53 protein-coding genes and 1 pseudogene (2 of these 54 running past the window's edge) are annotated in these 57,671 nt (G+C 41.6%); 26 read left to right on the top strand and 28 right to left on the bottom strand.

All coding sequences use genetic code 11. The annotated features are described in order from the left end of the window. From EHR06_RS00515 to EHR06_RS00525, 3 genes are all read right to left on the bottom strand, one after another. A protein-coding gene (locus EHR06_RS00515; protein ID WP_135755225.1) for an LIC_11090 family protein crosses the window boundary here: on the bottom strand, positions 1 to 98 show its beginning. Its footprint begins 349 nt before the window's first position; only the first 98 of its 447 coding nucleotides appear in the window; it begins with the start codon at positions 96 to 98; its stop codon lies off the left edge, out of view. After that, positions 95 to 403 carry a beta clamp domain-containing protein gene (locus EHR06_RS00520; protein WP_135755226.1) on the bottom strand — a complete coding sequence of 103 codons (309 nt, stop codon included), beginning with the start codon at positions 401 to 403 and terminating at the stop codon, positions 95 to 97. The genes EHR06_RS00515 and EHR06_RS00520 overlap by 4 nt, the downstream gene beginning before the upstream one ends. Positions 404 to 485: 82 nt before the next feature. Next, entirely contained in the window at positions 486 to 3,854 is a 3,369-nt protein-coding gene (locus EHR06_RS00525) for a methylmalonyl-CoA mutase family protein (protein WP_135755227.1), read from the bottom strand. Positions 3,855 to 4,181: 327 nt separating this feature from the next. On the opposite strand from EHR06_RS00525, the gene EHR06_RS00530 reads away from it, so the two are divergent. Next, on the top strand, positions 4,182 to 5,186 hold the full coding sequence (locus tag EHR06_RS00530; protein WP_135755228.1) for a phosphatase PAP2 family protein: 1,005 nt from the start codon (positions 4,182 to 4,184) through the stop codon (positions 5,184 to 5,186). A gap of 4 nt (positions 5,187 to 5,190) precedes the next feature. After that, the gene (locus EHR06_RS00535) at positions 5,191 to 6,492 is read left to right on the top strand and encodes an oligosaccharide flippase family protein (RefSeq protein ID WP_135755229.1); all 1,302 of its coding nucleotides are present in this window, start codon (positions 5,191 to 5,193) and stop codon (positions 6,490 to 6,492) included. Positions 6,493 to 6,538: 46 nt separating this feature from the next. Here EHR06_RS00535 and EHR06_RS00540 read toward each other — a convergent pair whose 3' ends face one another. From EHR06_RS00540 to EHR06_RS00555, 4 genes are all read right to left on the bottom strand, one after another. Next, positions 6,539 to 7,444: an ATP-binding response regulator gene (locus tag EHR06_RS00540; RefSeq protein WP_135755230.1), complete on the bottom strand. Its 906-nt coding sequence runs from the start codon at positions 7,442 to 7,444 to the stop codon at positions 6,539 to 6,541. 94 nt (positions 7,445 to 7,538) lie between these two features. Further along, the gene (locus tag EHR06_RS00545) at positions 7,539 to 8,915 is read right to left on the bottom strand and encodes a PDZ domain-containing protein (RefSeq protein ID WP_135755231.1); all 1,377 of its coding nucleotides are present in this window, start codon (positions 8,913 to 8,915) and stop codon (positions 7,539 to 7,541) included. Then, a complete protein-coding gene (locus EHR06_RS00550) occupies positions 8,912 to 10,381 on the bottom strand; it encodes a S1C family serine protease (protein ID WP_135755232.1) in 1,470 nt (489 codons plus the stop codon). The genes EHR06_RS00545 and EHR06_RS00550 overlap by 4 nt, the downstream gene beginning before the upstream one ends. Next, positions 10,374 to 11,258: an LIC11113 family protein gene (locus tag EHR06_RS00555; RefSeq protein ID WP_135755233.1), complete on the bottom strand. Its 885-nt coding sequence runs from the start codon at positions 11,256 to 11,258 to the stop codon at positions 10,374 to 10,376. Before EHR06_RS00555 ends, EHR06_RS00550 begins: the two co-directional genes overlap by 8 nt. Before the next feature lie 194 nt (positions 11,259 to 11,452). Between EHR06_RS00555 and EHR06_RS00560 the strand changes: the two genes are divergently transcribed. From EHR06_RS00560 to EHR06_RS00580, 5 genes are all read left to right on the top strand, one after another. Continuing rightward, on the top strand, positions 11,453 to 12,304 hold the full coding sequence (locus EHR06_RS00560; RefSeq protein ID WP_135755234.1) for a sulfurtransferase: 852 nt from the start codon (positions 11,453 to 11,455) through the stop codon (positions 12,302 to 12,304). 62 nt (positions 12,305 to 12,366) lie between these two features. After that, positions 12,367 to 14,523 carry an alpha-glucosidase gene (locus EHR06_RS00565; RefSeq protein ID WP_135755235.1) on the top strand — a complete coding sequence of 719 codons (2,157 nt, stop codon included), beginning with the start codon at positions 12,367 to 12,369 and terminating at the stop codon, positions 14,521 to 14,523. A 65-nt stretch (positions 14,524 to 14,588) separates the two neighbouring features. Next, the gene (locus EHR06_RS00570; RefSeq protein ID WP_135755236.1) at positions 14,589 to 15,002 is read left to right on the top strand and encodes a thiol-disulfide oxidoreductase DCC family protein; all 414 of its coding nucleotides are present in this window, start codon (positions 14,589 to 14,591) and stop codon (positions 15,000 to 15,002) included. Between the two features lie 478 nt (positions 15,003 to 15,480). Further along, a complete protein-coding gene (locus tag EHR06_RS00575; RefSeq protein ID WP_208757725.1) occupies positions 15,481 to 16,293 on the top strand; it encodes a M23 family metallopeptidase in 813 nt (270 codons plus the stop codon). A gap of 5 nt (positions 16,294 to 16,298) precedes the next feature. Further along, a complete protein-coding gene (locus tag EHR06_RS00580; RefSeq protein ID WP_135755238.1) occupies positions 16,299 to 17,123 on the top strand; it encodes an HAD family hydrolase in 825 nt (274 codons plus the stop codon). Between the two features lie 127 nt (positions 17,124 to 17,250). Here EHR06_RS00580 and EHR06_RS00585 read toward each other — a convergent pair whose 3' ends face one another. Further along, positions 17,251 to 18,096, bottom strand: coding sequence for an SDR family NAD(P)-dependent oxidoreductase (locus tag EHR06_RS00585; RefSeq protein WP_135755239.1), 846 nt, complete (start codon positions 18,094 to 18,096; stop codon positions 17,251 to 17,253). 31 nt (positions 18,097 to 18,127) lie between these two features. After that, positions 18,128 to 18,835: an RluA family pseudouridine synthase gene (locus EHR06_RS00590; RefSeq protein ID WP_135755240.1), complete on the bottom strand. Its 708-nt coding sequence runs from the start codon at positions 18,833 to 18,835 to the stop codon at positions 18,128 to 18,130. Positions 18,836 to 18,931: 96 nt separating this feature from the next. Between EHR06_RS00590 and EHR06_RS00595 the strand changes: the two genes are divergently transcribed. Then, a complete protein-coding gene (locus tag EHR06_RS00595) occupies positions 18,932 to 19,546 on the top strand; it encodes a helix-turn-helix domain-containing protein (RefSeq protein WP_100707703.1) in 615 nt (204 codons plus the stop codon). After that, entirely contained in the window at positions 19,527 to 20,525 is a 999-nt protein-coding gene (locus EHR06_RS00600) for a hypothetical protein (protein ID WP_425269469.1), read from the top strand. Before EHR06_RS00595 ends, EHR06_RS00600 begins: the two co-directional genes overlap by 20 nt. Positions 20,526 to 20,566: 41 nt before the next feature. Here EHR06_RS00600 and EHR06_RS00605 read toward each other — a convergent pair. Next, positions 20,567 to 21,871: pseudogene (locus EHR06_RS00605) on the bottom strand (sodium:proton antiporter); the annotation flags it as partial. A gap of 409 nt (positions 21,872 to 22,280) precedes the next feature. On the opposite strand from EHR06_RS00605, the gene perRB reads away from it, so the two are divergent. Next, complete coding sequence (perRB, locus tag EHR06_RS00610; protein WP_135755242.1) at positions 22,281 to 22,730, top strand: peroxide-responsive transcriptional repressor PerRB; 450 nt, start codon at positions 22,281 to 22,283, stop codon at positions 22,728 to 22,730. Positions 22,731 to 22,736: 6 nt separating this feature from the next. Here perRB and lpdA read toward each other — a convergent pair whose 3' ends face one another. Beyond that, positions 22,737 to 24,155 (bottom strand): dihydrolipoyl dehydrogenase, encoded by a 1,419-nt coding sequence (gene lpdA, locus EHR06_RS00615; RefSeq protein WP_135755243.1) that lies wholly within the window; start codon positions 24,153 to 24,155, stop codon positions 22,737 to 22,739. Positions 24,156 to 24,389: 234 nt separating this feature from the next. After that, entirely contained in the window at positions 24,390 to 25,130 is a 741-nt protein-coding gene (locus tag EHR06_RS00620) for a class I SAM-dependent DNA methyltransferase (RefSeq protein ID WP_135755244.1), read from the bottom strand. Between the two features lie 67 nt (positions 25,131 to 25,197). On the opposite strand from EHR06_RS00620, the gene EHR06_RS00625 reads away from it, so the two are divergent. The 4 genes from EHR06_RS00625 (at position 25,198) to EHR06_RS00640 (ending at position 29,594) form a co-directional block, all read left to right on the top strand. Next, positions 25,198 to 26,298 carry a hypothetical protein gene (locus EHR06_RS00625; RefSeq protein WP_135755245.1) on the top strand — a complete coding sequence of 367 codons (1,101 nt, stop codon included), beginning with the start codon at positions 25,198 to 25,200 and terminating at the stop codon, positions 26,296 to 26,298. Beyond that, entirely contained in the window at positions 26,289 to 26,801 is a 513-nt protein-coding gene (locus tag EHR06_RS00630) for a chemotaxis protein CheX (protein WP_135755246.1), read from the top strand. Before EHR06_RS00625 ends, EHR06_RS00630 begins: the two co-directional genes overlap by 10 nt. 23 nt (positions 26,802 to 26,824) lie before the next feature. Further along, the gene (locus EHR06_RS00635) at positions 26,825 to 27,850 is read left to right on the top strand and encodes an alpha/beta hydrolase (RefSeq protein ID WP_135755247.1); all 1,026 of its coding nucleotides are present in this window, start codon (positions 26,825 to 26,827) and stop codon (positions 27,848 to 27,850) included. 253 nt (positions 27,851 to 28,103) lie between these two features. After that, positions 28,104 to 29,594, top strand: coding sequence for a DUF342 domain-containing protein (locus tag EHR06_RS00640; protein ID WP_135755248.1), 1,491 nt, complete (start codon positions 28,104 to 28,106; stop codon positions 29,592 to 29,594). On the opposite strand, the gene mtnA is transcribed toward EHR06_RS00640, so the two are convergent. Then, a complete protein-coding gene (gene mtnA / locus EHR06_RS00645) occupies positions 29,595 to 30,674 on the bottom strand; it encodes an S-methyl-5-thioribose-1-phosphate isomerase (protein WP_135755249.1) in 1,080 nt (359 codons plus the stop codon). It lies immediately after the preceding gene. Between the two features lie 162 nt (positions 30,675 to 30,836). On the opposite strand from mtnA, the gene EHR06_RS00650 reads away from it, so the two are divergent. Together EHR06_RS00650 and EHR06_RS00655 are read left to right on the top strand one after the other, a co-directional pair. Beyond that, positions 30,837 to 31,862, top strand: coding sequence for a rhomboid family intramembrane serine protease (locus EHR06_RS00650; protein ID WP_135755250.1), 1,026 nt, complete (start codon positions 30,837 to 30,839; stop codon positions 31,860 to 31,862). Between the two features lie 137 nt (positions 31,863 to 31,999). Beyond that, on the top strand, positions 32,000 to 32,443 hold the full coding sequence (locus EHR06_RS00655) for an LIC11177 family protein (RefSeq protein ID WP_135755302.1): 444 nt from the start codon (positions 32,000 to 32,002) through the stop codon (positions 32,441 to 32,443). 53 nt (positions 32,444 to 32,496) lie between these two features. Here the strand turns inward: EHR06_RS00655 and EHR06_RS00660 are convergent, their stop codons facing one another. The 3 genes from EHR06_RS00660 to EHR06_RS00670 all read right to left on the bottom strand — a co-directional run bounded on the left by EHR06_RS00660 (position 32,497) and on the right by EHR06_RS00670 (position 35,158). Next, the gene (locus EHR06_RS00660; protein WP_135755251.1) at positions 32,497 to 32,997 is read right to left on the bottom strand and encodes a hypothetical protein; all 501 of its coding nucleotides are present in this window, start codon (positions 32,995 to 32,997) and stop codon (positions 32,497 to 32,499) included. A 136-nt stretch (positions 32,998 to 33,133) separates the two neighbouring features. After that, positions 33,134 to 34,123 (bottom strand): HpcH/HpaI aldolase/citrate lyase family protein, encoded by a 990-nt coding sequence (locus tag EHR06_RS00665; protein WP_135755252.1) that lies wholly within the window; start codon positions 34,121 to 34,123, stop codon positions 33,134 to 33,136. 102 nt (positions 34,124 to 34,225) lie between these two features. After that, positions 34,226 to 35,158, bottom strand: a complete 933-nt coding sequence (locus tag EHR06_RS00670) for an ornithine carbamoyltransferase (protein ID WP_135755253.1) — start codon at positions 35,156 to 35,158, stop codon at positions 34,226 to 34,228. A 293-nt stretch (positions 35,159 to 35,451) separates the two neighbouring features. On the opposite strand from EHR06_RS00670, the gene EHR06_RS00675 reads away from it, so the two are divergent. Then, positions 35,452 to 37,077, top strand: a complete 1,626-nt coding sequence (locus tag EHR06_RS00675) for a peptide chain release factor 3 (protein ID WP_135755254.1) — start codon at positions 35,452 to 35,454, stop codon at positions 37,075 to 37,077. Positions 37,078 to 37,590: 513 nt separating this feature from the next. On the opposite strand, the gene EHR06_RS00680 is transcribed toward EHR06_RS00675, so the two are convergent. Continuing rightward, positions 37,591 to 39,672, bottom strand: coding sequence for a heterodisulfide reductase-related iron-sulfur binding cluster (locus tag EHR06_RS00680; protein WP_135755255.1), 2,082 nt, complete (start codon positions 39,670 to 39,672; stop codon positions 37,591 to 37,593). A 266-nt stretch (positions 39,673 to 39,938) separates the two neighbouring features. Here EHR06_RS00680 and mqnC point away from each other — a divergent pair, with 266 nt between their 5' ends. Beyond that, positions 39,939 to 41,039: a cyclic dehypoxanthinyl futalosine synthase gene (mqnC, locus tag EHR06_RS00685; RefSeq protein ID WP_135755256.1), complete on the top strand. Its 1,101-nt coding sequence runs from the start codon at positions 39,939 to 39,941 to the stop codon at positions 41,037 to 41,039. Positions 41,040 to 41,128: 89 nt separating this feature from the next. Next, a complete protein-coding gene (locus tag EHR06_RS00690) occupies positions 41,129 to 41,527 on the top strand; it encodes an LIC11299 family lipoprotein (RefSeq protein ID WP_135755257.1) in 399 nt (132 codons plus the stop codon). On the opposite strand, the gene EHR06_RS00695 is transcribed toward EHR06_RS00690, so the two are convergent. From EHR06_RS00695 to EHR06_RS00720, 6 genes are all read right to left on the bottom strand, one after another. Further along, positions 41,475 to 42,725 (bottom strand): GGDEF domain-containing protein, encoded by a 1,251-nt coding sequence (locus tag EHR06_RS00695; protein WP_135755258.1) that lies wholly within the window; start codon positions 42,723 to 42,725, stop codon positions 41,475 to 41,477. The genes EHR06_RS00690 and EHR06_RS00695 overlap by 53 nt on opposite strands. Before the next feature lie 245 nt (positions 42,726 to 42,970). Continuing rightward, complete coding sequence (locus EHR06_RS00700) at positions 42,971 to 43,273, bottom strand: DUF3817 domain-containing protein (RefSeq protein ID WP_135755259.1); 303 nt, start codon at positions 43,271 to 43,273, stop codon at positions 42,971 to 42,973. 1 nt (position 43,274) lies between these two features. Further along, a complete protein-coding gene (locus tag EHR06_RS00705) occupies positions 43,275 to 43,739 on the bottom strand; it encodes a hypothetical protein (protein ID WP_135755260.1) in 465 nt (154 codons plus the stop codon). Positions 43,740 to 43,749: 10 nt separating this feature from the next. Beyond that, positions 43,750 to 44,370, bottom strand: a complete 621-nt coding sequence (locus tag EHR06_RS00710) for a TetR/AcrR family transcriptional regulator (protein WP_135755261.1) — start codon at positions 44,368 to 44,370, stop codon at positions 43,750 to 43,752. Between the two features lie 70 nt (positions 44,371 to 44,440). Next, the gene (locus tag EHR06_RS00715; RefSeq protein ID WP_135755262.1) at positions 44,441 to 45,271 is read right to left on the bottom strand and encodes a GerMN domain-containing protein; all 831 of its coding nucleotides are present in this window, start codon (positions 45,269 to 45,271) and stop codon (positions 44,441 to 44,443) included. A 57-nt stretch (positions 45,272 to 45,328) separates the two neighbouring features. Further along, positions 45,329 to 46,000: an HAD family hydrolase gene (locus EHR06_RS00720; protein ID WP_135755263.1), complete on the bottom strand. Its 672-nt coding sequence runs from the start codon at positions 45,998 to 46,000 to the stop codon at positions 45,329 to 45,331. Between the two features lie 98 nt (positions 46,001 to 46,098). Between EHR06_RS00720 and EHR06_RS00725 the strand changes: the two genes are divergently transcribed. From EHR06_RS00725 to EHR06_RS00735, 3 genes are read left to right on the top strand one after another with little or no spacing between them, the layout of a single operon-like run. Next, on the top strand, positions 46,099 to 47,373 hold the full coding sequence (locus tag EHR06_RS00725; RefSeq protein ID WP_135755264.1) for a KamA family radical SAM protein: 1,275 nt from the start codon (positions 46,099 to 46,101) through the stop codon (positions 47,371 to 47,373). Beyond that, positions 47,370 to 48,503 (top strand): D-alanine--D-alanine ligase family protein, encoded by a 1,134-nt coding sequence (locus EHR06_RS00730; RefSeq protein ID WP_135755265.1) that lies wholly within the window; start codon positions 47,370 to 47,372, stop codon positions 48,501 to 48,503. The genes EHR06_RS00725 and EHR06_RS00730 overlap by 4 nt, the downstream gene beginning before the upstream one ends. Then, positions 48,500 to 49,177 carry an iron-containing redox enzyme family protein gene (locus EHR06_RS00735; protein WP_135755266.1) on the top strand — a complete coding sequence of 226 codons (678 nt, stop codon included), beginning with the start codon at positions 48,500 to 48,502 and terminating at the stop codon, positions 49,175 to 49,177. Before EHR06_RS00730 ends, EHR06_RS00735 begins: the two co-directional genes overlap by 4 nt. Here EHR06_RS00735 and EHR06_RS00740 read toward each other — a convergent pair. Genes EHR06_RS00740 through bfr form a run of 4 tightly spaced genes read right to left on the bottom strand, consistent with a single transcriptional unit; the run spans position 49,174 to position 53,357 of the window. Then, entirely contained in the window at positions 49,174 to 49,521 is a 348-nt protein-coding gene (locus EHR06_RS00740; RefSeq protein WP_135755267.1) for a DCC1-like thiol-disulfide oxidoreductase family protein, read from the bottom strand. The two genes, EHR06_RS00735 and EHR06_RS00740, sit on opposite strands and share 4 nt — an antisense overlap. Continuing rightward, positions 49,521 to 50,699: an acetylglutamate kinase gene (locus tag EHR06_RS00745; RefSeq protein ID WP_135755268.1), complete on the bottom strand. Its 1,179-nt coding sequence runs from the start codon at positions 50,697 to 50,699 to the stop codon at positions 49,521 to 49,523. Before EHR06_RS00745 ends, EHR06_RS00740 begins: the two co-directional genes overlap by 1 nt. 18 nt (positions 50,700 to 50,717) lie before the next feature. Then, positions 50,718 to 52,886: an N-6 DNA methylase gene (locus EHR06_RS19210; RefSeq protein WP_208757720.1), complete on the bottom strand. Its 2,169-nt coding sequence runs from the start codon at positions 52,884 to 52,886 to the stop codon at positions 50,718 to 50,720. A 3-nt stretch (positions 52,887 to 52,889) separates the two neighbouring features. Beyond that, complete coding sequence (gene bfr / locus EHR06_RS00755; protein WP_086449192.1) at positions 52,890 to 53,357, bottom strand: bacterioferritin; 468 nt, start codon at positions 53,355 to 53,357, stop codon at positions 52,890 to 52,892. Positions 53,358 to 53,488: 131 nt separating this feature from the next. Here bfr and EHR06_RS00760 point away from each other — a divergent pair, with 131 nt between their 5' ends. The 4 genes from EHR06_RS00760 (at position 53,489) to EHR06_RS00775 (ending at position 57,618) form a co-directional block, all read left to right on the top strand. Beyond that, positions 53,489 to 54,613 carry a thiolase family protein gene (locus tag EHR06_RS00760; RefSeq protein WP_135755269.1) on the top strand — a complete coding sequence of 375 codons (1,125 nt, stop codon included), beginning with the start codon at positions 53,489 to 53,491 and terminating at the stop codon, positions 54,611 to 54,613. Further along, positions 54,614 to 55,636: a glycosyltransferase family 9 protein gene (locus tag EHR06_RS00765; RefSeq protein ID WP_135755270.1), complete on the top strand. Its 1,023-nt coding sequence runs from the start codon at positions 54,614 to 54,616 to the stop codon at positions 55,634 to 55,636. Positions 55,637 to 55,638: 2 nt separating this feature from the next. Next, the gene (locus EHR06_RS00770) at positions 55,639 to 56,928 is read left to right on the top strand and encodes an aminopeptidase P N-terminal domain-containing protein (protein WP_135755271.1); all 1,290 of its coding nucleotides are present in this window, start codon (positions 55,639 to 55,641) and stop codon (positions 56,926 to 56,928) included. A 261-nt stretch (positions 56,929 to 57,189) separates the two neighbouring features. After that, positions 57,190 to 57,618 carry a hypothetical protein gene (locus tag EHR06_RS00775; protein ID WP_135755272.1) on the top strand — a complete coding sequence of 143 codons (429 nt, stop codon included), beginning with the start codon at positions 57,190 to 57,192 and terminating at the stop codon, positions 57,616 to 57,618. Between the two features lie 47 nt (positions 57,619 to 57,665). On the opposite strand, the gene EHR06_RS00780 is transcribed toward EHR06_RS00775, so the two are convergent. Continuing rightward, on the bottom strand, positions 57,666 to 57,671 hold the 3' portion of the coding sequence (locus tag EHR06_RS00780; protein WP_135755273.1) for a M20 metallopeptidase family protein. It continues 1,173 nt past the right edge of the window; the window shows 6 of its 1,179 coding nt (coding positions 1,174-1,179); its start codon lies beyond the right edge, outside the window; the stop codon is at positions 57,666 to 57,668.

Below are 57,671 nucleotides of genomic sequence, written 5' to 3' on the forward strand. Positions count from 1 at the left end.
TTGATCTCGCCTGCGAGCATTCCACAGAACCAACCGCTTCCGAATACCAGACTTTGGAATAGGAAACATTGGGTCAGAATGATAGAGATCGTCTTCATTGTAGGGAGATTTTTAGCCGATTCAGAACGGTTTTGAGTCCTTCGCTGGTTTTGATTTCCACCGGGACCCCTTTGGATTTTAATTCCGCCAGAAGTTTTAAGATCCGATTCAGTATAAGAGAAGGGATTGCGACTACGTTTTCAAGATCCAGCTCCACAATAGTCGGTTGGATCTCTTGGATCTTTTGCAGGATCAGGCTGATTTCTTCAGTTTCGACAGAACATACGTTTCGCACAAAAACGACTCTAAACCGCTTTTTCTCCGCGTATACATGTGTCTCTGTAAATTGAATTGCAGAAGTCATGGCCTTGGACCAAATTTTCTACTTTGAAACCCTAAGGGAAACAAAAAAAGGTCCCGAGAATTGATTTGTATCACTCTGTAGATCACATACTTCTTCTGTATTGGCCGCCCACTTCATAGAGAGAATGGGTCATTTGTCCCAAAGAACAGACCTTTCCTGCTTCTACCAATGCCTCAAATCCATTCTCTCCGGAGAGACAGGCAGACTGTAGATTTTTTAAGGCTTCAGAAGATTCCTCTTTATTCCTGAATTGGAATGCCTCGAGTTCTCTGATCTGTGCCTTTTTCTCATTTTCAGTGGAGCGGATCACTTCTTCCGGAAGTATTGTAGGAGATCCATCCTTACCTAAGAAAGTATTCACACCGATTACCGGGATCTCTCCGGTATGTTTTCTATGTTCATACTCCAAAGATTCTTCTTGGATCTTGTTTCTTTGGTACATTCTTTCCATTGCACCCAGAACTCCTCCTCTTTCCGAGATTCGTCTGAACTCGGACAAGATTGCCTCTTCTACCAGATCGGAAAGATCATCTATGATGAATGAACCCTGCAGAGGGTTTTCGTTTTTAGCTAGCCCCAATTCTCTATTGATGATCAGCTGGATCGCCATTGCTCTTCTTACGGATTCTTCCGTAGGAGTGGTGATCGCTTCATCGTAAGCATTCGTATGTAAACTATTACAGTTATCATAGATCGCATATAATGCTTGTAAGGTGGTCCTAATATCGTTGAACGCGATCTCTTGGGCATGCAAAGAACGTCCTGAAGTTTGGATATGGTATTTTAACATTTGGGAACGTTCCGATCCGTTGTATTTATACTTCATACTTTTGGCCCAGATCTTACGCGCCACTCTGCCGATCACCGCATATTCAGGATCGATCCCATTAGAAAAGAAGAAGGAAAGATTCGGAGCGAAATCATCTATCTTCATCCCGCGTGAAAGATAATATTCAACAAATGTAAATCCATTCGCGAGAGTGAATGCAACCTGGGTGATCGGATTTGCTCCCGCTTCTGCGATATGATATCCTGAAATAGAAACGGAATAAAAATTACGCACCTTATTCCAGATAAAATATTCTTGTATATCTCCCATTAATTTTAGAGCGAATTCAGTGGAGAAGATACATGTGTTCTGTGCCTGGTCCTCTTTTAAAATATCCGCTTGAACAGTTCCACGAACGGAAGAAAGAGTTTCCTTCTTTATTTTTTCATAAACTTCTTTAGGAAGTATCTGATCCCCTGTGGTTCCTAAAAGAAGAAGTCCCAGACCGTCATTTCCTTTCGGGATCTCTCCTTTGTATTGAGGGATCGGAACACCTTTTTTAGAATAGATCTCTGCAAGTTTGGATTTTGCCTCTTCTACTTTTCCTTCCGCACGAATATACTTCTCACAGGTTTGGTCTATCGCGGTATTTAAGAAGAAGGATAGAAGCATCGGTGCCGGTCCGTTGATCGTCATGGACACAGAAGTGCTCGGACTGCAAAGGTCAAAACCTGAATATAGTTTTTTAGCATCGTCTAAAGTGGCGATACTTACTCCTGAATTCCCGATCTTACCGTAAATATCTGGTCGAAGTCCAGGATCTTCTCCATATAGGGTGACTGAATCGAATGCGGTACTCAAACGATGAGCCGGCATTCCATGGCTTACATAATGGAATCTTGCATTCGTTCTTTCCGGTCCGCCTTCTCCCGCGAACATACGAGTAGGGTCTTCCCCGGTCCTTTTAAAAGGGAAAACTCCTGCTGCATACGGGAATTCTCCCGGGAAGTTCTCGGTATAAGACCATTTTACGATCTCTCCCCAGTTGCGGAATTTAGGAACGGAAACCTTAGGGATATTCAGATTACTTAAGGATTTTGTAAAATTCTCTACCTTGATCTCTTTGTCTCTGACAGTATAAGTGAAAAATTCTCCTGAATACTTTTCCAGTTTAGAATCCCACTCTTTCAGGATCTTTTTAGTATCAGGATGAAGTTTTTCTTCTCTTTTGGAATATTCTTCTTCCAGGTCGGAGACGTTTTTACCTCTTTCCCTTAATACTTCTATCGTACCTTTGATCCTATATAGAACTTCCGCGGTTTCGGATTCTTTTTTGACGAAGTTTTCGTATTTCTCACATTCTTCCGCGATCTCGGCTAAATATCTTTGTCTATCCGGAGGAATGATATGGATCTTCTGGCTAGTCTCGGAACTGGAAGTAAAATTGGATTTCCAACCCAGATCGAATTTTTGATTCAAAGAATCGATGAGTGCAACGTATAGATTATTCGTTCCAGGATCATTGAATTGAGAAGCGATCGTCCCGAACACGGGCATTTTCTCCGGACCTTGATCGAATAATTTCCTGGATCTCTGGAATTGTTTTTGGACATCGCGGATCGCGTCTAATGCACCTCTTTTATCACATTTATTTACTGCGATCAGATCCGCATAATCGATCATATCGATCTTTTCTAATTGGGTAGCCGCACCGAATTCGGGAGTCATCACATAAAGAGAAAGATCTGACACTTCCGTGATCTCAGAATCACTTTGCCCTATCCCTGCAGTCTCTACGATCACTAGGTCGAACTCTGAACTTTTAAGAACGTCCAAACTTTTTTTAACATTTCGGTTTAATGCGATATTCGCTTCTCTAGTTGCAAAAGATCTCATATACACTCTTGGATGTGAGATGGAATTCATACGGATCCTATCTCCTAAAAGTGCTCCTCCCGTTTTTCTTTTGGAAGGATCTACGGAAATAATCGCAATCGTTTTGTCTTCGAAGTCATGGATGAATCTTCTTACAAGTTCGTCCGTAAGAGAGGATTTTCCTGCTCCTCCTGTTCCTGTGATCCCCAAGATCGGAATTATTTTTTTAGAGATCGGGAAATCCAATTTTCCGGGATCTATCTTTTGGGAATCGTTTTCAGAAGATTCTACCAAGGAAATGGATTCTGCGATTGCGATCGGATTTTTTTTACGGATCTCCGAGAATAGGTTCCCGTTAAATCTATGAGGAGGAATAAAATCAGATTTTTTTAATAGATCATTGATCATTCCTTGGAGACCCAAGGAACGCCCGTCATCCGGAGAATAAATTTTAGAAACTCCATAAGCTTCTAATTCTTGTATCTCGGAAGGTAGTATTGTTCCTCCTCCTCCGCCGAATACCTTGATATGAGAACTTCCTTTTTCTTTCAGAAGGTCTATCATATATTTGAAATATTCTACGTGACCACCTTGGTAGCTTGTGACTGCAATTCCCTGCACGTCTTCTTGGATGGCGCAGTCTACGATTTCTTGGACCGATCTATTATGGCCTAGGTGAACTACTTCCGCTCCTGAGGATTGGAGTATTCTTCTCATGATATTGATGGAAGCGTCATGGCCGTCAAAAAGTGATGCAGCAGTCACAAATTTTAATTTATTATGAGGGGTATAAATTCCAGGTTCCATTATATTCTCCTAATGTTCGGGCTTGGGCAAATTTTAACCGAACTTTGTTTGTTTTGTCGTTTGGAGAACGATCGTTCAATAAATTCCATTTATATATCTATCATGCTGTAGGAATAAGAATCTAGCAACTGGATTTTGGTATGTAGGAACTCCAACAAGGCGGATAAGGTCCAATTGTTGGAGCTCCTACAAAACGGACAAAGCCGTTGTTGGAATTCCAACAATATAACGAGTGACGATGTTGGACCTCCTACATTCCCGACTTAGTCTTTAAAAATCAAATGTTCTAAAACCGCACTTAGAGCAAACTTAAGAAAAGAATTCATTTTGCGTTTAAAACCGAAACTTTATATGCTCGTTTTTATGACGGATAGTTTCCTATGGAAAGAGATCTTATTCTCTAATACGCCTTTAGAGGCTCTTCATATTTCTGCGTTAAAACCTGTGTTGGATCCTCTTACAATTGTGTTCCATCATCTGGGATCTTCTCTATTTTTTATGGCCCTGGTCTCTCTTATCTATCTTTGTTTCGATCGAAAGATAGGACTCAGAATGACATTGGGACTTCTTATCGCAGGAGTTGTAAACGGAGTCTGCAAGGCGCTTCTTACAATGCCTAGGCCGATCGGTTTGTCGTTCCCATCCGAACTTGGGCTTATGGAAGGTTCGTATGGATTTCCTTCCGGACATGTGCAGACTGCAGTGGTATTATACGGAACATTATTTTTGCATGTACGAATTCCTTGGGTGAGATTACTTACCGCATTTTTGATCTTATTCATGCCGATCGCAAGAATGTACGCGGGACTTCACTTTTTAGGTGATACATTGGGTGGTTTTGTTTTAGGATTACTCGTGTTATTAGGACTAGAGTTTTTGTTCTCAAAAGATCCTGGAATTTTAGAGCCAGGTTTTACTGGACAGGCACCGGACCAAAAACGGATCAAGTCACTCGTACTTTTTATTTTAGCTCTCACTGTGCCTAGCATTCTTCTTCATGATCCTAGCCAACCTGAGTCTACGAATAGATCCTGGGAGCAGGTGATCTCTTCTGCGGGAGCGCTTGCAGGTTTCGGGATAGGGATCTTGTACAATAAGAGGGCAGGGTTGGATTGGAAATCAGTCGATTCTTGGATCGTATTCTTGATCCGAGTAGGAGTGATCATTCTTGGGATCTTGGTCTTTTATTTGGCTCTCGGAAAAATTCTCTCCTCACTCTTAGGGGAAAATCCGGTTGCCAGATACTTTAAGTATGGGATCGTGTGTTACTATATCGGCCATCTCGCTCCCATTCTTTTGAAAAGGATACGCGGAGGCATCTATCTGACTTAACTTCATGCTTCGCCTTGGATCCTCCTTACAGTTCATTTCCGAAAGTATCGGAAAATTACGGACCTCCGGATTCATACGCAGCTTTTTTTCAGTAGGGTTTTCCAAGGTAGTCGCCTCCCTGCTGAATTTTATTTTCATGGTCTATTCCGTTCGCATCTTGAGTAAGAATGAGAACGGGATCTTCCAATATTATTCCGGATTTCTGCCTGTGCTTTTAGCCGTGGCAGAATTCGGATTGCCTACCGCATTAGTACGATTCCTTTCTCCAATGACGGAAGACAAAAGAAAGATCGGGGTGCTACTTGCATCTTCTCTCTGGGTCAAATGGGCCGCGTTATTTTTGTTAGTAGTAGTTACGGGAGTTGCCGTGTATTTTTTAAAGGAGAATGCACTTGCTGCATTTCTTCTCGTATTCGGCAGCTTTGTTCTTTCCTTTAATTCTTATTTCGAAAGTATATTTGTTTCTTTCGGACAATATCACGCGCTTTCCATTTGGTATCCACTTCCAAACCTGATCCGCATTTTAATTTTGTATTTAGCGGATCAATTTTCAGAACATGCACTTGGACATTTAGATATACTCGGGATCTTCTCCGTGGCTCCCGTATTTACTATTGTTCTGTTCTTTCTATTATTCCCCAGAGGCAAATTACATTGGGCAGGCGATAAGGAAGAAGTTCGACAACAAACCAGGGAACTCATCTCTTTCAACCGTTATGCGTTTTTGGCATCATTATTTGCGATCGTATCGGATAGAATGGAGTTATTCTTTTTAAATAAATACCATTCTAACGAGGCAGTGGCGGCATACGGAGTGGCATTACAACCCTTCAGCGGGTTCGTGATCTTATTCTCTGTTTTAAATTCAATGATCTACCCTAAACTTTCCAGGCTTACGGAAAATAAGGAATTCACTAGTTACTTGGGAAAATCCATTTTAGTAGCCGTAGTATTTGCATTAGCATTGGGGCCTTGGGTGTTTTTAGGAGATTGGGTTTTCTCCGCGTTATTCTCCGGAAAATATCCTGAATCAGTGCCGGTATTCCAGCTATTATACCCGAATTATCTTTTCCAATTGGTGTTTTCTCCGCTTGGAATGGCGCTATTTGCATTAGGCCAGCCTAGATTACTTGCGATACTTGCTTTAGTAAGATTGATCTTTGGATTGATTTTGGATAATCTTCTGATCCCGGAATACGGGACAATGGGAGCTGCAGGAGCATTTTTTTTGGGACAGATCCCTTCTTGGTTTTTGCTCAGCGGTTATTTTCTGGCGTATTACAAACCTTCTGCCAAGCAGTCTTAGAATATTCTAAAATAAGAATATTCTATTTTCTTGATATTTTTTCGGTTTAGGTCTGTTTCTGTTTTACTTCTGCTTTTTGAAGTTTTTTCACGAATGTGACTTGGTTTCCCTTATCGTTATAAGAAAGAGAGTCCACATTCATGCGAACTAAGAATATACCTCTGCCTGAAAGTTGGCTTGCATTCGGATCTTGTACAGGATCCGGAACTCTTGCCGGATCGAAACCATCTCCTCCATCTTCCAGGATAACGGTCACTCTTGTATCATCATAATCCACTTCTACCCGGATCCATTCTTCTTTGGATTCGCAGATCTTGTCCACATAGGAGAAGTAATCATTCTCTTGGAACATTAACTCTTGTTTTTGGTGATAAGTGATACGAGCACAACCATGTTCTATCGCATTACCTATCAATTCGTACAATGCCACTTTTAAAGAGAGTTGGTCCTCGTTATGCAGATTCGGAAGATGAGAAAGGGATTTTAGGATCAAATGAACATATTGGTTTAAATTTCCAAGTCTAGGAAGAAGTGCGAACTTCTGCCTGGATTCCCGGACCTGGAACATTCTTTTGTCCACAAGGTCCTTGCCGGCATAAAATAAATTCTTAAATCTTAAGAGAGAATAACGGATTGCCTCCATCCGAAAAGGTTTGAGGAAAAAGTCCACAGCTCCCAGTCGAAGAGCATTGATGGAGATCTGTATGTCCTGATTTCCTGTGATGACAATAAAAGGGGTGTCTACTCCTTTTTCCCTCAATTTAGTGATGAACTCTATACCGTTCATTCTTGGAAGGCGAATATCGGTGATGATCAGATCGAATGTTTCCGACTCGGCTAATGTTAAACCTTGTTCCGCGGTTCCCGCAAGAACTAGTTCGTATTCGCTGCCGAAAATTTCCTGGAACAGATCTCGGATAACTTCTTCGTCATCAACGAAAAGGATTTTCATAATAAATTCCTAATTCAGAACTTCCGAATGCTTAAACTGCCTTATTCGGAAAACAAAAGAAAACCCTGGAAAGGTATTCTAGTCAAGAATTTTGTCAGCGTATATTGTCTAGAGAATCAAGAGAATATAAGGATTTTATCCTTTCATCCAAACTTTTTAACTCCGACTTATCAAAAACCGCCAATTTATTTCCTGAAAACCGGAAGACCAAAAATTCGTCCTTATTTTCGGAAATGGCCGTTTTCAAACCTTCGACGGAGTCCACGACCTTATCATTCACGGATTCTAAGATCAAATCTTGGAATTCCTGATAGGCCCTGTTCTTCTCGTCCGGGAACGCTCTGGAAAGTAATACGATACGGCTTCTTTCCGGATGGAGTTTTTTAGAATAACTTTCCGCTAAGTATACTAACTTTCTATCGCTGGAAGATTTGTATTTTTCTCCATATTCTTTCAGATATGTATGAGTGAGTTCAGTGAAAAGTAATCCACCCGCGATGATATACTTAGGAGCGATCTTGTCCGAACTTTCAGGGATCAAGAACGAATCCTCGTTATACGGCCTTAGCTGGTAACGTATCTCTCTTTTTCTGCCGTCTCTATAAAGAGAAAGAGCGACCCATTCTCCGGAATTCAGATAAGATCCGCCCTTGCTGAGCAGGATATCGTATAATACCTGTTTTTGTTTAGAAGCAACCGGAGTCCCATTCACGGAAAGAACCGCGTCCCCTGGAAACAGATTATGCATCGGACCAATCCCGGGAAGAATTTCTGAAACAACTGCGCCCACACTACCTTTCGGAAAATAATAATCTTCTTCTGCAGGAGTTAAAGAACCTTCTGCGGAAAAACCCGGGTGAGGAAATGGAGAAGCGGAAGAAAATCTACTTTGGTAAAATCTACGAAGAAGATCAGCGCCCGCATTCCAGGTCCCATCTGTAAATCCACAGACCTTCTTGCCTGAAAAAAGAAAACTTCTGGTCCCGTCCTGATTTTCTTTTCTGGAAAGTTTAGAAAGAGGCAGGATCGATTTAGAAAATTCTAAACTTCCCCATTCAAAGTTCGGGAAGAAGGAGGAGCATACTCCTTGCGTTCTGACTCCTTCCTCTAAAAGAGCGATAGGGGATACTTTTTTAGATCTTCCGAAGTTTTCAGGAAGAAGAACGATGCCTAACCCGGTATCCAAATCCACTTTTTGGAAATATGCTTTTCTTCCGGCGGATTCTTCCGGATGGACCTCCGCGAATAGCGGAACTTCTCCAGGTTTTAAAAGTGCGAGTGCGGTTCTTTCATCCAAACGGATCGCTGGGATCTTTTTCTGATAAGGAGTTCCTTTTTGAAAAGGATTATGATGAGAATATTTTCTAAAATGGACCAGAAGCGAGAATTCTGAATCCGCTTTTGCCTCGATATTCTCTAAAGATCCTAAAAGTAAGAATGCGAGAAGGAATACTAATTTGTTAGATCTCATTTTCCCTCCTTGGATTCATCCGACTTGATATCGAATCTTTTTCTAACCCGTAAGTCTATTGTCCTGACTGTTTTGGCATCCAAGACCAAAGGAAGTCCGACACCCCTGAACTTCAGTACAAGGGTCCCATTCGAGTATTTTTTCCAATAATCCTTGAACTCGGCGATATTCGCGGGAGTTTTTCCATTAATGGATTCTAATATTTTAAAACGATAATTTAGGTATTTGGAGTTGAGAGGATCCGGGAATAGGGTAGTTAATATCAGGTCTCTTTCCGTAAATTTAAAAAGGTCGTCCTGTATAAAATAACTATAATGGTATCTAAGAGCAGTTTCCACTCTTTGGCTTTCTTTTCCGAATAATGCACGATTCACAGGCTGGAATAAAAGTCCTGCTCCCAGAAAACTTCTGACCTGACGATCTCTGTATAATTCAAGAGAATCCGTTTTTTTTAGCTCGGCTTGGATCTTAAAGTTTTTACCGTTCCTGTAAAAATACAAAGTTAATTTTTGTCCTACAAAACCGGGCTCTATCAGATCTACGATCGTTCTTCCGGTAAATTCTAAAAGACCACCTTCGTTGTTAAGATAGGCCTCATCTACCTTATACAAAAAATCATCCGTTTGCAAAACATCCGAAAAAGAAGAATTCGGATATACCTTATTTACTAGAACACCTTGCAGATTCTGAGGAACTCCTAGATACTTTTTCACGGATTCGGAATTCCCATTTTGGAAAGTAAAACCTACGAATGGGAACCCGTCGTATTGGCCGTCTTGTATATCTTTTAAGAAATGTTGAACAACTTCAGGCGGGATTAGATATGCGGTATTTCCTTGGATCTGGCTTACTTCAAAAATGATCCCTGCTACCTTTCCATTTTGGATGGCAGGACCGCCTGAATAACCGGGAAGAATATTTGCACCTACGCGGATTACTTTTCTGTAATCAAGACCGGTAAAAGAATATCTCAATCTTTCCACACGATTAACTAGACCATTCTCTAAGGTGAGATTTTCCGCACCTTCCGGATAACCGAGCATTAGAAGATTACTGCCTAAGGAAGGGGATTCTTCCGCGATTTCCAGAGGTTCTACGGCTGTAAAAAATTCCTCATCTTCTACGGAGATCAAAGCAAGATCACAGTCGAAACCTATAAATTCCACTTTTGCATTATAATATTTACTGCTATTAAAACGTTTTACCTTCAAATACTTGGACTCCGAGATCACATGAGCATTTGTTAATATTCTATTTCCTGCAATAATGAAACCTGAACCCACATCTCGGGAAAGATCCTGGTCCCCGAATTCCAAAGGATCGCTTGCATCCGGATAAATATCGCTTCTAACTATAACAACACCGTTCAATAATGTTTTAAGATCGGAGTTACCGTTCGTTTGGGAAAAAGCGGGAAAACTAAATGTCAGGACCAGACCCGCGAGAAGTATCCAAAACTTATTCATGAAATAACTCCGCGTCGGACCATACAATTTTATCCTTTTCTACCGATTCTAATTTCAATTTTGCCAGGTAACGTGCTCCTTCTTGGAGTTCTTCAGTCGGTTGGTTATCCACTAAAACGTTTCCGCTCAGATCCGCTTTGATCCTGATCCAGGAATATGGAGAATCCGGTAAACAACTGGCCTGGAAAGAATAATACAAAGACTTGTCCCAATAAAAATCAGCATCCTTGCCCAAATAAAGAAGAGGGCAGGAAGAATCAAAAAAGATCTCTTTTCCTTTAGGGGTGGGACGATCTATAGGATGTTTTGCGATGCTTAAGAAATATTGCAGACCAAAATTCACAGTGGAAGTTTTCTCCACCAGTTTGGTTTCCTGATTCGACTTACCTGCGGGAAGAGGTTTGGAGCTTGCTGCTTTTAAATTCTCCGCAGAAAATTCAAGCTCCCAATAAACCGTTTTTCCCAGCTTAACTGGACCTTTCACTCTGAAAGAATCTATTCTTTCAGGAGAACGTAATCTTTCTTCTCCGGAATAAAAGAAACCGCTCAGTTTTTTTCCGGGACAGTCCAGAGAAAGGTACTGTATTTCCTCAGTCTCTGGAAGAGATCTGAACTTACACTCACCGATATGAACGGTTCCATGTTGTTTGAACCATTCTTTCAAAGGTCTTGCGTCTTTCTCTTTGGTATATTTTCTCCAACCTTCCTGAAATTCTTTCTCAGCAAAGTCTCCGATCCTGGAATTTGTCTTTTGGAGCTGAGCTTCTTCTGCGAAACTTCCAGAATCCGGAATAAAAACGGAAAAAAACAATAAAACTCCCAGGCTCACAAAAGAAAGAAGGAGTCTTTTCGTTCTTAAATGGAAAATATTCTGCATCGGGGAAAACATTCTTAATTATTATCGGTTCGGGAAAAAGCGGATTTTACAGATCTGAAAATAGAAGAGGAATTTCCGTAGAATTCTTGCGATTATGTCTCGAATTTCCAAGAATACCAAAAAAAAGTTAAACTCTGAAACGGTAGTCTGGAATATGGTTAAAACTAAGAGTAAAAAATATAACGGTATTCATCTTGTCTCACTGGAGTTTTCTTAAAACCGACCTGAACGAAAAGCAGGACTTATTCATCGATTGCCGCTCACAAGCGCAATACCAGGAATCCACCTTAAAGGGTGCGTATTATTTTCCATTCGTCAAAAAGGCTTTTGCTTCCGATCCGGACTCTTCCAAAAAATTATTGGGTCCGATCGAAGAGATACTTGCTCTCGCTAAAAAAGAAGAGAAGTCCAGGATCTTGGTTTTTGACGAGGGGATGGGGATGTTCGCATCTAGACTCGTTTTCCTTTTGAGAAGCGCAGGTTTTCAAAATGCGTTCTTGATCGGACAACGTTGGCCTGTGGACGGAGCCAAAGAAAAAGGTTCCAAAGAGTTGGATTGCGGCCCTGCATCCAAAGTCCGCAAGCTGGAAGGAGTGATAGACAAAGCATTCTTAGAAAAGAACTTAACTAGACTCCAAATTTTCGATACTCGCACACCTGAAGAATATGATGGAAAACTTCCTCGTTTAACTGCTCCCGAGCCTGGGAGTTTATGCGGAAGATTACCGGGTGCTTTCCTTTGGGATTGGAGAATGTTGTATGACGCGAACGGTGAGCTCGTGGACAAAACATTCTTCAATAAAAAGTTAAGAGGTTTTCCTTTCATGCCGGAAAGGACCACTGTTATCTATGATTATAACGGAGCAAGATCCTCCTTACTCGCTATGATGCTCAAAGAAGTAGGATACAACGACGTGAATGTTTATGTTGGCTCTTGGTTTGAATGGAGAAAATCCAATCTACCTAAACAAGCAGCGAATATATACGGACAGGCCGGAGTAGGAGCTTCTGCGCCAAGAGTCGGTGGAACAGACAGAAAAAGTTAAAAAAAGAAAGACTTCTTAAGCTTCATAAAAGAACCTCTCGTTAGTTTCTAAGAGGAATAACGATGAGGTTCTTTTTTATTATCAGCATACTATTTGCATTTTTATTCAACTGCGGATCCAGATTTGAAAAAATCTCTCCGTTTTCCGTTCCTCCTCAGGAATTCGATCTTGGTAACGGGGTCAAAGCAGTATTCCTGCCTACTGAACTATCGTTCATCACTTCTAAGGGTAGAATATTAGAATTCAACTTAAAAGACGCATTTCTCTCTTCTGCAAAAGGGGAACAGATCGTAAATTATAGAAAGGCAACATTCAAGATCAAAGATAAGATCTTATTGGAATGCGGAGCCCAGACAATCGAAAGTCTTGGATTAGGATCCGATGCATTATATCTCAAAGGAAAACTTACAGGAAATAACTGCGAAACAGAATACTCTATCAGATTCGTATCTTCTTCCAACTCCGGACTAGACTGGAAGGTAGAAATTACAAACCCGGAACTAAATCGCACATATATCAAATTCAAATCGGACGAATCCGAAAGTATCTATGGACTAGGCGAACAATTCTCTCATCTCAACTTAAAAGGAAAAAAACCTTTCTTATTCTCTGAAGAACAGGGAGTGGGAAGGGGAGACCAGCCGATTACCTGGGGCGCAGAATTATTAGAAGGTGCCGGCGGAAATGAATACAGCACTTATACCCCAATCCCATTTTTTCTCACTTCCCGGAACAGAGCATTCTTTTTCGAAAACAGTTCTTATTCGGTTTTTGATTTTGAAGAAGATTCCGAAATTGCTGTAGAGTTCAGAGAAAGAGGGCTTAACGTAAAATCCTGGAAGGCTGCAAATCCGAAAGAGATCTTAAAATTATACACTTCTCATACCGGTAGATTTCCGAATCTGCCTGATTGGGCTTATGGGACTTGGCTCGGTATCCAAGGCGGAAAATCGGTCGTTTTGGAAAAGATAGAAGAAGCTAAAAAAGCCGGAAATCCGATCAGTGCCCTTTGGATCCAGGACTGGGTGGGGCAAAGAAAGACAGTATTCGGTTCTCAACTCTGGTGGAAATGGTTTCCGGATGAAACTCGTTATCCTGATTTTAAAAACTTCGTAAAAGAATTAAATCAAAAGAATATTCAGGTTTTAGGATATATCAATCCTATGCTTGCCACAGAAGGGCCTCTATTCGAAGAAGCGGTCAAAAATAATTATTTAGTAAAAGATAAAGAAGGAAAAGATTATATAGTACAAACTGCGGGATTCCCGGCAGGACTATTAGATCTTACAAATCCAAAAACCCGCACTTGGATCAAAAATATCATCAAACAAAATCTGATAGGCAACGGACTCTCAGGTTGGATGGCTGATTTTGGAGAATGGTTGCCTACGGATGCTGTATTATTCTCTAAAGAATCTTCGGAAATTTATCATAATCGTTATCCGGTAGAATGGGCAAGACTGAACCGAGAAGCAATCCAAGAAGTTGGAAAAGAAGGACATATCGTATTCTTTACACGTGCAGGTTATAGTTATTCCAATAAATATTCCACTTCCTTTTGGGCGGGAGACCAGATGGTGAGTTGGGGAAGACATGATGGGATCGTATCTTCTCTTATCGGGATCTTGAGTGGTGGAATGTCAGGGATCAGTTTGAATCATAGCGATATAGGAGGATACACAACAATTCCTAGTCCAATCAAAGATTATTTCAGATCCAAAGAATTATTTCTTCGTTGGGCGGAATTGAATGTATTCACTCCGGTTTTTAGGACCCATGAAGGGAATAGACCTGCTAAAAACCACCAACCATATTCTGATCCGGACACAATAAAAGAATTTGCAAGATACGGACAGATGCACCTTGCATTAAAAGAATATTTCAAATTTCTAAATAAAGAAGCTTCCGAATCAGGGCTACCACTTTTACGTCCGCTCTATCTTTCATATCCGGAAGACAATCATACAAGAGATCTGCAAAACCAATTCTTACTAGGAGAGGATCTACTCGTGATCCCGGTCTTAGAAAAAGGAGAAGATACGGTAAAAGGATATCTTCCCAAAGGAGAATGGGAACACGTTTGGACAGGCAAAATATTCCAGGGAGGAACTTGGGCAGAAGTCGATGCTCCACTTGGATATCCCGCGATCTTTTTGAAAAAGAAAGGTGTTTGGTATGAAAAATTAAAATCTTCACTTTCCACTTTTAAAAAGAACTGAATATGTGCGGTTTTTATTTGAATCACAAAACTTCTACACTGTCTAAATAAAGGAAGAAGGTCCCTTTGTCAGAATTTACAGATCCGATAGTATTATTTGATGGAGTTTGCAATTTATGCAACGGTGCAGTGAATGTACTTTTGGATCTGGACAAACGTAAAAGATTAAAATTTGCCAGCCTCCAATCCGAATATGCAAAAAACCTAATCCAATCTAAGGCCTTGGAGGAAAAAGTCCGGGGCATAGATAGTATCCTTTTCTGGGACGGAAAGGAGATTTATAATAAATCCAATGCCATTCTGGAGATCTGCTCAACACTCGGAGGATTTTGGAAAATTTTTCTGATTACCTATATCATTCCAAGACCCATTCGAAATCTGTTCTATGATCTGATCGCCAAAAATCGTTACAAACTTTTCGGAAAAAGAGAATCTTGCAGAATGCCGACCCCTGAACTAAAAGAGAGGATCCTAGGGTAAGGGGCGCAAGGTTCTTTGCACGCAGAGTCGCGAAGCCGCTCTGAGTGGGAATTTCTTTGCAGCTTTTTTAGCTATACTCTTAGGGTCCTCTGAACAAAAAACCCCAAAAAACGACCCAAAATCTGGCCTTTGAGGCCTCCCTTTATGTCTATTTCATCCTCGTTTCCAGGTTTCCCCACGACGAAACTTTCTCTAAATTTCAGAAAACTTTTCAGTAAGTTTGTATTTTTTCGGGACTCTAATTGTGACACCTTGTAAAAACAGGGAAAATTCTTCAAAATATGCCATAAATCGATGGAATTGAGATTAAAATAATTAATTTCATTAGGATTCGGTCGGATTCATTCGATATCGTTAATTCCTTAGGATTTGGGTGGAGAAAAATCCTTGTCCCGAAAGTATGGACCAGGAGGATAGGGTGAACTTTCGGAAATTTACCGCCGATCTTAAATACAAGACCCGTTTTTTAAGAGAATTTTTGGCGGCGCAAAAAGGAAAGAACCAAATGAAAAGAAAAACTATTCTTTCGATAGTAGGTGCATCAGCCCTAGTCGTACTTTCCTGGAAATCTTTCGCAAATACATATTTGGAAGAAGTGAAGGTAGATAACCAATTCATCCAAACCTATCAATCTAGAGAAGGGATCTGGATCGTTCCCGGAAAAGTAAAAGAATCCTTAGAGGATCTTTACCACAAATTCGGAACCTCAGAAAGAGAGGTTCGCCTTCTGAACGGGATCCACGACAGCGGAAAGATCCAAAACTCAGAACCTGTATTCTTCCCTTATAATTCAAATTACACTCGCAATCTTCTATTAGAGGACAAAGGAAGAGAGATCTTCACCTCGGATTCCAGAGAATTGATCTGGCCTTTAAGCTTCAAATATTCCAGAGTTACTTCCAGATTGGGAAGACGTTGGAACGCATTGCACGCAGGTGTGGACATTGCTTGCCCGAACGGTTCTGTAGTGATCGCTGCGGCTGACGGAGTGGTGACGGATTCCAAAAGAGACGGTGGATATGGACTAAGAGTAGTTCTTTCTCATCCTCAGATCAACGGTATCCAAACATTATATGCTCATAATTCTCTTCTTTTTGTAAAACAGGGTGATAAGGTTAAAAAAGGACAGGTGCTTGCACTTTCCGGGAATACTGGACACACGACTGGACCACATGTTCACTTCGAAGTTCGTTACCAAAACGTGGTCTTGAACCCTGAACATTATCTTCCTCCATTCTTAGCTGATAAAGAATCCCAAGTTGCGATCGCAAAAGAAACCATCCAACAATAATAACATTGTTCTCTAATACCGACTGGTCTTCCGAAATCTTTTCCTATTTAGAAGAGAACCTGGCTGGTCGGAAGTTCCAAACAGCTTTATTCGATTTTGATAATACTCTTGTCCGAGGAGATTTCGGAGAAGAAGTTATGTGCGAACTTCTAAAAGCCGGAGTTCCCTGGATCCAATCACTTTCTCCTTTTTTTCCTGAGCCTTCCATTTCGGAAAGAATGGAAACCTTACGTAAGACGGACACCCAAGCCTTCATGGACGAGGTCTGGAAATATTACGAATCCAAGATAGAAAAAGAAGGACTCGAGGCCGGATACAGATGGTCTACCTGGATCTTTTCAGGCAGATCCACAAAAGAATTACAGAATACTGCAAATCTTGTTTGGGAAAATCATCAGAAGGATACAAGTTCCAAGGCAGTCCAAGCATTTTATCCTATGTTCGAACTTGTAAAAGAATTCGAGAAGGCCGGGACCAAAATTTGGATCGTAACCGCTTCTCCTGCACCTGTGATCCAAGTAGTCTCCGAGCAATGGGGAATTCCGAAAGAAAATGTTCTAGGTATGAGACTCGTTGAAAAGCACGGGATCTTAAGTCATGAACTGATAGAACCTTTCACCTATGGGATCGGAAAAGTAGAATTCCTCAATCTTGCCAATGGGAACCAAGGATATGACATTGCATTCGGAGACTCGGAGAATGATTTCCCTATGCTTTCTCATGGTAGATCCAAAGGAATATTTTTGGATAGGGGCAAGAAGAAGGTCCCACCAACGGGAACTCTCATCCAAAGCGTGGCAGACTGGAAGACAGTGGCAAAGCCGTTATAATAGACGCAGAGTAAAAAGAGGCGCTAAGTGTTTTCTCACGCAAGAGACACAGAGTCGCTGGGATATTTAATGTAGGAACTCCTACAAAGCATCCAATCCTCTGCGTCTTCGCACCTCTGCGTGAACTTTACCTAATCTTCAAATAATCAGGCATTTCTGGAAGTTTGTCTTCCGTCCAGATCCAATCTCCTACTAAGGAAACGATCGGCGACTTCTCACCTTCTAAAATTTTGAGTAATGCAATTTTTAGATCCTTAGGTTCAGTGATCCTATAAGGAATGGATGGAAAGTTTTTTCCGAAACTTTCATTTTCCTTTTGTTGGATATAATCAATGAAGAAGTCTCCGAACTTTTTGCCGGAGGATTTTTGTTCTTCCATCAATTTTTGTAGATCTGGATGAGGAGAAGATTTTGCAAGCCTTTGCAGAATGATAGTAATCCCTCTTACACTTTGGCTGAAAAAAGTTCCTGCACGAATGATCTTTCTGGAATCCGGTTTTTGGACTGCCCATTCTTCCATTTTCTTTTTGATAAATGCTAAAGAACCGTAGAATGTAAGCAAGTGGGGAAGGTAATAATACGCGGAATATCCGACTGTGATCCTTGGATTGATTTTTTTCTCCAAATCCAACATAGGATCTAAACAGAATTTTGCCGTGTCGATAATGTCCTGATCGGGTGTTTCGGATACAGGGTATCCTAAATTCCCTCTGGCAGGTGTGTATATGAGTACATCTATATTTGCATTTTCTTTATTTAAGAATTTTTGAATATTCGAAACTGCTTCTTCAGGCTCTTCCAGTTTGATATGAGGAATTGTTATGTCAGAACCTTCTACCTGAGATTCTCCTGAGGTAGTGGAGTAGATTTTCCATTTTTGTCCTGTTTTGGAGGAATGTTCTTTGAATGCTTGGATCGCACTTTGGCCAGCTGCTCCTGACCCGCCTACGATCAATGTTATGGACTCGCTCATTTTCGCCTCCGGAAAGTGAGGACCAGCTTACTCATTCTGGGAATCGTATGCCAGAAAAAAAGCGTAGATACGATTGAAAATCGGAAGGAAGCTCCGATACAATTTTAATATCTTCCTCGAATTCATTTTTGAATTTTAGAAGATACGAATGTAATAAAAAACGTTTTGGTTTAGAAACTAAACTTTTAATCGAAGGATCACTGTAAGTTTCATCTCCCAAGATAGGAGTTCCGATAGAATATAGATGAAATCGGATCTGGTGCCTTCTTCCCGTAACTAATTTTGCGGCAACCAAAGAGAGATTTTTCTCCTTTGAATAGGAGAGAAGAGTAAAATCAGTAATCGCTTTTTTGCCACCGGAACGAACCGAGCTTACCTTTCCTTTTCCATCTTTTAAAAAACATTCCACTCTGAATTCTTTCTCTGTTGGAATTCCAACACAAATCGCCAGATACGTTTTTTCCGAATCTGCTAAGATTGAATCCGCTTCTTTGTTTTTAGATGGCTCCTTGCAGAATAGTAGGATGCCGCTTGTATCTCTGTCCAGTCTATGAAGCAGTCTTAATTCCGGCTCCTTCTCCTGTTGTCTGACAAGATCTTCCAGATTGGGACGGTTCGGGTCGAAGGTTGCATGGACCGGGATGCCGGCCGGTTTTTCCACAGCAAGTAGGAACCCCTTCTCATACCATTTATGGATCGGATTCTCAGGGACCTGGAATTTGGGCCTTGTTTCCTTCATAGGATCCTTTGTCGGATCTTCTCTAATTTGAAGATCCTTTTTTGAAAGGATTGAAATTGGATTGACACATCTTCCGTTATATTGGACGAATTAGGTATGAAACAGGCCGACGCCGAAGAACTGGATGGGAAGGAACTCATCTCCAGCGAACATATAACAGAAGTCGTTAAAGAAAACCTAAAATTAATTCGCCATACTAAAGGACTCTCATTAGACAAATTGGCATCTCGTTGTGGTGTGAGCCGAGCCATGCTTTCTCAAATAGAGCAGGGAAAAAGTGTTCCTACAATCGCGGTATTATGGAAGATCGCAACAGGTCTTAACGTTCCTTTCAGCGAACTTCTAAAAGAGAAGGGAACAGAAGGAGTTTTTCTCTTAAAAGCAGAGAATACAAAAGTCTTATATTCCAGTTCAAAGGTATATTCTAGTCGTGCCTTGTTTCCGTTTATCGGAGGCAGAAGGGTAGAATTTTACGAACTGATCCTGAAACCGGGCGGAATCGAAGTTGCAGAGGCTCATAAAGCCGGAACAACTGAGAATCTTGTAGTGGTCCAAGGAAAATTGCGCCTCCGTGTGGGGGACAAGGTGGTAGAACTGGATGCAAAGGATTCCGTATATTTTAGAGCGGACGTTCCCCACGAATACATCAATCCAACGGATACAGAAACTCTCATGTATCTGGTCATGGAATATACGGACGAAGCTAACTAAACTTTTAGTCCTAAGCTTATTTCTCACTCCGGGCCTTCTATTTCCAGAAGCGCCCGATCCTTCCACAGGCTATTACGGTATCGATAGATACGAAGAACAGATCTCTTGTCACGAACAAGATTGTATCCGTTATACTTTGGATGAATTGAATTCCAAAGGTGGAAAATCGGAAGTACGAAAACTTTTAGAAGAGAATGCCGGAAAGGTATTAATAGATCTTTCCGGAAAAAATCTAAAACTCGCAGACGATGAATTGGACGATCTCAGGGATTTTCTATTAGAAATTTCTAAAAGAGATGGAAGGGTCGCGATCGAAAAACTTCATATTGCGATCCGAGGACTGGAGATCGCGGATCCTCCCGTTTTAAAAGATGTCGGTCTGATAGGCTGGGGTCTTATCAGAAGAATTTACAGAAGTGTATATTTCAAGAGAACCGGAGATTATAACGCAAAAGTCCTATATCATCCGGGAAGTGGAAAGATCAATCTGATCTTCTTCGTTCATAAAAGATACGGTGATATTTGTGAGACTGTATTTTCTTCCTGCAATGAAATAGAATATTTGGATGAAGACACATTCGATCTTCAGCTTTCTACTGCTCTCAGAGAATCCAAAGAGAAAAATCTTCCAGTCAGAGTGAATTTCAAACAGGTCCAGGCTTCCTTTCCGGAAACAAAACTGGAATGGGAAAATGTTAAAAATATGGGAAGATCCGCTAGAATGTACAAATGGCTCGCTCTTCCTCAGGAAACCGAAATGAAACCATTGAGCAGATCCAGGTTTCTTCCTTTGCAGGCTGCATTGACTGTGATCGATTATTCCGTTTCAGTATTTGATTATGTGAATCAGATTATAATGTACAGACCTGCAAGAAGCACAAAAGCAGAGGTGATGTACACTCAAAGATTAACGGAAGATGGAACTCCAGGCACCAAAACAATTCATTCTGTGGTGTTTGTTCCGGTTAAGGAAGAGTAAAACTTCTCCGCCTCGAAAGTGAAGCGGAGAAGGAAGAAATCCTAGATAAAAAAGATCCAGGTCAAAAGTAAGAATGTAGGAACCAAAAGTAGGAAGGAATACAATACATATCCTCCGAAACTTGGCATTTTGATCTTATTTTCTTCTGCTACTGATTTTACCATGAAGTTAGGAGCGTTACCTATATAGGTCAATGCACCCATAAATACGGCACCCACGGAAATCGCTTTCAGTAATTCTTCGCCAACTGGATCCGCCAGGATCTGAGATACATTAGAGAATCCTAATAATCCTTTGGCCAGGGACAAGAATGTCAGATAAGTAGGAGCATTGTCCAGAACTCCGGAGAATCCGCCTGTTACCCAGAAGAACTGCCATCTTTCAGTGATCCCTAATTCTTTTCCATGATGTTCCAGAAGTAATAATGCAGGGATCATGGTTAAGAAGATACCGATGAATAGATACGCCACCTCTTGGATAGGACCTAAGGTGAACTTGTTCTTTTCTCTCAGTTTAGGATCGGAAGTCACTTTGGAGAGTGCGATCAAACCGACCAGAACTGCTTCTCTAATGAATGCAAGATAAGGATATTTTTCGATCGCAGGAATATAGTTTTGGTTCAAGAAAGCTACGGAAAGGATCACTCCTAAAAGCCAGATCAGGTTTACCTGACCTTCTAACCCAAGAGGTTGTCTATGAGAATGATCGTAACGGATATCCTTTTTGGTTTCTTTTCCGTGCATGATCGTGTCCCAAATAAAATAGACCACGAGCAAAATTCCGGAAGCGATGATCATTTCAGGGAATAGTTTAAATGTCCAAACGAATGGAACACCTTGCAGATAACCTAGGAATAAAGGAGGATCTCCAAGAGGAGTCAAGGAACCGCCGATATTAGAGACCAAGAAGATAAAGAAGATCACTGTGTGGACCACATGTTTTCTTTCAGAGTTGGTTTTGAGTAAAGGACGGATAAGAAGCATGGAAGCTCCAGTCGTTCCGATAAAAGAAGCCAGGAAAGTTCCCACGATCAAGAAGATCGTGTTATTCACAGGAGTAGCTTCTATATCTCCTTTTAAAACGATCCCGCCGGAAATATAGAATAAAGATGCGAGTAAAATGATAAACGGAATATAATCGAATACCATAGTGTGGAAAATTTTTCCACCCCAGCTATGCGCCATTAAGATCCCGAATGAAACTCCTCCCAAAGCTAAAGAAAGAAGAAGTTTGTTATTATTGTTTTCCCACCAATGTTCGGTCGTATGAGAGATCAGAGGTAGAAGTGCAATACTAAGTAGGATCAGAATAAAAGGAATGACCGACCAAAGAGGAAGATCGTCTCCTGCCTCACCATGAGCCGATGCAGTCTCTTGGTGCTGGCCTCCAGTCCCGTGTTCCCCATGACCTGCATCCGTTTCGGATTGAGCCAATGTGTTTGTTTGAGGGGATGCCCCTGTTTCTGCCCAAACGGAAACGTTTAGGACCAGGGAGAGAAAGAGTAGGGTAGTAAAAAATTTGTTTCTCATCATTCTCTGCTTTTCAAAGATTTTTCGTCAGGTTATAGAGATTCAGATAGGTTTCAAAGGAAAATCCATGATTTCTAGGGTTTTTTTGGCCTCCTTTTTTTGGATTGCATAAATCCTTCCTTTTTTGCAAGATCCTAATAGGAATTCATATCTTCTAGACTTTTTGCTTTATATTCGGCCCTTTCGGACCGTCAGATATATAGGCCCATAGAGAGAACCGACGACCATGACTGTTTTAGGTAAACACAAACAATACTGCCTGACTCCGGACGAAATAGAGAGTAGATTAAAATCGGTTTCGATACAACCGACCATGCAAAGGATTTCCATTTGCCAATACGTACTTTGTGAAGCGGATCATCCAACCGCAGAAGAAGTAAAAGAATGGGTGGATAAACGTTCTTTGAAGATGAGTTTGGCGACCGTCTATAATACTTTAAACGTTCTAGTATCTGCAGGTCTATTAAGAGAATTTAAATTTTCCTGTTTGGGCAAGTCCGTATTCGACAGCAATATAGACGACCATTTCCATTTCTTCGATGAGAAATCAGGTAAATTCCATGATTTGGACGCGGAACTTCTGACAATTGATTCTAAATTACCGAAAGAGTTTAAAGTGAATAAGATGGATATCCTATTCACAGGCTCCTTGGAAGAATCAAACTCTACCGTTTAATTCTCGTTAGATATTAATCGCTTCTCCTAAAGCATGCGCTGCGGCTTCCATTACGGATTCTGAAAGTGTAGGATGGGCATGGATCCTTCCCGCAATTTCTTTTAAGGTCAGTTCGGATCCCATTCCTAAATTGATCTCTCCTAAAATTTCGGTCACATTCGGTCCGATTAGATGGGCTCCTAATACCTCTCCCGTTTTACGGTCTGCTACTAGTTTTACCATTCCTTCTACTTCGCCTAGGGCCTGGGCTCTACCGTTGGCTCTGAATGGGAATTTTCCTATTACAACGTCTATACCTGATTTTTTGGCTTCTTCTTCCTTTAAACCTACTGAGGCAACTTCAGGATGGCAGTATGTACAGGCAGGAATTTTAAGATAATCTAATGGTTCATACACGAGTCCGTGTGGATTTTTGTTTTGGATGGAGATCGCTTCTGCTGCTTTTACCCCTTCCGTAGAAGCAACATGGGCGAGTAATGGTGCTCCTATGCAGTCTCCGATCGCATAGATATTAGAGACCTTGGTCCTAAACTTAGTATCTACTTTGATAAATCCTTTTTGCAAAAATATTCCAATCTCTTCCAGATGGATCCCTTCCGTATTTGGGGTAACTCCTATCGCAACTAATACCTTATCGAATTTTTTTCTTTCTCCTTCCGGGGCAATCCCTTCTCCTTTTAGAAGAATGGACACTCCATCCGATTCTAATTTCGGTTCTGAAACTCCTACACTTGTAAGGATTTGGATGCCTCTTTTCACGAAGGAGCGGTTGAGTAAGTTGGATATTTCAGGATCTTCTAATGGAAGGATCTTGTCCTGCATTTCTACGATCGTTACTTGGGTTCCCATGCTAGAGTAGAAGTCCGCAAATTCTATTCCTATAGCTCCTGCGCCAATGACAGCCAGAGTTTTAGGAGGAGAGTCCTGTATCATTGCATGTTTGCTGGATAGGACCTTCTCCCCATCGAATGGAAGTCCTGGAAATTCTTTTGGTCTGGCACCTGTTGCGATGATAAAATATTCGGATTGGATCTCTTCTTTAGAAGTATCAGGAAGCCAGATCGTATTTTTATCTTTGAAAACTGCGCTTCCTTTCTTTACGGAAATCTTATTCTTTTTCATTAAGAATTCGACTCCGTTAGACATCGTGTCTGCAACCCCTCTGGAACGTTTGATTATATTCGGAAAATCCGGAGAGGCTTTTTCTACCTTCAGGCCGAAGGATTCAGATTTACGAATGGACTCTAATAAATGTGCGGATTCTAAAAGTGCTTTTGTGGGAATACATCCCCAATTCAAACATACCCCGCCTAGTTTTTCTTTTTCTACTAGACATACGTTCAATCCGAGTTGGGCAGCTCGAATGGCGGCCACATATCCTCCAGGGCCTCCGCCGATCACAGTCAGGTCGTAGTTTTCCGCCATCTCATTCCTCCGGATGGCAATTTTGGATTTTTATTCCGACTCTGGGAAGAAGATTTCTTTAGAGGCGCAGAGTTTTGAGAGTCGCTGAGAGTTTTGCACGCAGAGACACGGAGGCGCAGAGGAGGAGATTTGTTGGAGTTCCTACATCGCGAAACCTTCTAATTTTTCTCTCCGTGGCTCTGTGCCTCCGTGTGAGAAAAAACTTGGTGACTCTTGCGATCTCTGCGACTCTAATTACACCTTCTTCTTCAACACTAAGATCATTCTACTCGCGTTACTTTTGAATTTTACTTCATTATAGTTGGAGTATACATGTAGGATCTCCATCCTGTGTTTTGCGAGCATTCTTTGGAGTTCTACCAGGAAGTAGGCTCTCATCAAATGTTTGTCTTTGATCTCTTTTGCGTTCAGATTATAGATATAATTTACTTCTACTACTGTGGATTGGTCCGCTCTGACTAGACGAAATCCTCTGTTTCTCTGGATGGTTGCGTTTTTTGCTTTGATCTGAGCGACCGGGCCGATCGCTTTTCTTTTGATCTTGCGCAGAGGTTCCGCATTCCAAACTTCTAAAACTGCTATGCCTGCCGGTTTCAGATTCAGCTCCAGATTTTTGAGGGCTGCTTCTACTTCTTCATTAGATAATAAATAATTAAAGGAACCGAATAAACTGATGATCGCGTCCCATTTTTCCTGGGACTTATAGGATTGCATTGCTCCCACTTCGAATTTACAATGGGAATATCTTTTTTTGGCGACTTCTATCATTTTGATGGAGGAATCTATTCCGCGAGACTTATATCCAAGGCTTTGGAAATGGGTGACATGCTCTCCGGTCCCGCAGCCCAGATCCAAAATATTCCGGACCCTGTGTTTTCGGAAAAGCCTGTCTATAAACTGGGTTTCCATCTCGAATTTTCGAGCGTTCTTTTCAATATCGAAGTAATATTCTGCCAGTTCCGAGTAGAGTTTCATAGAAAAATCGTTTGAGCCGGACCGGGAAAAACCCGTTAGATATAGTAACGGAACTCAAGTTTACAAAATGCAATTTTTCCCCGAATTTTTTCCCATTTCAGAAGTTTTTCCAATCGCTTCCGCATCTCTTTCCACCTGGCTTGACGGGGAAGTTTTGGCCTTAGGCGGGATCTCCTTCTGTCTACTTTCCCTTTTCGGATACGTAGTTCATACTACAATGGACAGAAAAGAGGAGAAGGGAACAGAGGAAATTGTTCCATTCTTCCAATCAGTTTCAAAAGAAGAAGTTCCCGAAGTCCAAAAGGAAATCGCTGCCAGCGAGAATGTCTCTGAGGAAGGTGTTCCTACCATCTCCCAAGAATTGCCCTCCTATATTTTTAAAGAAGAAGTTCCCAAGGAGACAATTCCCTTCCAATCCTTCTATTTTCCTGTACGCGGAAAAACATACGAGGCAGTGAAATCATTCTTAGATTCTATCAGAATTGGAGAAGAATATTGGGAAGTTCTACTCCATGATCCTAAAGGTGAGTTACAAACTGTAGCGAGTAAAACCGGAAGTATTTCAGTCTTTCCATCCGAAAGAAAGAAAGCTTCCGAACCGAAAGAGGGGACGATCGTTTGGAAATTGGAATGGGATTCCTATTCCTTGGGAGAAGTCAGACAAACTTCTTCTTACGCCTCTGAATTTTCCCTTGATGAAATTTCTTTAAGATTGGATAAACTTGTAGAAGGACTGGTTCTTGCCGGAGAATCCCAGGACGGAGAAACAGGCTGGAGTTCCTACCCAATATTTTCCCAACATTTAGAAAGGGAGAAATATGAGGGACAAGACACCAAAATCCTGGTCTTTATGGAATTCGAGTCAGACGGAGATCTTGTTTCCGATTTTAGAAGTTTGGGCAATTGGTGGAAGTCTAGATTTGGAGAAAATTCTCCCATCTATCGTATCCGAAAAAACCGTTTAGCCACATTCTTCAATGCGGAAGATTGGATGAAATTCCAAAACTCACTTTCCGGGCTTATGGAATTTTTAGGACCTGATAAGACCAGGCTAAATATTGGTGCATCCGTTCGGGTCAGAAAAGATGACTCTGAATGGGAACCAAGAGCCAAAAAAGCATTACATTCTTCTAAAGAAGAGGGACCGAACCGTTTAGTATGTCTTTGAACATAGATCCTTTACTGGATGAAAAATTCATACTTACAATTTCCCAGATCTTCCCTGAGTTTTTGGAAAAAAACCTGGGAGTCCAAGCCGTGCGCGAGGCATTCGGTCCTTCTAAAAACGAAGGCCTATGTTATGAGAACTGCACTTCGGTTGAGTTCCAAGGAGAAGCAAAGGGCAGGCTTTTTCTTGCAATGGACGGTTATACTAAACTCAAACTTCTCCCTAAGATCGCCAGATCCTTTCATATAGATCCTACGATCCGAAGTCATGCTGCTTCCATCATGCTGGAATTTGCAAACCAGATCTGCGCTGAACTGATCTCCGAAATGAAATTGGGAAGATTCCAAATAGATATTCTTCCTCCTGAAAATCTGAACAATAAATTGGTCCCGATCGATCTGGAAAATTTAAGACAGTATATTCTGATCTATTTTCTGAAAGATGAGGATGCCAAAGAATATCTCGGCAGGATCTATCTCATTCTACTGATGCAAAAATATTAATATAGATAAAAAGGATTTCGGGTATGATCCAATACTCTTTCCAGGGACTCCCATTTTTACTTAAATACGCGGACATGATAGATTCTCCCGATGTGGAGATGAGGGAAGAACAATTAAAAATCCCTAAGAAGTCTTCCTTTAGGACTAAGATATTTCCGGGCCAGGAACATTCTCCTGTGATCTACTTGCAGCATGGGATGAGTAACAGGGGAATAGACGACCCTAGAATTCTAACTCTTGCAAAACATCTGAGAAACAGTGGAGCCACAGTATATCTTCCTGAACTGAAGGAAGTTAAGGGGTTAGAGATCTCTGATGATACTGTTCCGAATATCAGGGCTTTATTCCGGGAGATCGTAAAGATAGAAGGTAAGGCGATCTCATTCTTATCCGCAAGCTTCTCCGCTGGGATGGGAATGGTTGCATTGTCCGGCAAAGAAGAACAGAAAAATCTAAAATCCGCTCTACTTGTAGGAACATATTCGGACTTCGCGGATACTCTTCCTTTCATTCTATCCAACTACGATATAGATCCTTATGCGGTTCATGTTCTGCTTTATAATTATATTTCTAAGCTCCAGCCTAAACTTTCCAAATTAGAAGAGTTCTACTTCGAGGCTGCCTTGGATAACGGATTAAAAAGAACCGGAGAAGAGGAGAAGTCCTCTAAACTTATTCAAAAGTTAGGTAAGAAGGAGAAAGAATTTGTATACTCTGTTCAATCCGATCCTAGGTTTAGAATGGCCTTAGTAGAGCCCATTCTATCCGTATTGCCGCCTAACTTCATTTTACGCAATTCTCCCAAGAACTTCCTTTCTGATTGGAAGGCACCTATCGCATTATTGCATGGATTCGACGATCCTGTCATCTCTCCGGACGAATCAGAGCTATTGTTCGGTTCCTTGGGCAATGGAAAGGAAGAATGGAAGGTGCTCTTAAAGTCCAGGCTGATCACTCATGGGGATCATCTTCCATTTTATACTCAATTAGGTGAGATCCCTAAACTTGCGGGACTCTGGGGATTTTTTCTAAAAAAATCCGGACTCTAATATTGTTTACGTTATATTTTCTGAAAATATTCCGTCCTTAATGATAGGCCCCTTGCGCCTTTTTTAGGTTCCGAGCCCTTGTTATATTCGGAGCAAAAGGTTATAGTGGTCTATCGTTAAAAACGCGAAAAGGAATAACCGGCAGGGTTCAAATACGATCTTTTTCGGATCTTTCAGAAGGGTTCGGGAAAGGATTTCTTCCGTGATAAAAAAAGGCGGAGGAAACTTCTTATTGAATTGTTAGCTAGGTAGTATGGTTGTGAGTACAGAGCAAACTTCGGGTGTATCGGATCAAGAGACAAGCTGGGAGAGCGTATTCTCTCTTAAGATCAGTTCGGATAATCTGGGCGCCGATCTAACAATTCGTCCCGGGATGATCAAGGGAAGGGCTCTTTCTACTAGTATTGTAATAGAATATCTTCATAATAAGGATATCTCGCAAGATCGTATCATCGGGGATAATATCTACGGCGCTTTAAAACAATTACAGGCATCCACCTCTCGGATGGATTTTTCTCCTATTTCTTTCGTGGTGGCACAAGGTTTTCCTCCCGTAAAAGGAGAGGACGGTTGGCTGAAATTCTATCATCCTCAGGCGCAAAGAGTGAAGATAGGAGAAGATGGACACGCGGATTATAGAAATATCGAAAGATATATTTATGTAAAGGCAGGGGAGAAGCTTGCAACCCTATTCGAAGGAATTCCAGGAAAACCAGGGATGGATGTTTTCGGAAAACCGATCGCTCCTCCTCCTATCAAAAGACCTAAACTTACTATCGGTAAGAATGTTCAGGAAAAGGGTCTGGTCCAAGAGAACAAACCTTTGGTGGAATATTTTGCTACCTGCAACGGCGCTATTTTCTCCACAGAATCTTCTATCACTGTTTCCCAAGAATTGCAGATCGATTCCAATGTAGGTCTCGGAACAGGAAATATCAATTATGACGGAAACGTTCTAGTAAAAGGAGATGTAGAAGCTGCTACTTCCATCAAGACCCAAGGGAATTTGATGGTAAAAGGAAATGTGGAAACTTCCGATCTAACGATCGCCCGCGACTTAGAAGTCAGCGGCGGGATCAAGGGTGACGGCAAAAATGTAATCAAGATCGGCGGACATCTTTACGCTAAGTTCATTGAAAATGCAGAGATAGAAGTAGAGGGAGACGTTATTGTCGAAGGTTTTATCCTAAACTCCAAGATCCATTCTCTTGGGAACGTGATACTGAACGGTTCCAGTGGAAACTTGGTATCTTCTACAGTTTCCACTTATATGGGGTTGACCTGTGCAAACCTAGGTTCCCAAGCGGAGTTGGATGTAACCGTAGAGTTAGGATTCCATTTTAGGAACGAGAAAACTTTCCAAGACCTGACTAAACGTCTTCAAGTTGCGGAAAAGGAAATAGAAAAGGTCTTACCTAAGGTCCAGCAGATCAAACAGATGGTCCAAAGATCCAGAGGCCAGATCCCTGAGGATAAAAAAGAAGGGTATCGTAAGGTCTTCGAAGAATTTAACAAGCAGAACAAGTTCATAGAACTAGTGAAACAAAAACTGGAAGTATTAAAATCTTCCAGATTTAATCCGGGAGAAGTTCAGCTTGTTGTCCGCAAAGGTGCTTATAAGGGAAGTATCATCAAGTATAGAAGGCAGGTGGAGAAGATTGAAAAATTCCAGTCTGCCTTTATGATGCGTTTCCAACCAGGGCAGGACAAGGCCGCCATGGTTGCTATCAAACCTCAGAAGTGATCAGCCAAAAAACTCTTTGATCTTATCCGGAGGAATAATCCCTTTCTCCGTGATAAACGCTTTGATCAGGTTTGCGGGAGTCACATCAAAAGAAGGATTGAGCGCTTTTACTCCCACAGGGGCGATCACACCTTCCGAAAGGATCGCTTCTCCCTTTTCGTTTTTTAGAAAGTTCAAACGAGTGACTTCGTCTTGTGTTCTCATCTCGATCGGGATCTGAGAACCGTCCGTAATTTTAAAATCAAAACTTTTTTCCGTGGCCGCAATATAAAATGGAATTCCGTGATGTTTCGCTAAAACCGCCAAAGGATAGGTCCCTATCTTATTCGCAGAATCACCGTTAGCTGCTACTCTATCCACGCCCACGATGACCGCGTCTATTTTTTGGGAGGACATGAGCCAGCCGGCCATACTGTCTGTGATCAAATAATTTTCGATCCCTTCTTCCATGAGTTCCCAAGCGGTTAATCTTGCACCCTGCAGATAAGGACGGGTCTCGTCCGCATATACAGTAAGATCATGTCCCGCGTCTTTCAAAGAGCGGATCACACCGAGTGCTGTTCCATGTCCGGCGGTTGCCAACGCACCCGTATTACAATGAGTGATAATTTTAAGTTTAGAAGGAGAAGAAGGAAAAAGTCCCACACCATTCTTCGCTAATTCTAAATTGTTCCTGATATCTTCTTCGAAAACATGGATCGCAAATTTTTCCGATTTCTGTTGGAGTTCCGACAAAGATACGTTATCATATTCTTCTTTCGGAAATATAGAAGATAGTTCTTCGAATGCTCTTCTAAGATTCACGGCAGTCGGTCTGGATCCTAGGATATTGGAGAGTATGGTTTGGAATTCTTGGTAATCGGGTTTTTTAGAAAACTTTTTGAATTCAAGGACTGCACCGAATAACCCTGTGATGGCGATCGCAGGAGCACCTCGGACCACCATTTCTTTGATGGCAAAGATCGCATCCTCGGAATTTTTCGCGGTAAACCATTCTTTTTTGCCGGGGATCTGTCTTTGGTCTAAAAGTTTAAGTCCTTCTTTCTCCCAAAAAATCGGCCTTAAGTTCTCTTTTTTCATTTTTTTACTCTCCGAGGCTAAAGCAGGCCTTTCGTTTTTTCGATGATAAAACTGTGATTGAAATCATCCACCGACTCCCCGGCGGATGAGGACGAACCGGGGCAGATCCCGCCCCGGCTTTGCCTACTTGACTAGGATACCAGTACCTTTAATCCTTACATAATGGCAAAGAGAAATCCGACCTCAGGTCCGAAGCTTTTCGGATTCTCGCTGATTCACCCTTTGAATCTGGTCTTATTCTTCAATATTTTCGTCTGGGCACTTCTAATGATGGAAGGTGGACGAGGAATTATCACTTATTTTTTCGGATTAAACCCAAGCCTAGTCATCGAAAAGAAAATGTACTGGCAGGTATTCACTTACGGATTTCTGCATGTGGTAGGCGGTGATTTTTTCTCTTCTCTCATCCATATAGGGATGAATATGTTCGGACTATTCACCGTAGGTTTCTGGCTTTGCAGATATATCGGCGGTTGGAAATTTTTAAGCGTATATCTTCTATCCCAACTAGGCGGTGGACTTTTCGTTTTGTCTTTTTCTTATATAGGATGGAAGACAGGACTTGTTCCTGAAAATTCAATTTGGGATAGTTATCATTCTACCACAGTAGGCGCAAGCGGTGGAGTTTTCGGAGTGCTTGCAGCATTCAGTATCATGTTCCCTGAAGCAAGATTTGTATTTCCTCCGGTAAGAGCAAAATTCGCTCCTTGGGTATTGATCGGTTTCGGATTTTCCGTAGATGCTTATTATCTTCTTCAATTCCATTCCAGCGGAGTCATGTCCCAAAGTTTTTTCGGGATGATGAGTAACTCAGGTCATTTGGGCGGAGCGGTCTTCGGTCTATTCAGTCTTCTCGGCTTACAAAAGTTCGGAGGAAAAACCAGAACTCCTATCTTCGTAAGAAGATGGGAAAGGCCTAAAGAAAATCAAGAAAGGGTAATGGTCCGTCCCAAAAATCCGGGAGACCCTTTTGAGACACAGATCCGGAAAAATAGAGAACTCTTAAGTCATCTCTATGGAATTTCGGATGCAAAGGAGAAGGAAAATATTCTCACTCCTATACAAGCAGAGAATACGAATCTATGTCCTCCCTCTGACTACAATCCGGAAGATATGTTTTGTCTTCGATGTGAATGGCTCCAGAACTGTGAATTGAGAAAATTAAGGAAGGATCATCCTCAACTTTGAAAGAATTTTTGAGAAGTTTTTCGTCTATCTTGTTATAACAAGTATAGGGCGGAAATTTCTGGACATAAATCGAATACGTCCATAGAATAGGTTCCGTCCGAAAATTCGGACAATCGGCTTTGAGGACCTCAGTAAAATTGGCGGATAAAAAGAAAACAGTTCTCCCCGACGTTCTTATGAGGGAGAAATTACAAAAGATCGCCCTTAACGAAAAAGTAAAAGCGGCCAGGGTAGTCGGGTCAGATAAAGTCGGCTCCGAATCTGATCCAAGAAAAGAAGACGGACCAGGCTCTAAAATTTTTAAGGCCATAGACGAATCCCTCTCGGATCTTAGATATTATTTTCTGGAAGGAGAATACGGAGTTAAGGTCGCCGATCTATTCAATCGTAACGAAAGTCAATTTGACAGATTGGGTATCACTCCTAGGAGATTTTTAGAATTCGCAAGAGAGTCCTTCGATCGTTTCAAACAGTTACAGAAAAAAATGCCTTTGGAACCCATGAACAAAAAGGGATGGGAATATCTGGAAAGAAGTTTGTCGGAACTAATCGGCAAGCTGAACGAGAAGTTCAATAAGTAAAATTTAGGCAGCGGCCGTTACCGAGCCGGGTGTTGGAACTCCAACAGGATAACTCAAGGAACTGCTTCGATAACCTGATAATATCGGGTAGATGGACAATTAGTAGGCATGCAGGCAAATTGTTCTCCCGCTGAGTAATTATCTAAAGTTTCCGGTATTCCGGAAGAATAAGAATTCGGAACTAATTCTAATTCTTTTTCGGGACTTGCATTTGCAGGTATATATAGATACCAAGAATAAACCGTATCGGATCCGTCCTCAGGGCATCTACATCTGAGAGGAGTATTTGCTTGGACTGTCCCGGAGATATAAGAACTGGTATTCAAATTATAGATCATATTGGAACCGCCGGCTCTAAAACACATTCGGTTGACTCCGCGTACTGAGTCTGGCTCTTGGCAGACACTTTCGTTTTTTAAATATTCGGATAATACATAAAGATTGTCGGTCCTTTCTACTGTCTTACGTCCAGGATCATCGTCTTCAAAGAGATTATCCAATATACAGAACTGGAAATTAAGTAGAATGAATAAAGATAGAATAGAACGAGTCATTCTTGAAAAGCCCATACTTAATATAAGCAGAAAAAGCGAGTAACGGACAGTTCTAATTTGAATTTAATTACTTTTTAGAATAAAAAAAGCCGCAGTGTTATCTGCGGCTTTTTCGTTTTGAAGCTGAGTGAAAAGATTAGAAGAATCTTTTGGAAGCTTCTTCCGGAATTGCGATCCCGGTAAGTTTTGCTTTTTGAAGAACTTCCCAGAAGTAACGGTAAGTTGCTCTGTCATGAAGATCTCCGTCGTGTTGGATCGGTCCCCATTCTGCATCCTGTGCTTTTACAAGAATTGCGGCAGAAGTTTGGACTTCGCTATAGTCCGGAGCCATCGCATCTAAGATCGCTTGGATCTGAGTTGGATAGATGGACCACATACGAAGGAATCCGAACTCATCATGAGCTCTTTTTGCATCTTTATAAGTTTGGTATTGGTTTTTCAGGTCAAGAGTAACGTTATGAGCAGGGATTACTCCGTGAGCGAGTGCTGCAGCAACACAAGAAGCTTTTGCTCTTCTTAATAATTCGTGGTCGAATTGTCCTGGGCTTTTCATACAAGAAGCTGGGATCGCTCCGTGGTGTCCTGAGATGAAATCCATTAGACCGAAATCAACTACTTGCATCCAAGGAAGAGCAGCGATCTTGTCCACATCGGCAAGTGCTCCGTGAGTTTCGATCAATACGTGGATCGGGATCTCTCTAGTGATCCCCGCTTTTTTAGCAGCGCCTTGGATATAAGTGATCATTTCTTCCACTTGGGAAGCTTTTGTAGGTTTAGGGATTGTGATGTATGCGATCTTGTTTCCCGCGCCTGGAACGATAATGTCTACGTCTTGTTTCCAGAAGGAATTGGTATAATCGTGGATCCTAACACCGCTCATATTATGTTTATTGAGTTCGGAGTTTTGGATGCGGACGATCATTTCCGCGTGTTCTTTTTCTTTTCCGGTTTGAGCACCGTCTTCGCAGTCCATTGTGATATCGAAAAGACCGCCGAGTTTGTTTTGTAACTCTAGAGCTTTAGTGATCAGTTTTTCGGATCCGGCAAAATGTTCGCAGGCCGGGATGATAGGGAAAGGTTTTTCTCCTTCGAATAATGCATCCTTAGGATGTGGTAATTTGGACATACAAGTACCTTTTAAGTTTTTGCGATTTTAGCCTAGCTCGGCTGTCTTAGAACAGGGTTTTCAGGAAAGGCCTTCCCGGCAACGGATTTTTGGCGGGCTTCCTCAAGCTTCTAAGAGTTGTAGGATGACCGCCTTTTGAGCATCCAAACGATTCTCCGCCTGTTGGAAGATAATGGATCTAGGACTTCTGACCACTTCTCTTGTAATTTCGTAACCGGAGTGGATCGGCATATCGTGCATTACCTTTGCCTTGGTCTCTTTGAGCAATGATTCATTTATCTGGAAAGGCATCATTAGGTTCATTCGTTCCTTCTTCTTATCCGCGAAAGCAGGATCATTGAAGAACTCCATGTCTACCCAGGTATCCGTATAAATATAATCCGCATTTTTTACGGAACGGATCAGATCAGTCTCCCATTGGATCGTGCCCTTCTTCTTAGCCCTTTCCACAGTATCCTGATCTATATTTTCAGTTTCTGCGATCGGGGTGAGAAGAGTAAGTTCCATTCCTAAAGCGGAAGTGATACCTATAAGAGAATTTACTACGTTATTATGCACACCGATATAGGTGAGCTTCAGTTCCTTAATAGGTTTAGGATTGTCCATTACGATTGTAAGAATATCCGCTAATGATTGGCAAGGATGGAATTTATTACAACATCCGTTGATGACGGGAACCTGAGAGCCCGACTTTAACTGTAAAAGTTCCTCATGTTTTCTCATCCGAGCCATGATGACTGAAACGTTTCTGGAAAGATATTCCGCTTCCAGATCAATATCGGAAAGAAGAAAGTTAGAAGTCATCCAATCCAAATAGATAGCATGTCCTCCCATCTCAGTCATCGCAACTTCGAAAGAAACTCTGGTACGAGTGCTAGTCTTTTGGAAAAGCATAGCAAGAGTCCTTCCGGTCATATGCCCCAGATAATTGGCTCTGTGATTTTTCACATGGACAGCAAATTGTAGAAGATCCAAGACTTCTGCGTCGGACCAATCCTGCCAGGAGATAAGATGTTTGATTTTAGAGGTTTCCATAGACCGGTAAACTATTACAGTCTAGAAAATCAGCGCGGTTAGATTCGACAATCTCAAAACTCTGGTAGTTAGGTGGGGAAAAAGGGGAGGGATAAGAATCTCCCTCCCTAAGTGTTTTCCGGGGAAAAAAGCGTGATCCAGTTTCTTTACAAGAAATGGACCGGCGGAAAGAATAAGACCTTTTGGTTACGCTTGTTTTACCGAAGGAATACGAATCCGTGAAGAATTAAGCTCTGTTTTCATGCTGACAAGGGCCATCGTTCCAAAAACGTTTCCTAATAGAGAGGCAAACCGTGTCTGAAAGCGCTATCGGCCAAAATATAGTAGAAGAGGAAACCAAACGTAGGAGAACCTTCGCGATCATAGCCCATCCGGATGCGGGTAAAACTACCCTGACCGAAAAGCTTCTATTGTACGGAGGCGCTATCCAACTTGCGGGTGCAGTAAAGGCGCGTAAAAATCGTAAGGCTGCTACCTCCGACTGGATGGAAATGGAAAAGGAGAAGGGGATCTCGATCACTTCCGCAGCTCTGCAATTCGAATATAAAAATCATGTATTAAATTTATTAGATACTCCGGGTCACGAAGACTTCTCCGAAGATACGTACCGCACATTGATCGCAGCAGACACCGCAGTGATGGTGTTAGATGCCGGTAGAGGAGTGGAGCCTCAAACAATCAAATTGTTTAAAGTATGCAGGGACCGTGGGATCCCGATCGTTACATTCGTAAACAAGATGGACCGCCCTACTAAAAAAATGTTCGAGCTCTTGGATGAGATCGAAAAAGTTTTAGGTATCACTGCGATCCCGATGGTATGGCCGATCGGAACCGGAGTAGATTTTAGCGGAGTGTACAATCGTGTGGATAAAAAGATCTACACTTACGACAAAACTCCAGGTGGTTCCCAAAAGTCCGCATTCCAAAGTTCAGGGATAGAAGATACAAATCTGGACTCTATGTTCGAGGACTGGGTCTTAAAACAATTTAGGGAAGAAGTAGAACTTGTAGAAGAAGGAATTGCTCCATTCTCCTTGGATGAATTTTTAGATTCAAAGATCACACCTGTGTTTTTCGGATCTGCTGTGAATAATTTCGGGATCCAATTATTCTTGGATCATTTTTTAAAGATCGCTCCTCCTCCTTTATATTTCCCATTGAAGAATGGAGATCGTTTAGATCCGATCACCACTCCTTTCAGCGGATTCGTGTTCAAGGTGCAGGCCAATATGAACAAGGCTCACAGGGACAGGATCGCATTCCTCCGAGTATGTTCAGGTAAGTTCGAAAGAGGACTTAACGTGAATCACGGAAGATTAGGAAAGGCCGTAAAACTTTCCTCCTCTTTTGCATTTTTCGGACAGGATAGAAACACTGTGGATGAGGCGTATCCTGGAGATATCATAGGCCTTGTGAATCCAGGAACTTATTCTATCGGAGATATATTAGCCAGCGGTAAAGTTCCTGATCTAAAACCTCTTCCTGTATTTGCTCCAGAAATTTTTGCTACTCTATCTTGTGTGGAAACCGGCGCTCTCAAAAGTTTCAGAAAGGGAATCGAACAATTGGCAGAAGAGGGAATTCTTCACTTATTCACTTCTCAGACTGTGGGTGGCGGATTGCCTGTGATAGGTGCAATGGGCCAGCTTCAGTTCGAGGTGTTTAGAAGAAGGTTACAAGACGAGTATTCTGCCCCTACGAATATCAATATTCTTCCTTACCAAGTTTCTTGTTGGTTGCTTGAAGAAGATATTCCTAAGGTCCCACAAGGTTCTAATCTTGTGACTGATAGCCTGGGAAGAGCGGCACTTCTATTCGATTCTGAATGGGAGAAGGGTTATTTCCAAAAGAAAAATCCTGAGATCCGACTATTGGATTATCCTACGCAGGATGTTTCTGAGTTAAACCAGGAATACTGAGGCGCAAAGGTTCGCACGGAGACACAGGGGTTTCTCACGCAGAGGCGCGGAGTCGCAGAGAGAGCCTCGGGGGTTTCTCACGCAGAGCCGCAAAGTCGCAGAGGGTGTTGAATGTAGGAGTTCCTACATTTCTCCTATCTCCGTGCGTATCTTATCCTCCAAGGGATGTGCAAAGAGTAAAGTCAACTGAAGCACCTAATCCTTTCAGCCTAGTCTTTAACCCCTGAAATTTATTTCTGTAGAAAATAATTAATTTCCCGTGGGATGACGGATCGACCTCCGTCGTATATAATGTATTTGCACCAGATGATTCAGGGCGGAATGGAAACATTCCGCTATTTTTTTGCCTTTGCGAGCGTTTCATCCGGAATGTAGGAACTCCAACACGGCATAACGGTAAGACCCTGCAGAAACTCCTGCAAATTCCCTGTGAACTTTGTGTTCTCTGTGTGAACAATAAAAAAGCCCCGGCTTTCACCGAGGCTTCTACTTTTAAAGAAGTGAAACTTCTTCTTATTTCAAGTTTTCCGCGACTAGTTCCGCGATATCTTTTACTTTTACTTCTTCGATCTTTCCTTCTTGTTTAACCCCGTCTGTGATCATTGTGATACAGAAAGGACAAGCGGTTGCGATCGTAGTAGCTCCGGTATCCAGAAGTTGGTTGGATCTCTTGAAGTTGACCCTTTCTCCATGCTCTTCCATCCACATCTGAGCTCCACCTGCACCGCAGCAGAGTCCTTTAGTATGATGGTCTACAGGTTCTGCGAGTTTTCCACCGGAAACCTTTTTGACCAGGTCTCTTGGGTTCTCGTAGTTGTCGTTATATCTTCCGATATAACAAGAGTCGTGGTAGGTATACTTTCCGGCATTTGCATCTTCTGCAACGCCTACATCGATCTTTCCTTCTTTAGAAAGTTCGTTGATGAATTCAGAGTGGTGGATTACTTCGAAGTTTCCGCCGAACTGAGGATATTCATTTTTGATCGTGTTATAGCAGTGAGGACAAGCGGTTACAACCTTCTTCACGTTGTATCCGTTCATTGTGTCTACGTTTGCTTGTGCTAATGTTTGGTAGAGATATTCGTTACCACCTCTACGTGCGGAATCTCCGGAACATCCTTCTTCCGTTCCTAAGATACCGAACTTAACATCTGCTTTTTGCATGATCTTAACGAAGGACTGAGCGATACGTTTGTTACGATCATCGAAAGCTCCAGCGCAGCCAACCCAGTATAGAACATCCACATTGGAATCTTCTGCCATGGTTTTCACGCCAAGACCTTCCGCCCAATCCGCTCTGGAGTGTGCAGCAACTCCCCAAGGGTTGGAGTTGTTTTCCATGTTTACGAATGCACCTTGTAGTTCCGCAGGGAAGTTAGAATCGACAAGTACCAAGTGTCTTCTCATTTCCATGATTGCGTTTACTTGGTTGTTTCCAACAGGACAAGCTTCTACACATGCGTAACAAGTAGTACATCCCCAGAGAGCTTCTTCCGAAAGACCTTCGTATTTTCCGATCACGGAAGTATCTAATGCAGCAACTGCATCAGCAGCTCCTTCCGGATTCGTTTCTCTGATCTTTACAACTTCCGGCATTTTATCCATAAGCGCGTGTTTTAATTCCACGATGATCGCTTTAGGATTCAGAACTTTTCCGGTTCTGTTTGCTGGACACTGAACTTGGCAGCGACCGCACTCAATACAAGAAAGTCCGTCTAGAAGGTTTGGCCAAGGGAAGTCTTCCGTTCTTGTAACTCCCCAAACGGCAGTCTCATCTTCCAAATTCAATTTAGAAAGAGCACCTTTAGGAGTATCCGATTGTAAGAAATAGTTAAATGGCGCGAAGATCAAGTGAGCGTGTTTAGATGTAGGAACATACAACATGAACGCGAATACGGATAGAATATGGGTCCACCACATGATCTGGAAAACCAAGTCTGCGGAAGAATATTCTACACCGATCGCTTCCCAAAAAGCTCCGATACCTGCAGCGATTGGAGCCGCATCATGGAATGGGTTAGCGTATTCTGCTCCAACTGCTCTTGCGCCTTCTCCCAATAGGGTCGAGATCATGAGTAGGGAGATCATTCCGATTACGATTGCAGAAGCAGGTGAATGAACATCTAATCCTTTTGCCTTTTGGATCCAACGTCTCCAAGCAAAGAATCCAAGTCCTATTAATACCAAAATGGAAACTACTTGAAGAGCAGCTTCGTAATAATGGTTCGCAGTTTCTCCGAATAAACTTCCGACTAAGGTGAATTTGTAAGGATCATCCAACGCATATCCAAATACACCGGAGATAAACTGGCTGGTAGTATGCAGTAAGTAAGTGACGAATCCGTAAAATACGAATGCGTGCATGATACCGCGTAATGGTTCTTTAAAGTTCTTTTTTTGTAAGATTACGTTTAATACGAAACTTTTGATCCGGAATCCCCAGTTTTTATGTTCCAGGAAGTTTTCTGTTCCGTTAGCCTTTCTAGCATTAAATACAAGATTTAATCTGTAGAGAACGGCACGAACGAATACAACATTTGCTACTATAAATAGAGCCGTGAAGATCACGTGGAAGGCGATTTGAGAAATAGCCATAGTTTTTCAGGTTACCCTTTGTATTTGGATGGTCTTTCATAGCAGGCTACTGATTAGGAGGCGCCCTGTCCAGGAAAAAAGATACTTAGTCTCTTTGTAGGAATTCCTACATGCTGTGAAAAGGTCCTGTCCCTTCTTCCCTTAAATCGTGTACATATTTAACTGCGACTCAATCGCAATAAATAAGAATGCAATTTAAAAAGGAGGTGCATTTTTGAAGAAATAGAAAACTTTGAAGAAGTTAAGGAAGAAATCTTTCCATCCAGATGAGCCGAATATTCCCAAATCATTCCACAGATTCTATATTAGAAAAAGCCCTAGATGGAGAACGTATTTCTCCTAGGGAAGCGCTGGAGTTGTACGAGTCCGGAGACCATCTTAAAATTATGGCAACTGCCAGGACATTGAGAGAAAGGATCCTGCCTCATACACATGCCAGCTACACGATGTTTAGAGTAGTGAACTACACGAACTACTGCAATGTTGAATGTAATTTTTGTTCCTTCATGGACGAGATAGGAAATGGAAAAGGTTACGTACTTTCTAAAGAAGAAATATTAGAAAAAATGGATTATGCCGTTTCGGAAGGAGCGGATCAAATGTTCTTACAAGGTGGAGTTTATCCGGATCTACCTTTCGATTATTATTTGGATGTGATCTCCACAGTAAAATCCAAATACCCTGATATGCATATCCGTGCATTCTCTCCTGTAGAAATTATCAATTTAGAAAAGATCACAGGGAAACCTTTATTCGAAGTTTTACAAATCCTTAAATCAGTCGGTTTGGATTCCGTTCCCGGAGCAGGCGCTGAAATTTTAACGGATAGAATGAGAAACATCATCTCTCCTAAAAAAGCAAGTACCGAAGAATGGGTTCGCGCAATGGAAACCTGTCATGAAGCAGGACTCTTAGGAAGTGCAAATATTGTTTTCGGTTCTGAAGAAACCAAGGAAGAAGTGATAGAACATCTCACTGTGGTCCGTAATCTGCAAGACAGGACCGGAGGATTTCTTTCTTTTATTCCTTGGACCTTCCAGCCCCAGACCAAAAGATTTAAAGTAAGAGCGGTTTCTACCCAAGAGTATCTGAAAGTTCTTGGGATTTGCAGGATCTTCTTGGACAATATTAAACATATTGAAACTTCTGTGATGGTTCTTGGAAAAGGTGTGGGGCAGCTTGCTCTTACAAGCGGTGCGGATGATATTTCTTCTGTGGTGATCGAGGAGAATGTACTACGTTCCTTCGGTCTGAAAACCGAAAAAGAAGCCATCAAGTTCTTGAAAGAAGGTGGATTTATTCCTAAAAGAAGAGACCTTCTTTATAATTACGAAAAATATGAAGGAAGAGAACTTTCCGCGGTCTGATATTTTCCGAGCCGTGTAAATTTTTTTCAAAAATCCGGATGACTTAGTCCGTAAACTTTCCTAAATAGATAGATTCGAACGGGGGAAGAATGAAAAAATCTTTGGGCTCTAAAATACTTCAGTTATCCGCGATCTGCGGATTTTTATTCTGTGTATCGAATTGTTTGGATTCTCATAGAGAAAGGATCCATATGGACACAGGAGTCAGCGTAAAAACCTTAGGTCCTCATAAATACCAATTCATAGCAATCGGCAAGGCTTCCGTTCCTTCCGTAGAAGATCAGGATTTTTTCAAAATGAAAAAGACTTCTTGTGAGGCTGCAAAATTGCAAGTCACCCAAAGACTGGATGAGTTGGAATCGGACCAAAAACATAGACAATTTTTCTTGGAACAAAAAGAACAAAAGTATTTCGGCGATGGAGAATACTGCGAACTTACTTATATATACGAACTTCCTCAGGCCAAGAAGCAGAAAGATCAACCTTAGTATTCAGCTTAGTAGCTTCTACTATTGTGACTCTGTTTCGACCGGAGGATTTGGATTTATACAATCCTGAATCGATGGATTGGTATAGATCGTCGAAAGTAAAATCCTCATCATAAGAAAGTATGGCAGCGCCTATGGATACTGTGATATTCACAGGCTTGTCATTCGGATCTCTGACAGAAAGTGGATGAGATTCTACTCCTTTACGCAAAGACTCACATAAAGTTTTTAAACTTTTAGGATCTACCGAATCCAAAAGAACGCAGAACTCATCTCCGCCGATACGTGCACAAATATCAGTGGATCTTACTCTGGACTTCATGACTGCGGAAAGAGTTTGGAGCGCATCATCTCCTGCCATATGTCCGTACTTATCATTGATCTCTTTTAAATGATCTAGATCCAAGATCACAAGTGCCATTTGGAACTGATGACGTCTTGCTCTCTTCTTGAAGATGTCGAATTGTTCTATCAAGTATCTGCGATTATAAAGATCGGTAAGATCGTCCAGATTGGAGATCATTCTGATATGTAGATTTTTCGCCTTCAACCGGAGGACTGCGCCGGATAATTTTCTTTTATCCCGGTAATCCATTGTTCTCCAATAATTCATGATCACATTCCCGAAAGTACCAACGAATAGATACGTGAGAAGGATCGGGAACTCTTGCATTGCTTCCACCGGAGAATCTCCTAAGTAACATACACCTAAGAACATCAGACAGAATGCTAAGTTTGTGGCAACCGCAGTGGTAGTGGTTAACCAAAGAAGAAGATTCATGCTGAGTAAGATCGCAGATGCCTGGTGGAGATATACATCGTAATGGACCTTATCCAAATATAAGAAAGGAAAGAATGAGATTAGAAGGGTGGAAGAAGTCCATACCTTATAGAGTTCCAGTTTTTTAGGGACCCAATCTTTTTTACGGGCATGCCTCCATAAAAATATGAGTGAAAGAACGATTAACGTGATCCGGCTGGATTGGAGAAGGATCAGGGACTCATCTTCGAAGTCCCGCGAATTCGGCAGGAAATAGGTGATTAAACTGATTACGATACAGAGAGAATAGTGGGCCACCAAGGATTGGCGAATTTCGCTCCAATTGGTCTCTAAAAATCCTTGGGGATATCGATTAAAGAAGATCCGCTTAGATAGTAAGCGAATTCTTCGGTCTATGCCTGGGAACCACTTGAACATTGTTTTCATTTCCGCATGGAAGGCTTTTGGAAAAAACCTCCATAATAAGACCACGGTTCAAGCATAACGTATCTCCGAGCAAGGAAGAATCAAATTTTAGTCAAAAAAATTCTAAGGCAAGTAATTGTCGTTTTTGTCAGAAGATTGGAATTCCAATAGCGTTAGGATAAATAGGGGTCTGCTCCGGGGGCGTGATGTAGGAGTTCCTACAAAACGTATCCACAAAGGGATAGTTTTCGAATGGATTATAATTTTCTAAGAATGGTGCTATCTATATAGAATGTTCCGAACGGGAAGACGGAGGCAAGAGCCACCTTCCAAGTTCTTTCCTTAAAACTCCATGAGTTCTCGATCGAAAAATGAAATGTCTGGAGAAGGAATAAAAGAAATAATCCGCCATGGATCGGACCTAAAAGTTTTACTAACTCCGGAGATCCGAAATAATATTTCAAAGGCATTCCTAAAATGATCAGAATGAGTAAGGAGGTTCCTTCCAAAAATCCGACCAATCTAAGTCTTCCTAGATCCGTTGTGAAAAATTTTCTCATTCTAAAATCCTCTTAAATAAGGTCTTTGTGATAATGGGGAGAAGGGCCAGGGAATTGCAATAAAGATCAAAAATAGAGAGATCGAATTCCAGAACAAAAGGTTTTTGAATTTTTCAGGATCTTCTTTTTTACGTTTGGAGATCGCAGATCCTATAGTGAGTAAGATCACGGAAGCGATCATGAGAGAAATATGAGTGGATGCGAAAAACCTGGCTTCCGGAATAAAAAAGGATTCGGTAGGATTGAAAAAAAATGACCGAACGATAGGGCTTTGAAAATAGAGAATGAAACCGAGGACTAATTGAAGATGAGAGAAAGTGATCGTAAAGATCCGGACCAGATGGTCCGTTTTTCCGAAGCTACCCTTGGAGATCAGTCCTAGAATACATCTAAAGATAGAAAATATTATAAAGAATAGAACGATCCAGCGAACAGATGAGTGAATAAGTAATAGATACGGATACATGATCTCTCTTTTATTTTTTCCTTTTTATTTTCGGTTTAGATCTTTCTAAAAGACTTTCGAACGCTTTGTTGGCTCTATAATCCGCTTTAGGATCTTTCAAAAACCTAAGAGAAGTATGATGTACTAAATAGATTCCGCAAAGCTCCCAGACAAATTGGTCCAGATCCAGATCGGATCTTAATTCTTCCAGATCCACACATTCTTTAGTGAACTTTTTTAAAAGAGCTCTCCATTCGGATTCCATAGACAATAGTTTTTGGCGAACCGGACCTTTTGAATCATCCAATTCGAATAATCCGGCAGCAATAGGGCATCCTCCAGGAAGTCCGGCTTTTTTGGACCAACCCATCCAATGTTTTACTAAAGAACGAAGTCTGGGGAGTCCCTCTTTGGATCTTAATGCGGGCTCCAAAACTTTTGATCTAGAGAACTCTGCTGTGTAGTTCAGAATAGAAATTTGAATTTCTTCTTTAGAGCCGAAATGAGCGAATAATCCGCTTTTAGACATGCCGGAAAGCTCCGCCAAAGGGCCAAGGCTTAAACCTTCCAGACCCGATCTACTTACTACACCTAGTCCTTTATCTAAAATACGGCTTCTGGTTTCTTGACTAAGTTTCCCACCCGAGATCATAGAATTAAAAGAACGACCGATCGTGCTATTTTTTCAAGAAAAATAAACCTAAGAATCGAAAAGATTTTATTTAAAGAGTGGCGATCTTTCTTGGATTTTTGGTCAGAACTTCCGGGATAGGAAGACCTACGCCGCCTAAAGAGCGGACTTGTTTCCCATTGATGAATAGTCTGATCCCTCTTAGCTCGGAGTTTTCCAGAATGCTGTAACAGATCTGGTCCACTCTATCTTTCAGAAGTTCAGGACCTGCACCCGCTTCGAAGTCAGGGCCTAAATATAGTTTTAATATTCCATTTTCCGCAGAATATTCTTTAGAATATTCCATTCTGTTTGGAAGTGCGTTCAGAACACCTTGTGTTTTCTCATCCGAAGAAGGTCCCTTAGTGAGTTCCTTCAGTATAAATAGGATCTTATCCCCATGGTCGAATTTTCTTTTCAACTGAACCAGTCTGGAATGGCTTTTGTTCCCTCTTCCATAAAACTTCAAAAAGTAAAGTTTGATCTCTCCTGGAGAATGATCCAAACGAATTTTGGGAGAAGGGCCGGTAGGTCCAGGCTTTGGCATTTCCACGATGGGGATAAACATTTCTTCCGGATCGTTCGAATCTGAGGTGAGCTCTTCAGAAGAAGAGTTTTCTCCATTCTGCATTAGCTCCGTTAAAATTTCATCTTCCGCCCGGTCCATTACCTGTTCATGGGTTTGTTTTCCTTTGTTCTCTGAAGAAGAAGGAGATAATGGACTCGTTTTTCCGATCGTATTAAATTTTGAAAAGAAAGAAGGGGATTCTTGTCCGGGGGAGGAGGTATTCTTATTCCCCATAGACTTATCCAATAAAACTAGAACGAATAGAGCCCCTGTCAGGATATAAAGAAGCGATTTAAGTTTATCCGATTCGGGCACAATACAATTTTCGGCTGATCCGGAAACTGCCTTCTCACTTTTTCCTTGGAAAAGTGATTAGAATATTGAGTCCAGATCTTCCAATTGCGCCAGACTCACTTCCCAATCCGGGATTTCTCCCTCTGGAGCGTGGCCATAGGCGCAGAATGCGAATGGGCTGCCGTTTTTACGGGCCGCCTCATGGTCGGAACTTCTATCCCCAATCATCAAAATTTCGTCCGGAGAATAAGAATAATCTCGGATATATTTTGCGACTATATCCGGCTTGGTCTTAATTGTCTCATTATCCAAAACTACGATCGGGTCGAAGAGGGGCAGGATGCCGGAGACTTCTAGGATGGTTTTTACGTAGGGCATTCTACCATTAGAAGCCGCCAAGATTTGGTACCCCTTATTTTTGAGGGAAGTGACAGTTTCTTTTACCTTAGGGTAGAATTCCCCTTCTCCTTGTCGGATCTTAGACACTAAAAGTTCCAGGACCGAGTCGGAGATCTGGTCTCTTTGTGATTCTTGGAGCTGGGGGACCAGGTTCAAAAAGATGGTTTTGACCGGTTTTCCGATCTCGAGCATGATCCTTTCTCTGTCTGGGACCTCGATCGGGATCTGGGAGTTGGCCGAAAATCTGCGGATCGCTTCCGCATAGGTTTCTAAGATGATTCCTTCAGAAGAAAATAGGGTTCCGTCCACATCGAAGGCAAGTGCGCGGACCCGTTTGGGATTCCAATCCATTAGCAAGACAATAGTTTTGGCCGGGGAATTCGAGGCATTCCTTTTTTCCTTCGCTTGATTTTCCCTGCGCGGGCATAAGGATGGGAAAAGAGTTCCGGATGGAGAGATTGGGGAAAAACCGGGGAGTTGCGGATCTAGAGTCACCTGCTGATTCTAGAAAGAGTTTATATTCTTCTTTTGTCTGGACAGATTATAAGGCCCAACTCCAAAAAAGGGTAAGAGCAGAAGACCTTCCTAAATATTTTCAACTCACCGAATCTGAGAAGATCGGGATCCAAGAAACCATCCGACTGAATGTAGGAACTACTCCTTATTATCTTTCTCTCTCCGATCCTAACGATCCGAATTGTCCCATCCGAAAAATGATCGTCCCAAGAAGGGAAGAGTCCTTCTTCTCTCCCGAAGAAACATTAGATCCTTTGCATGAAGAAGATCTTTCTCCTGTGAAGGGACTCACTCATATGTATCCCGATAGGGTATTACTTTTTTCGAATCATGAATGTTCCGTGTATTGCAGGCATTGTATGAGGGGAAGAAAGGTTTCAGATTCTTCCGAAAGAATGGAAACCGCGGATCTGGAATTATGTTTTGATTATATTCGAAATCATCCTGAAATTTCAGATGTTGTGATCTCGGGCGGGGATCCTTTGAATCTTTCCGATCCCAAAATAGATTGGATCTTGGAAAATTTGGAAAAAATCCCTCATGTAAAAATTTGCAGGCTGGGGACAAGAAACCCTGTCACTCTTCCTATGAGAATTACTTCCGATCTATGTAAGATCATTGAATCCCATAACACCGATCGTTTATCTATTTTTTGTAATACTCAATTCAATCATGAAAAAGAATGCACTTCCGAAGCAAAAGAGGCCATTCTCAAACTTCTAAAAGCCGGGGTAAGCGTTGGGAACCAATGTGTGATCCTAAAAGGGATTAACGATGATGGGGAAACAATGCTTAGGCTACATCGAAAACTTTTAGAACTTAGGATACGTGCTTATTATATGTATGATCCTGAACTGATCCCCGGCTCGCGCGGTTTCAGGACTCCTCTCGCAAAAGGTATTCAAATAATTGAATATATGCGGGGAAAAGTTGCAGGCATGGGAATTCCACAATTTGTGAATGATCTTCCAGGTGGTGGGGGAAAGGTAAGCCTTGGACCGAATTGGTATCTTGGATTTCATAAACCTTCTCGTAATCATGTGTTCCGATCTGCGGTAAGAGGGACATATCACCTGAGCCCCGAGCCAATCAATAGTGAATATGAGGAATTTTATCCGGAGATCAGTAAGGAAACCTGGTCGAAGATACTACAGAATTCCTATTCCGCATTCAAAGGCCTTGGTCCTTTGGGAGAATCCGGAAAATGAATTCAGATTCTCCATCTGTTTTAATCGTAGCAGACATCCAAAACCCGGACTTGGATCCAAAGGACACACAAGAATGGGAGGATCAAAATTCAGTTCTGGAAATCAAACGAACCCTGGAGGAATTAGAGGAGAAGGTAGATATTATAGAATTTCCGTCGAAGCTACTACAAAAACTCTCTGATTATTCTTCCTTAGAGCCGCAAGATCGACCTGTTCTATTCCATTTGGTAGAAGGTTTTCGCTCCCGTAATAGGGAAGCGCTTCTACCTGCGATCGCAGAATATGCGGGATTTCCTCATACTGGATCGGATGCTTATGCTCAGAATTTGAGTTTGGATAAACATCTTTCTAAATTGTTTTGTGTTTCTGCAGGTGTTCCTACCAGTCCTTGGAGTCTCGTGGAGAAGGATTCTGTCGAAGTGACTACAAATGTGGATTCTACATTCAGCGACGCATGGGATGGTGTGAGGAATTTGGATCCCATATTCCGCGGTTCCCGACTTCCTACAGAATCAGAATTCCCAGTATTCTTCAAACCCAGATCCGAAGGTTCCAGCCTAGGAGTGGGGGAAGAAAATCTGATCTCGAATCAGGCTGACTTAGATCAATTTATCCGATCCAAATTTCCATTATACTCTTCCTGGATCTGCGAATCTTATTTGCCGGGAGAAGAATGGACATTGGCGGTTATAGGTTCCCCTACATACGGATACAAGGCAAGCCAGGTAGCAAGGATCGGTTTGGAAAATTCTCCCGAAAAAATCTATGGCGAAATTACCAAAACCAAACTGAGTATGCCCGAAAAATTACATTTCGATTTGGATCAAGAGAGATTTGAATATATTCAAAAGTATTCATTAAAATTATGTAAAATACTCAAAACCTCCGGAGCGGTCCGATTGGACTGGAAAGCCGACGCACAAGGAAAACCAATGTTCTTGGAGTGGAATACTACTCCAGGATTATCTTCTTATTATAGCAGTTTTCCGATCTGTTATTCACAAAGTTTCGGGACCTATTCGGATTTGATGAAAGAATTATTGGAAATCGCAAGAGTGGAATTTTTAACGGAAAGATTTACTTATTCCAAACTGAAAAAAGAAAAACAAACGAGCGGGATCGAAGGATGAAAACGTTTCGAGAAGAATTAATAGACCAGGTCAAATATCATCCTGTATTGACCGCAAATTTATGGTTGGAAGAAAAAGAAGAGAAGATGGAAAAATCGGACCTTCTTCTTTGGTTGAAGCAGGAATATTTCGTATCCGTTGAATTTGTGAACTGGTTCTTGAATACTGCGGCCCTTACCAATTTTGTGCCTTCTAAAATAGTACTCGTCCAAAATATCTGGGAAGAATTGGGAGAAGGGAAAGAAGAAGATTCACATGTTTCTATCCTTGGAAAGTTTCTCTCCGAGATGGGGGAGGTCGTGACCGGGGAAGATATGCTTCCTGAAACCGGAGCCTATCTGGATTTAATGAAAAGAATTACTACTACCGATTTTTATTCCGCATTAGGAGCACTTGGACCCGCGAATGAGTATCTTCTAAAATTAGAATATTCCAGAATGTATAAGTCTTATTCCGATCTGAAGTCCAGGATCACACTTCCGGAAGGAAAGTTTTTCCAAGTGAATTTGGAAGCGGATGAATCTCATTCCGAAAAAATGTTTAGATTGATAGAAGATGTTGCGACTGATCCTGGAAAAATGCAAAAAGTAAGAGAAGGATCTAAACTTGCTTTGGATGCAAGATTAGTATTTTATGAAGGTCTAAAGAAGATCGTATCTCCGATCTCTCTTTAAACCTTAGAGCGGATCGATTTTAAAAAGCTCATAAAGATCATTCCTAATAGAGGAACTAAGGGCAAATAGAGAAGTGGAGAAGCCCATCTCCAGCCCTTTAAAGAATGAGAAAGTTTTCGGACTGCAAAAAAACCGGGATATCTCATATTTCCAGAGATAAGCTGTACATTCCCCGCGACCAATTTAGGTTCTAAACCGGGATGTAATTCTTTTAGATCATGGGAAGATAGATCTCTAAAACTTACAAATTTTATATTTTTATCTAAGGAAAGTTTTGAAAGTTTAGAAGCGAGGCCTGAACAAAAGCCACAGTCCCCATCGTACAAAAAAACATTCTGTTCCATCAGGAATCGTTCCGTTGTTTAGATTCCAAATCTTCAGGAAGGTTTCTCAAAAAATCGCAGACGGAAGGAATTTCTTTCTCTTGTAATCCGATCCAAAAATAGATCCAGATCCCTTCTTTTTGAAGACCGCTGCATTCTTTCGCATACCATTTGGAGATAGTATTTTCCGCTCTGGCTCTCCAGAAAAGAACAGGGGCTTTTTTTAACATCTCGTCCCAGATATCTCTTCCTACACCTTCCCCTCTCGCGATCTCGTTCACCGCAAATTTAGAAAGAAATGTGCCCCAAGGAGTGTTTTGTAGAAGTGCACATCCTTTGTATTCGGATTCTAATACGATCCCGGAAAATTCCTTATTCCAAAAACCTTGTTTTAATCCTCTTCCGAAAGAATCTTCTATCAATCCGTTCAGTCTGGTCGGATCTATATTTTGGAAATCAGTATGGAATTCTATTTTATTCTTTTTTCTTAATAGAGTTCCGCTACCTTTGATCGTGAATAATTCTTTTAATAGACCTGGAGCGGAAGTGATCGCGATCTGAAGATTCGGATCTCCGGTATATTCAAAAATTCTTTTGCATTCTTTGAATAGGACCTCGTCTTCCTTTTGGAGAGTTTCAGTAGATTCGAAATCCAAAATGGAGATCTTTTTATCTTCGGAATTATGAAGCCCACTTCTTGCAGTAAGGAGAATTAACTTTTTAGTCCTAAGTTCTTTACATAAATTAGAAAGATACGGATAAATTTCGGATCCACCTTGGTCTGTTACAAACACAGGTATCTTCTTCTCCTTTAAAGAAGAAAGAACTGACTCAAATGCTTGGCTCGGATTTCTAAACCATTTTGCGGGAAGGTTTCTGGAACCCGGGAGTTCTTGTCCTTCTTCCAATGAGTCCTTGATGGACTCTAAACTGATCTTGGAAGAAGGGGATCGGTAGAATAGATTTGCGTAAGAGACCCCGTCTTTTTCCAGAACGACTACAGGGAATAGTTGGAGTTTTTGTAATAATTTTAAATTGTATAAGAATGCTTCCGCGGACTCTGTCAAGGTCTCGGAACTTGCGTGGATGACCGCGAATTTTTCAGGCTCCAAGGACCGGAATAGTTTCAGGAACTGAAAACTGTCCTTGGAGTTTTCCGTGACTTCTAAAAGTTTGAGTAGGATCTCCTGGTGATTCATCTCTCCCGGGAGTCTGGTTTAGTCGATCCGATAGGCAACTAATTTTCCTTTTAACTTAGCTATGGTGACTGATTGTTCTTTGTCAGACTTCAGTTTTAAGAAGCCCAAAAGGGAAGGATCTCCTGCCACCAATGCCACATAGGATCCGGAGAAATTCTTTTTCAAAGTTTCTCCCCAGGTCGAATAGAGTTCAGAAACGGATTCCTTATCTCCCAATCGAACTCCGTAAGGAGGATTGGTCACAATTTTCCCTTCTTTGAATCCAAGGTCGGAATCCAATTCTTCTGCGGAAGCGACTTTCCAGCGGATCAGGTCTGCCACTCCTGCTTCTTTTGCATTTTTCTTTGCAAGTTCTATCGCATCTTCAGAAATATCCGAGCCGAAGAGTAGGATCTCCTTAGAGTCCCATTCTTCTTTTGCTTTGCAAGGCCCGAAAAGTCGAGTGAAGATAGAAGATCTGGATAAACTTTTGTAATTCACCCAGCCTCCGTTTCTCATTCTGAGTGCAGCCTCTATCAATAAAGTTCCGGAACCGCAGAATGGATCGTACAATGCTTCTCCAGGTTTCCAACCGGAAAAACGAAGTAATGCTTGTGCCAAAGTTTCTCTGAGAGGAGCTTCTCCACCTTCTCTTCCATGACCCCTTCTTTGTAAAGGTTGGGCATGCAACGCCACAAATAATTTTACCTGGTTCATTCTGGAACGAAGATAGAATAATACCTCCGGTTCTTCACGATCCGCTTCGGGTAGTTCCAGGCCTTGTGCTCTGAATCTGTCGAATATCGCGTCTTTTAAACGATAAGTCGCGTAACGTGAATCTTGCAGGTTATCCTTTGTTGCAGCATCTATTCTGAACTTTGTTTTAGGAGAAAGTAATTTTTCGAAAGGGAACATTGCCGCGACTTCATATAGATCGTCTGGTCCTTGTATGTCCTGCCAAGAAGACAATTCAAAACTGATCCCGGAAGAAATTCCGGAACTCAAACAAAAGTCTCTGACTTTTTTAGAAGGTCCCTTGAAAAAGACTCCTCCTCTGTTGTCGGAGAGGATTTCTAAACCTGCTTCCTTCACTTCTTCTTTTAATAAGAATGCAAGACCATCTCCGCATGACGCGTGATAGGTGAGTGCTTCCGGTCTATCGAATTCCGAAAGAGAAAGTTTTGCGGATTGCCAACCTGCACGGATCCCTTCTCTAAAATTATCTTCTTCATAAGAACGAGTGGGACGTTCGGAACGAAATCCTTCTTTTCCGCGAGGAGAGAATGGACGTCTTTCGCCTCGTTCGGAATCACGAGAAAATGGTTTTCTTTCTCCACGATCTGAATTACGTGAGAATGGTTTGCGGTCGCCACGGTCAGAATTTTCTCCGTAGGAGCTCCTACCTTCTCTTCTTGTATTTCCGGAAAAGGGTTTTCTTTCACCTCGTTCCGAGTCACGAGAGTATGGCTTTCTATCTCCTCGTTCTGAGTCTCGAGAGAAAGGTTTTCTTTCTCCACGATCTGAATTACGTGAGAATGGTTTACGATCGCCACGGTCAGAATTTTCTCCGTAGGAGCTCCTACCTTCTCTTCTTGTATTTCCGGAAAAAGGTTTTCTTTCACCACGGTCTGAGTCTCGAGAGTATGATTTTCTCTCTCCTCTGTCTGAATCACGAGAGTATGGCTTTCTTTCTCCGCGTTCGGAATCTCGAGAGAAAGGTTTTCTTTCTCCACGATCTGAATTGCGTGAGAATGGTTTGCGGTCGCCTCGATCCGAATCTTTATCTCGATACGGTTTTCTGTCATCGTCAGAAAATTTACGATTTCCGGAGCGGCCCGGTGGTTTGCGATCATTTCCGGAACGAAACGGTTTAGCACCGCCTCTTTCTTTTTTGAAGTCGGAAGTTTCTTTATCTTCTCTTCTTTTATAAGGCCTTTCAGATCCTTCTTCTTTTCTTGCTCTGAATGGTTTATCTTTTGGTTTGTCGGAAGAATATCCTGACTTAGAATTTCCGTCTTTGGAACGATAAGGTCTTTCTGAATCGCCTCTTTCTTTAGAGCGATATGGTTTACGATCTGAATCTCTATCGAAGTCCGAACTTTTGGAGCGAGTCGGTCTTGAAAAAGAAGAACCTGATTTATTAGCAGGCCCCTTCTTGCCATAACCGGAAGAAGGGGATTTTTTAGGGGATGGTTTTTTGGAATTCAATGCTTAGGCGATTTGTTGGGCCAAATAATTTTGGACCCCAATGGTTTTGATGATCTCTAGCTGGGCCTCGAGCCAGTCGATATGCTCCTCCTCGGAGACGAGGATCTTCTCGAGCAATTCACGTGTGCCGTTGTCTTTATTCTTGGTGGAAATTTCTATCCCACGATTCAAACGTTCTACGGCATTATACTCTACGTCTAAATCGTTCTTTAGAATACTTTCAATATCCTTGCCTACATTGATCTTCATGTATCTTTGCAGATCAGGAATTCCGTCCAGGAAGAGTATACGTTCGATCACTTGGTCTGCGTGATTCATCTCTTCGATGGATTCCTTCTTCATGTAAGAAGCAAGCTTGTCATAACCCCAGTTCTTGTTCAACTTTGCGTGGATGAAATACTGGTTGATGGCTGTGAGTTCGGCGGAGAGCACTTCCGCTAAGATTTCGAGGACTTCTTGGTTTCCTTTCACGTCGTTTCTCCTACCTCAGATCACTATAAACGAGAGTGCCTATTTTGAAAAGCGAGATTCGAAAAAAGGCAGCGCCGTCTCTTAAGTTTTTGACTTTGCTCGAAATCAGGAGCAGTAAAATTTGTAGGAATATGACCTCGGCCTATGTGCTCGACTCTCATTTAAGTAAATTTGGCAAGACTGATTCCGACTATCAATCGCTATCCTATGATACTGCGAATCATTTACTTAAGAAGAATCCAGGTTTTGTTCCTGAATTTCTAATATTTGCATGTATGGCCCCGGAACGTTATACTGGGGAAATTTTTTTACCGGCTAAGATCAAAGAAGATCTGGGACTTTCTTCTTTATTTGCGATCCGTTCTGAGACTGCATCTTCCAGTGGGGCTTCTGCTTTACATCTGGCCCGTTATCTTCTTCTATCGGGAAAATTTAAAAGGGGGATCGTGATCGGAACAGAGGTCATGAGTAGACTTCCTAGAGAAGAGAACAATCTACTTTTAGGTTCGGTACTTTCTTCCCGGCAAAGAAACCTGGCAATGTCCATGGCCCAGGGGGGGGCGCTGACAGCTACCAGGTATTTAAAGGATTTTGGATATACTAGAAAGGAACTTTTTAGGTTATCCAAGAAACTTCATGATAACGGCCTTGAGAATAAGATCGCACATATTCGAAAAAACTTAAGCGAAGAGGAATACTTCTCCTCTCCTATATTCTCCAGTCCATTATGTTTATATGATATTTCTCCTTTGTCAGACGGTTCCTGCGCATTATTATTAGAAACGGATCCGGCAAGATTGAAGAAGGACCGCAAAAAAATTGAGATCACCGGCACGGGACACGGTTTAGGGAATGTGAATGGAGTTCCAGGAGGGCTTAGTTTTACTGCATCCAAATCCGCGTTTAATCAGGCTTATGCGGAAGCAGGTAAAAAACCTTCTGATATTCAAGTTGCGGAACTTCACGACGCATTTACTATTTTTGAGATCATTGCCGCGGAAGATGCAGGACTATTTCCACAAGGAAAGGCACTTGCAAATGTGGCAGAAGGGATCACTGATAAAAGAGGAAGGCTTCCGATCAATCCATCCGGAGGATTGAAAACAAGAGGTCACCCGGTGGGAGTTTCGGGGCTTGCACAGATCGCTGAACTTTGTATATTTATGAACGAGAATGATACGGATACTGCACTCGGTTTATCCATAGGAGGATTGGGAGTGAATAATTTTGCCACCATCCTCGAGGCCAAAAAATAAATGCCTGAAAATATTTTAGTCATCCAAACTGCATTCTTAGGAGATCTGATCTTAACTACTCCACTTTTTAGGGAGATCAAGAGAAGGTTTCCTGATTCTAAAATGACGGTGATCGTGAATAAAGGAACCGAATCCGTTCTGGAAGCAAATCCTTGGATAGATCTTATCATTCCTTTGGATAAGAAACAGATCAAGTCTTCTGTCTTTGGATTTTGGAATTTCTGTAAAGAATTAAGAAAACATAATTTTACACTTTGTATTTCTCCCCATTTTTCATTTCGTTCTTCCATTATTTCTTTTTTAAGCGGGGCTAAAAGAAGGATCGGATATAAGACTGCTGGATTTTCTTTTTTATTAAATGATAGAAGGCCTCGATCATTAAGAGGACCTCATGAAGTAGACAAACTTCTTTCTTTGATCTATTCGGAAGAAGAAAGAAAAAATATTTCCAGACAACCTGAACTGTTTTGGAAGCCGGGTTCGGTTGCCGGGATCCAATCCGAAATGAAAAAGAACGGTTTGGAAAAAGGGAATTATATACTGATTTCTCCTTCTTCCGTATGGGAAACAAAACGTTTGCCAGCGGATAAATTCAAAACGGTCAGTAAACTTCTACATGAAAAAACAGGGCTGAAAATCGTTCTGACCGGAGGCAAAGGAGATTCTAAACTTTGTGAAGAAGTAGGAGAAGGTTTCGGGATCAACCTTGCTGGTAAGACAACTCTTCCCGAGATGAGTTATTTGATGAGCAAAGCGGCACTTCTTGTGACCAACGATTCTTCTCCCATTCATTTTGCTTCTGCATTTAATATCCCGACTTTGGCCGCTTTCGGAGCAACCATCCCTGCATTCGGTTATACACCTTTGGCGGATCGTGTTTTTATCTCCGAGATAAACGGCCTAGACTGTCGTCCTTGTGGCATTCATGGGGGAAGGGTCTGTCCTAAAAAACATTTTCGTTGTATGTTGGAACAGGATACGGACAGAATGGTGGAAGAAGGAATTCGTCTAATAAAAGGATAATTATGGACCAGAACATTTTTAGAAAACGGATCCGAGAAGTTCAGAATCTTTTAAAAGAGTCGGAAGTCCTTCTGCTATTTGCAGCTCCTCAGAAGATCCGTAATAGAGATGTGGAGTATAAGTTCAGACAGGATTCCGATTATTATTATCTGACAGGTATCGAAGAAGAAGACGGTGTTTTGGTCTTACGCAGGGACTTCTCCGCTCATTTTGCTCTTCCTAAAGATAAAGAGAAAGAAATTTGGACGGGTATTCGTTTAGGCAAAGAAGAGATCAAAAAAAGATTGGAGCTGGATCAAAGTTTCGATCTGGGAGAATGGGATCCTAAGATCTCCGATATTCTTACAAATCAATTCACATTATATCATTTTTTTGGAAAGGACTCCAAAAGAGATTCGGAATTACTCGAACTGATTAGCTCTTTGAATAGAAGATTGAGAGAAGGTAAGTTCGGCCCTCAGAGATGGGAGATCCCTAATTTTCTTCATGAAATGAGAATGTTAAAGTCCCCGGAAGAGATCGAAAAATTAAAAGAATCTTCCAGGATAACTGCTCTAGGCCACGAAAGATTATTCAAAGAAACCAAAGTAGGAATGTACGAATTTGAATTAGAGTCCATTCTGGAATCTGAATATTTGAAACATGGTGCCTGGGGTGGAGGTTACGGTCATATAGTCGCCGCAGGAAAGAATGCAACCATTCTTCATTATACAACCAATCGTGCCAAGATAGGCGATAACGAACTCATCTTAGTGGATAGCGGAGCGGAGAAGGATTATTATACCGCTGACGTTACCCGCGTTTTCCCGTCCGGGAAAAAATTCACCTCGGAACAAAGAACGATTTACCAACTTGTATTGGATGTGCAGAAACAAGCGATCTTGGATACGAAACAAGGCGTTGAATTCAATGCAGTTCATGAGAAGACTGTGAAAAATTTAACTTCCGGATTGATAGATCTTGGTTTGTTAAAGGGTGGCCTTTCTGAGATTATAGAGAAGGGAGAATACCGCAGATTTTATATGCATAGGACCGGGCATTATCTTGGAATGGATGTGCATGATGTGGGGCGCTATTTCGAAAATGGAAAGAGTAAACCTATGCAGAACGGACTCGTAGTCACTGTGGAGCCTGGACTGTATTTTGATCCGACTGATGAAACAATCCCTGCCGGTTTTAGAGGGATCGGAGTTAGGATAGAGGATGATGTTTTGGTGAACGGAGACAATCCTGTAGTTCTGACTTCTATGATCGCAAAAGAAGTAGATGAGATTGAGGCAATGAGGGGCTAATAAATTTTTATAATATCCTCCGGAATATTGGTTCCAAAAATCGCCATAAGCTATGAAGAGCGCTGTTGGTTTTGTGATTGACCAAGAGTTTTGCTTTTTGACGCGGTTTTGATTTCTTGTTTACGTCTCCAAACTTTTCGCCTTAGTCGCCGATTTTGCTCTAAGACGAACTAAATTCAAAAATTTTAATGTTCATTCTATTTTTCATTTGAATACATTTGTTCCATATTATTGATTCGATCCCAACATTCGGGAGCGAATATGGAAGAAGTTTTTAGAAAACAAATATTAGAGAACAAGGGTACTATCCAAATCGATTGGAGAATTCCTTTGGAAATGGAATCGATCTGGAGAGATTCAGTAATCTATTTGGGAGAACCGAAGGAGATCCTGGAATTCTTGATTTCTGGTTTTAGGGAAAGAAGACAAAAAGGTAAAATCCCAAAATTAGATTTTGAAAAAGTCAAAAGCAGCGATTCCAGAAAAAGGATCCGAGTGTATGGGGCCAATTATTGGGAGGCAATGGGTTACGCTAAGGAAAGGAATGTATCTACTAGTAGTTTTTTAAGTTCACTTTTAAGAATGGAGTGGATCTTAAGTTCAGGATTTCAGTCGTTTAGAAGAGAAAATCCGAAACTGAAAAAAGAAACTGCGAAAAACGAGGAGAAGTTCCTGCCCTGGGGAGCTTGAGGTGAAGGTGCTATGTTGGAATTCCCACCGCTCCCTATTTCAGATCCTCAGTG

The sequence above is a fragment of the Leptospira dzoumogneensis genome (assembly GCF_004770895.1).
In the GTDB taxonomy this organism is placed as follows: Bacteria; Spirochaetota; Leptospiria; order Leptospirales; family Leptospiraceae; genus Leptospira_B; species Leptospira_B dzoumogneensis.

Excerpts from the sequence above, each read along its gene's own strand:
- EHR06_RS00630 (WP_135755246.1), top strand. The coding sequence starts at position 26,289 with ATGTCTTTGAACATAGATCCTTTACTGGATGAAAAATTCATACTTACA.
- EHR06_RS00735 (WP_135755266.1), top strand. The coding sequence starts at position 48,500 with ATGAAAACGTTTCGAGAAGAATTAATAGACCAGGTCAAATATCATCCT.
- EHR06_RS00525 (WP_135755227.1), bottom strand. The coding sequence starts at position 3,854 with ATGGAACCTGGAATTTATACCCCTCATAATAAATTAAAATTTGTGACT.
- EHR06_RS00520 (WP_135755226.1), bottom strand. The coding sequence starts at position 403 with ATGACTTCTGCAATTCAATTTACAGAGACACATGTATACGCGGAGAAA.
- EHR06_RS00720 (WP_135755263.1), bottom strand. The coding sequence starts at position 46,000 with ATGGATTGGAATCCCAAACGGGTCCGCGCACTTGCCTTCGATGTGGAC.
- EHR06_RS00635 (WP_135755247.1), top strand. The coding sequence starts at position 26,825 with ATGATCCAATACTCTTTCCAGGGACTCCCATTTTTACTTAAATACGCG.
- EHR06_RS00775 (WP_135755272.1), top strand. The coding sequence starts at position 57,190 with ATGGAAGAAGTTTTTAGAAAACAAATATTAGAGAACAAGGGTACTATC.
- EHR06_RS00565 (WP_135755235.1), top strand. The coding sequence starts at position 12,367 with ATGAGGTTCTTTTTTATTATCAGCATACTATTTGCATTTTTATTCAAC.
- EHR06_RS00625 (WP_135755245.1), top strand. The coding sequence starts at position 25,198 with ATGCAATTTTTCCCCGAATTTTTTCCCATTTCAGAAGTTTTTCCAATC.
- EHR06_RS00765 (WP_135755270.1), top strand. The coding sequence starts at position 54,614 with ATGCCTGAAAATATTTTAGTCATCCAAACTGCATTCTTAGGAGATCTG.
- EHR06_RS00770 (WP_135755271.1), top strand. The coding sequence starts at position 55,639 with ATGGACCAGAACATTTTTAGAAAACGGATCCGAGAAGTTCAGAATCTT.
- EHR06_RS00725 (WP_135755264.1), top strand. The coding sequence starts at position 46,099 with ATGGAGAGATTGGGGAAAAACCGGGGAGTTGCGGATCTAGAGTCACCT.
- EHR06_RS00745 (WP_135755268.1), bottom strand. The coding sequence starts at position 50,699 with ATGAATCACCAGGAGATCCTACTCAAACTTTTAGAAGTCACGGAAAAC.
- EHR06_RS00670 (WP_135755253.1), bottom strand. The coding sequence starts at position 35,158 with ATGGAAACCTCTAAAATCAAACATCTTATCTCCTGGCAGGATTGGTCC.
- mtnA (WP_135755249.1), bottom strand. The coding sequence starts at position 30,674 with ATGAAAAAAGAGAACTTAAGGCCGATTTTTTGGGAGAAAGAAGGACTT.
- EHR06_RS00640 (WP_135755248.1), top strand. The coding sequence starts at position 28,104 with ATGGTTGTGAGTACAGAGCAAACTTCGGGTGTATCGGATCAAGAGACA.
- EHR06_RS00740 (WP_135755267.1), bottom strand. The coding sequence starts at position 49,521 with ATGGAACAGAATGTTTTTTTGTACGATGGGGACTGTGGCTTTTGTTCA.
- EHR06_RS00650 (WP_135755250.1), top strand. The coding sequence starts at position 30,837 with ATGGCAAAGAGAAATCCGACCTCAGGTCCGAAGCTTTTCGGATTCTCG.
- EHR06_RS00665 (WP_135755252.1), bottom strand. The coding sequence starts at position 34,123 with ATGTCCAAATTACCACATCCTAAGGATGCATTATTCGAAGGAGAAAAA.
- perRB (WP_135755242.1), top strand. The coding sequence starts at position 22,281 with ATGACTGTTTTAGGTAAACACAAACAATACTGCCTGACTCCGGACGAA.
- EHR06_RS00710 (WP_135755261.1), bottom strand. The coding sequence starts at position 44,370 with ATGATCTCGGGTGGGAAACTTAGTCAAGAAACCAGAAGCCGTATTTTA.
- EHR06_RS00585 (WP_135755239.1), bottom strand. The coding sequence starts at position 18,096 with ATGAGCGAGTCCATAACATTGATCGTAGGCGGGTCAGGAGCAGCTGGC.
- EHR06_RS00730 (WP_135755265.1), top strand. The coding sequence starts at position 47,370 with ATGAATTCAGATTCTCCATCTGTTTTAATCGTAGCAGACATCCAAAAC.
- EHR06_RS00545 (WP_135755231.1), bottom strand. The coding sequence starts at position 8,915 with ATGAGATCTAACAAATTAGTATTCCTTCTCGCATTCTTACTTTTAGGA.
- EHR06_RS00555 (WP_135755233.1), bottom strand. The coding sequence starts at position 11,258 with ATGCAGAATATTTTCCATTTAAGAACGAAAAGACTCCTTCTTTCTTTT.
- EHR06_RS00700 (WP_135755259.1), bottom strand. The coding sequence starts at position 43,273 with ATGAGAAAATTTTTCACAACGGATCTAGGAAGACTTAGATTGGTCGGA.
- EHR06_RS00540 (WP_135755230.1), bottom strand. The coding sequence starts at position 7,444 with ATGAAAATCCTTTTCGTTGATGACGAAGAAGTTATCCGAGATCTGTTC.
- EHR06_RS00695 (WP_135755258.1), bottom strand. The coding sequence starts at position 42,725 with ATGTTCAAGTGGTTCCCAGGCATAGACCGAAGAATTCGCTTACTATCT.
- EHR06_RS00660 (WP_135755251.1), bottom strand. The coding sequence starts at position 32,997 with ATGACTCGTTCTATTCTATCTTTATTCATTCTACTTAATTTCCAGTTC.
- EHR06_RS00705 (WP_135755260.1), bottom strand. The coding sequence starts at position 43,739 with ATGTATCCGTATCTATTACTTATTCACTCATCTGTTCGCTGGATCGTT.
- mqnC (WP_135755256.1), top strand. The coding sequence starts at position 39,939 with ATGAGCCGAATATTCCCAAATCATTCCACAGATTCTATATTAGAAAAA.
- EHR06_RS00590 (WP_135755240.1), bottom strand. The coding sequence starts at position 18,835 with ATGAAGGAAACAAGGCCCAAATTCCAGGTCCCTGAGAATCCGATCCAT.
- EHR06_RS00620 (WP_135755244.1), bottom strand. The coding sequence starts at position 25,130 with ATGAAACTCTACTCGGAACTGGCAGAATATTACTTCGATATTGAAAAG.
- EHR06_RS00550 (WP_135755232.1), bottom strand. The coding sequence starts at position 10,381 with ATGAATAAGTTTTGGATACTTCTCGCGGGTCTGGTCCTGACATTTAGT.
- EHR06_RS00760 (WP_135755269.1), top strand. The coding sequence starts at position 53,489 with ATGACCTCGGCCTATGTGCTCGACTCTCATTTAAGTAAATTTGGCAAG.
- EHR06_RS00680 (WP_135755255.1), bottom strand. The coding sequence starts at position 39,672 with ATGGCTATTTCTCAAATCGCCTTCCACGTGATCTTCACGGCTCTATTT.
- EHR06_RS00535 (WP_135755229.1), top strand. The coding sequence starts at position 5,191 with ATGCTTCGCCTTGGATCCTCCTTACAGTTCATTTCCGAAAGTATCGGA.
- EHR06_RS00690 (WP_135755257.1), top strand. The coding sequence starts at position 41,129 with ATGAAAAAATCTTTGGGCTCTAAAATACTTCAGTTATCCGCGATCTGC.
- lpdA (WP_135755243.1), bottom strand. The coding sequence starts at position 24,155 with ATGGCGGAAAACTACGACCTGACTGTGATCGGCGGAGGCCCTGGAGGA.
- EHR06_RS00595 (WP_100707703.1), top strand. The coding sequence starts at position 18,932 with ATGAAACAGGCCGACGCCGAAGAACTGGATGGGAAGGAACTCATCTCC.